Origin of the sequence: Streptomyces sp. WAC04114, assembly GCF_019733245.1 — a bacterium.
In the GTDB taxonomy this organism is placed as follows: Bacteria; Actinomycetota; Actinomycetes; order Streptomycetales; family Streptomycetaceae; genus Streptomyces; species Streptomyces massasporeus_A.
The window spans coordinates 114181-170429 of sequence record NZ_JAIGQA010000001.1 but is presented as its reverse complement, the minus strand read 5'-3'; the positions used below and the strand labels follow the sequence as shown (position 1 = coordinate 170429).

Below are 56249 nucleotides of genomic sequence, written 5' to 3'. Positions count from 1 at the left end.
TACGTCAACGGCGAGGAACTGTCCCCCGACCACGGCCACCCGGCCCGGATCATCGTGCCCGCGGCCCCCGGTGTGCTGAACACCAAGTGGGTGGCCCGGATGACGTTCGGAGACCTGTGATGCGAGGACGCCTCGTCGTCGGCAGCCCCCTGCAAATCCTGCTGCTGACCTGCTCGTTCGTCCTCGCGGTCTACGCGGGGGTACGCCTGCTCGCCGGCGACTGGCTCGGCGTGGCGCTGTGGGTCGTCGGCGCCGCGCTGCTGCACGATCTGGTGCTGCTGCCGCTGTACGCGGCGGCGGACCGAGCGGTCGTACGGGGGCTCGGCCGGGTCCGCCGCCGGGAGTGGACGATGTACGTGCGGGTGCCGGCGGCCCTCTCCGGGCTGCTGCTCCTCGTGTGGTTCCCGCTGATCACCGGCATGGTGGAGGAGCGCTACCGGTCCGGGACCGGCCTGCCGCCGGAGGTGTTTCTCACGCGCTGGCTGCTGATCACGGCGGTTCTCTTCGCAGGCTCGGCGCTGCTGCTGGTGCTGCGGCTGCGCAGCGCGGCGAAGCGCCGTCCGCCGGCCGTCCACTGACCGTCCCACTCCCAGTGGCCCCGCGCGTACCGGAGCAGCGCGCGGGTGCCGAGCCGGGCCCAGGGGAAGGGATCACCGGTGGTGGTGCGGGCGTCGGTGATGTGGACGCGCACCCGTTCGTCGACGTCCGCGTGGGCGGTCTCGGCGATCAGCAGACCGCCGGGGCGCAGGAGCCCGGCGACCCGCTCCAGCAGGGCGCTCGGGTCGCCCCCGATGCCGATGTTGCCGTCCATGAGCAGAACGGTGTCCCAGCGGCCCTCGCCGGGCAGGTGCTCGAACACCGACCGCCGCAGCGCCTGGCCGCCGAGCCGGACGGTGTGCTCCACCGCGGCCTCGCTGACGTCGATCCCGAGGGCGGCCCGCCCCCGGGCGGCCAGTTCCGCGACGAGCCTCCCGGGCCCGCAGCCCACGTCCAGCACAGCCCCCTCGCACCGGTCGAGTACGTCCCGGTCGACCGGGTCGGCCCGGGCGCACCAGCGCTCCACCTCCAGCGGCAGCAGCCAGCCGTCGGTGCGCCGCAGGAACAGGGGACCGCGGCCGGCGCGCAGAGCGGCGTCGTAGGGGTCGGCCGCCGCCCAGGGCAGGGCGGTGGCGGGCGGGGCGCTCATCGAGGACCGACCGGACGCGACACCGGCTCGGCGTCCGTTCCCGCGGCCGGCGAACAGCGGGCCAGCCGGGCCGCGAAGCGCCCTCGCGGGGCGAGCGCGGCGACCGCGTGGGCGTCGGGGGCGGTGTCCACGTCCCGCAGCGTCGGCAGGTCGCGCACCCGCAGCCCGGCGGCGACCAGCCGCTCCCGTTGCACGGCGCCCGTCACCGGCGTCGACATGGGCACACCCCGCAGCAGTGCGGGGTCCGGGCAGGCCAGGCCGAGGGCCCAGAAGCCGCCGTCCTCCGCCGGGCCGAACCACGCGTCGCAGCCGGTGAAGTCGACGGTGAGCAGGTCGGGGGTCACCTGCGGGGTGTCCATGCCGATGAGCAGGGCCGGACCGGCGCAGTGCGCGAAGGCGTGCGCCAGCCGCTCGTCCAGACCGCCCGCGCACTGCGCCACGACGTCGAAGCCGGGCGGCAGCCAGGGGCCGGGGGCGCCGTCGAGCACGAGGACGCGCCGGGCGGCGGGCGTGGCGGCCACGGCGTGGAGCGTGTCCGCGAGGGCCGCTTCCGCCAGTTCGGCCGCCTGACCGGGCGTGAAGGGAGGCGTGAGGCGGGTCTTCACCCGGCCCGGCCGCGGCTCCTTGGCGATGACGAGGAGCGTGGTCAACGGACGGTTCCTCCTTGGTGCGCGGTCGTTTCCCCTTCGCGCGCGGGCGTTTCCGCCAGCACACGGCTCATGTCCCGAACGGCCTGCCAGGTGCCGCGCCACGTGCCCGTCACCTTCGAGGCGCCGGTGCGCGGCAGATACGGCACGTCGTGCTCGGCGATCCGCCAGCCCGCGTCGGCCGCGCGGACGACCATCTGGAGCGGATAGCCACTGCGCCGGTCGCTGAGACCGAGGCCGAGCAGCGGCTCGCGGCGGGCGGCGCGCAGGGGACCGAGGTCGTGCAGACGCAGTCCGGTGCGGCGGCGCAGCATCCGCGCGAGCGCGAGATTCCCGGCCCGGGCATGCGGCGGCCACGCGCCCCGCCCCTGCGGACGCCGCCGCCCGAGCACCAGGTCGGCCGCGCCCTCGCGCACCTCGCGCACGAAGGGGACCAGCAGCCCCGGGTCGAGGGAGGCGTCGCAGTCGCAGAAGCACACCACCTCGGCGGTGGCCGCCGTCAGCCCGGCGTGGCAGGCGGCGCCGAAGCCCCGCCTCGGCTCGCGCACCACGGTCGCGCCCCACGCGCGGGCGACCCCGGCCGAACCATCCGTGGAACCGTTGTCGACGACGAGTGCGCGCCAGCCCGGCGGAATCCGCTCGAGCACCCAGGGAAGGGCCTCGGCCTCGTTCAGGCAGGGCAGCACCACGTCGACGTCAGAGGGTGTCGTCGTCACGGGTTCACCCTACGAACGCGAACCGGTCAAATCGGACTACCGCTCCTTACGAAACGCGGACGTCGGAGGCCGCAGCGGCGCCCGAGCCCCCGCCGGTGGCGACGTGGTGCCAGGCTGGGGGCATGCACCGACAGCCGTACGAGCCGCCCGGGACCGCGGACGGATCCCGCAGGATCCTGGTCGTCGACGACGATCCGACCGTCGCCGAGGTCGTCGCCGGGTATCTGGACCGCGCCGGTTACGCCGTGGACCGCGCCGACGACGGCCCGACCGCCCTCGCCCGCGCCGCCGCCCACCGGCCGGACCTGGTCGTGCTCGACCTGATGCTGCCCGGCATGGACGGCCTGGAGGTGTGCCGGCGGATCCGCGGCCGCGGCCCCGTGCCCGTCATCATGCTGACCGCCCGAGGCGACGAGGACGACCGCATCCTGGGCCTGGAGGTCGGCGCCGACGACTACGTCACCAAGCCCTTCAGCCCCCGCGAACTCGTCCTGCGCGTCGAGTCGGTGCTGCGCCGCAGCCGCCCCGCCGCCACGGGCAGCAGCTTGGGAGCAGCCGGTCTGACGATCGAACCGGCGGCCCGCAGAGCGACCAAGAACGGCAGCGAACTCGCCCTCACCCTCCGGGAGTTCGACCTGCTCTCCTTCTTCATGCGGCACCCGGGGCGGGCCTTCGGGCGCGAGGACCTGATGCGTGAGGTCTGGGGATGGGACTTCGGTGACCTGTCGACCGTCACGGTCCACGTCCGCCGCCTGCGCGGCAAGGTCGAGGACGACCCCGCCCGGCCCCGCCTCATCCAGACCGTCTGGGGCGTGGGCTACCGCTTCGAACCCGGTGCACTCGGTGAGCCCGGTGAAGGGGACGACTGACCGTGCGCGACAACCTCCTCATCGCCCTGTACGCCTTCGCCGGTGCCGCCGCGGCGGGACTGGCCGGAGCGGGTGCGCTGCGCCTGCTCCGCCGCCGCTCGCTGACCGTCTCGCTCGCGGTGGTGGCGGCGGTCGGCGTCGTCGCGATGCTCGCGGGCACGCTCATCGTCGCCTGGGCGATGTTCCTGTCGCCGCACGACCTGACCGTCGTCACGACCGTCGTCGCCATGGCGGCCGTCGTCTCCCTGGCCACGGCGCTGCTGCTGGGCCGCTGGGTCGTGGCCCGCAGCCGTGAACTCGCCGCGGCCGCGCGCTCCTTCGGCGACGGCGGGAACTTCGCCGCGCCCGGGGGCCCGGCCACGGCCGAACTCGCCGCGGTGAGCCGCGAGCTGGCCGCCACCAGCGCCAGGCTCGCCGAGTCCCGGGAACGGGAACGCGCCCTGGAGACCTCCCGTCGTGAACTCGTCGCCTGGATCTCCCACGACCTGCGGACCCCGCTGGCCGGTCTGCGCGCCATGTCGGAGGCTCTGGAGGACGGCGTCGCCGCCGACCCGGACCGCTATCTCCGGCAGATGCGGACCGAGGTCGAACGCCTCAACGACATGGTCGGCGACCTCTTCGAACTCTCCCGCATCCACGCCGGGGCCCTGGCCCTGACGCCCACCCGGATCTCCCTGTACGACCTCGTCGGCGACGCCCTCGCCGGAGTCGACCCGCTGGCCCGCGAGCACGGGGTACGGCTGGTGGGCGGCCGCATCGAGCCGGTGCCGGTGGAGGTGGACGGCAAGGAGATGAGCCGGGTGCTGGGCAACCTGCTGGTCAACGCGATCCGCCGGACCCCGGCCGACGGCACGGTCGCGATCGCCGCCGAGCGTTCTCCCGAGGGTGTCGTGCTGTCGGTGTCGGACGGCTGCGGTGGCATCCCCGAGGAGGATCTGCCCCGCGTCTTCGACACCGGCTGGCGCGGCACGCACGCCCGGACGCCCCCGGCGGGCGCGGGCCTGGGCCTCGCCATCGTCCGCGGCATCGTGGAGGCCCACCAGGGCCGAACCGGCGTCCGCAACATCCCCGGGGGCTGCCGCTTCGAGGTGGTACTACCGGCGGCGGCGTCGGTGAAGTCGAGCTGACCCCGAGCCGCATCGCTCGCCGGCATCCCGACGCCGGCGAGCGATGCGTTGCGGCATCGGGCGGGAGTCCTGCTTGCGTGCGGGTGCCGCGGCTTCGCGACGGAACGTCCGTCGCGTGCCGATGCCTGGGATCGCTGCTGCTTCGCGGCGGACCCGTTGGCGTGCGCTGACGCCGTCGGCGCTGCTGCTTCGTGGCGGACCTGTTGGTGTGCGCTGACGCCCGCAGGCGCTTCGGCCGCGCGGCGGAACATCCGCCGCGTGCCTGCGCCCGGGGCCCTGCCTGCGAGCGCTGTTGCGCGGCGGTCGACGCGGTCCGACCGGCTACGCGCCCCGCATCCCCGCCCGTGCGAACTCCGTCATGCCCTCCTCGAAGCCGGACTCCGGCTTCCACCCCAGGTCCGCCCGCAGTCGCGATGAGTCCGCGGTGATGTGCCGTACGTCTCCGAGCCGGTACTCGCCCGTGACGACCGGCTGGGGTCCGCCGTACGCGGCGGCCAGGGCCCGTGCCATCTCGCCGACGGTGTGAGGGTCTCCGCTGCCCGCGTTGTACGCGGTGAGCGCACCCGGCGCGGCCGGAGCCTCCAGCGCCACGGCGTTCGCCGCCGCGACGTCCCGGACGTGCACGAAGTCCCTGCGCTGCCGCCCGTCCTCGAACACCCGCGGGGCTTCGCCCCGGGCGAGCGCCGAGCGGAAGAAGGAGGCGACACCGGCGTAGGGGGTGTCCCGGGGCATGCCGGGTCCGTACACGTTGTGGTAGCGCAGCGACACCGCCGACCCGCCGGTGCAGCGGGCCCAGGAGGCGGCCAGATGCTCCTGGGCGAGCTTGGTCGTCGCGTACACGTTCCGCGGATCGGCCGGGGCGTCCTCACGGACCAGCCCGGGGGCGAGGTCCTCCCCGCACACCGGGCACGCGGGCTCGAACCGGCCCGCGTCGAGATCGGCCACCGCCCGCGGCCCGGGCCTCACCACCCCGTGCCGCGCACACGCGTACCGCCCCTCGCCGTAGACGACCATCGACCCGGCGAGCACGAGGGTCCGCACACCCGCCTCCGCCATGGCCGCGAGCAGCACGGCCGTCCCCAGGTCGTTGTGCGAGACGTAGTCCGCCGCGTCGGCGACCCCGTCGCCGAGTCCGACCTTCGCGGCCTGGTGGCACACCGCGTCCACACCGGCCAGTGCGCGGCGCACCGCCGTGGCGTCCCGCACGTCGGACGCGGAATCCTCCCGTACGTCGAACACGACCGCCTCGTGCCCCCGCTCCCGCAGGGTGGCGACCACATGGGACCCGATGAACCCGGCACCGCCGGTGACCAGTACGCGCATACGGGCACGCTAGGCGCCCACCACCGCCGTCTCACGGGAACGCGGCCGTACGTCATGACTCCGTAAGGCGGGCACGGGTGCGCCGAACCACAACAATCCGGGCCCGCCGCGAGACCCTGCACCCATGACAGCTCCCTCCGCACCCGATGCGGCCCCCCGCTACGACGACCTGAGCGCCCTCTACATCAACTGCACCCTCAAACCGTCCCCGCAGCGCAGCCACACCCAGGGCCTGATCGACAAGAGCCGGTCGATCATGGAGAGCGCCGGGGTGACCACGGACCTGATCCGCGCCGTCGACCACGACATCGCACCCGGCGTCTACCCGGACATGACAGAACACGGCTTCGCCACGGACGACTGGCCGGCGCTGTACGAGAAGGTCATGGCGGCCGACATCCTGGTCCTGGCCGGCCCCATCTGGCTGGGCGACAACAGCTCCGTCACCAAGCGGGTCATCGAGCGCCTCTACGCCTGCTCCTCGCTGCTCAACTCCCAGGGCCAGTACGCCTACTACGGCCGAGTCGGCGGCTGCCTCATCACCGGCAACGAGGACGGCATCAAGCACTGCGCGATGAACGTCCTCTACAGCCTCCAGCACCTCGGCTACACGATCCCGCCCCAGGCGGACGCCGGCTGGATCGGCGCGGCCGGCCCCGGGCCGTCGTACCTGGACCCGGACTCCGGCGGCCCGGAGAACGACTTCACCAACCGCAACACCAGCTTCATGACCTGGAACCTCATGCACATCGCGGCCCTGCTGAAGCGCGCCGGAGGGGTCCCCGCCTATGGCAACCAGCGCTCGCAGTGGGACGCCGGCTGCCGCCCCGGTGCGGACAACCCCGAGCACCGCTGACGGGCGGGGCGGCGCGGGGGTGCCAGTTCTTACGCGACGGTGACGCGAGACCGGAACCGGTGGTCGCCCCTTGTCCCAGCGGTCACGGTGTTCCCACCCGACACAGGAACGGAAGGGTCACCATGAACCAGGGACACAGGCGCAACCGGAAGCGGCGCAACGCGATCGTCCTGGTCGCCGGACTGGCCGCGGGCGGGGTCGGACTCGCGCTGGTCACCATGCAGGCCAACGCGACCGACACCCCCCGCGCCACCCCCCGCGCGGCCTCGCCCCTGTCCTGCCCCTCGGTGGCGGACCGCCTGCCGGACGTGCCCCGGCAGGCGCGTGCGGAGGTCGACCGCAATCTGCGACTGCTGGAGTCCCAGATCACCGAGGCGGGCGACCGGCTGGCCGCAACGCGCGGCCAGGGCGGTCCGGACTTCGTGCAGAACGCGATCCTCGGCCCCCTGAAGGACAAGCGGGCCGCCACCGTCGACCGCATCGCCATCGCGATCAGCCGCACGGGCGCACCCCGCCCGCAGGGTCTGAACGGCCTGGCCGCATGCACGCTGGCCGGCTCCGGACAGGGGCAGCGGGGTCAAGGACAGCAAGGTCAGCCAGGGCAGCAGGGCCAAGAGCAGCAGGGTGCGAGCCCGTCCCCGCCCGCCGGCAACGGTCCGGTGCCCGAGGACTTCGTGGACATCACCAAGGTCGCCCCCAATGTGCCCACCCGGCCCCGCGACAGCCGCACCGCCTCCAAGGGCGCCTTCAAGACCCGCTGCGGTGTCAACGCGGAAGGCCGGCACAACTCCGACAACGTGATCGTCGCACCGGGAGTGGGCAACGGGGCCCACCACACCCACGACTACGTCGGAGCCATAGGCGTCGACGCCTTCACGACCGACGACACCCTGGCCGCGGCGGAAACCACGTGCGACAAGGGCGACCGGTCGACCTACTACTGGCCGGTGCTGCGCGACCGCAGCGGAACCGAGGAGGCGGACGCGGACAAGCCCGGCGGCGGAGCCGAGGGCAACATCGGCAAGATCCTCACCCCCACGTCCGCGAGCCTCACCTTCGTCGGCAGCCCCCGCGGCAAGGTGGTGGCCATGCCGCGCTTCCTGCGCATCATCACCGGTGACGCCAAGGCCAACGCGAACGGCGGTGCCAACGCCAACGCGGCCTGGTCCTGCACCGGCTTCGAGAACCGAGTCCAGCTCAAGGACAAGTACCCGATCTGCCCGGCCGGCAGCGAGCTGGTCCGCACCGAGAGGTTCCAGAGCTGCTGGGACGGCAGGAACACCGACAGTGCCAACCACCGCAGCCATGTCGCCTTCACCGACGCCCGCGGCAACTGCCCGGCCGGCTTCAAGGCGATCCCGCAGCTCGTGCAGCGCCTCACCTACGGCGGCCTGGCCGGCAGCACCGCCTTCGCCGTGGACAGCTTCCCCGAGTCGCTGCACAAGCCCGTCACCGACCACGGCGACTTCATCAACGCCATGCCCGAGCGGCTGATGAAGAAGGCGGTCGCATGCATCAACTCCGGCCGCCGCTGCGGCTGAGCCGACCGGCGCCCGCTGTCACAGCCGCTTCTCGAACCAGTGGTGGGCGTACGGCTCGTCGTTGAAGGCGGGGACTTCGGTGTACCCGCTGTCGCGGTAGAGACGGGTGGCCGCCGTCAGCGCCCTGTTGGTGTCGAGCCGCACCCGGTCGCTGCCGTGCCGGGCGGCGCGGGTCTCGAGTTCGGCCAGCAGCCGTCGGGCCAGGCCGAGACCCCTGGAGCGCGGGGAGACCCACAGCCGCTTGATCTCGGCCGGGGCCCCGGCCGGCAGTTTGAGACCGGCGCAGCCCACCGGCTCGCCGTGCAGCCGGGCGACGAGGAACAGCCCGCGCGGCGCCCGCAGTTCGCCCGGGTCGGGCAGCAGGCTGTTCGCGGGGTCGAAGCCACCGTCGAAGAGTTCCCGCAGTTCGGCGGCGTAGGACCGCAGGCAGTGCGCGGAGTCCGGGTGATCGGGGTCGAGTTCTTCCAGGTGGACCATCGACGCGGTCAGCAGTCGCTCGACCTCCGCCATCGCGGAGGTCAGCCGCTCCCGTTGCCGGGCGTCGAGAGGGTCGAGGAGGGAGGCGGCGAGTGCGTCGCTGCGGTCGTCGAGCAGCGCACGCTCCTGCCGCCCGGCCTCGGTCAGCCGCACGGTGCGGACCCGCCGGTCGTCGGGGTGGGGTGCGACGGTGACGAGGCCGTCCCGCTCGAGCGCCCGCAGCAGCCGGCTCACATAGCCCGAGTCGAGACCGAGCCGCTCCCGGACGCCGCGGACGTCGTGCGTGCCGCCGTCACCGATCTGCCAGAGCAGCCGCGCCTGGCCGTAGGGGCGCGCACCGCCCAGATAGTGGTCGTGCAGCACCCCCACCCGCTCGGCAACCGTCCGGTTGAAGCGTCGTACCTGTTCCACCTGCCCCTTCGCCATTCTCTGACTCTAGTCAGGTAATGGCACGGGGGTAAAGGGCGCAGGTCTCAGGCCTCGGCGGGCGCGAACTCGGTCTCCTTCGCCGTGATGATCCGGGCGCCCATGTTGCGCTCCATCATCTCCAGCGCCGCGGACGCCAGGTGGGGATGGATGGAGGCGACGGCGTCCCTCGGTACCGTCACCTCCAGATGGCGGATGTGCGCGTCCAGGGCGGAGTAGAGGACGCACTGCTCGGTGACCTGGCCGGTCATCACCACGTGCCCGACGCCCAGGCTCCACAGCAGGTAGGACAGGGGCGTCTCGAAGAACACCGAGTGGCGGGCCTTCATGACGAAGAGCGACCGGTCGTCGGGCCGGATCGGCTCGATGAGGTGGGCGTGCCGGTGGGACAGGGCCGCGTCCAGCAGCTCCCCGTGGTGCGAGCGCCACAATCCGAAGTTGTCGTTCACATAGATCACCGGGACGTCCGCCTCCCGGGCCCGGCCCAGCAGCTCGGTCAGGACCGGCACGACCTGCTCCACGGACGGCACGAGGAGCTCGGCGTCCTCGTGCTCGTACGTGTTGATCATGTCGATCACGATGAGAGCCGACCGCCTCGGGTCTGCGCCTCGTTCCATGCCCTGCGCCCTTCCGTCCGGTGCTGTCGTTTCAGGGGGTGCGGGGGCGTTCTGGTCGCGGAGGAAGTCGCAGCATCGGATCTCCCGTGTGATGCGTGTGGTGCGGGTTCCGGGAACGTACAGCTGAGTACCCGGCGCCGCGGCGGGCCTAACAACCTGCGCGGATGTCGTCAGTCGGTGATGAAGACGACGCACGGACTCGCGCCCCGCGTCGGCCCGAACCCGTCAAGTCGCGGACAGAACCTGTCCGCAAGCCCCGCTACCGTGCATCGCATGACGAACACCAAGCGGAGCGTCACCGGCACGGCACCCCTGCTCGGCACGCGTGCCCTCAACCGCGCGACCCTCGACCGGCAGCTGCTCCTGCGCCCCGCCCCGCTCTCCGTCACGGCGGCCGTCGAGCACCTGCTCGGGCTCCAGGCGCAGAACGTCAAGCCGCCGTACTACGCCCTCGCCGCCCGGCTCGACGGGTTCACCCCCGAGGCGCTGTCGCAACCGATGGCGGACCGCGAGGTCGTTCGAATCGTCACGATGCGCTCCACCATCCACACCCACACCGCGGACGACTGCCTCACCCTGCGGCCGCTGGTGCAGCCCGCCCGGGACCGGGAGCTGGTCACCTTCCGCGCCGGACTCGCCGGCGTCGACCTGGACCGGCTCACCGGTCTCGCCCGCGACCTCGTCGAGGCCGAGCCCCGCACCATGAAGCAACTGCGCGAGGCCCTGCTCCGGGAGTGGCCGGACGCCGATCCGCAGGCCCTGGCCGTCGCGGCCCGCTGCCGCCTCCCGCTCGTGCAGGTGACGCCGCGCGGCCTGTGGGGGCAGAGCGGGCAGGTCAGTCTCACCACCGCCGAGCACTGGCTCGGCCGTCCCGCGCAGCCGGCCCCCACCCCCGACGCCGTCGTGCTGCGCTACCTCGCCGCCTTCGGCCCGGCCTCCGTGAAGGACATGCAGGCCTGGGCCGGCATGACCCGCCTGCGCGACGCCTTCGAGCGCCTCCGGCCGCGGCTCCTGACCTTCCGGGACGAAGCCGGCGTCGAACTCTTCGACCTCCCCGACGCTCCCCGCCCCGGCCCGGACACCCCGGCACCGCCGCGCTTCCTCCCCGAGTTCGACAACCTGCTGCTCTCGCACGCCGACCGCACCCGCGTCGTCCCGCCCGAGCACCGGGGCCGCTCCTGGAAGGGGAACATGGCCTACCGCACGCTCCTCGTCGACGGCTTCCTCGCGGGGCTGTGGCGACTGGAGGAGGACGCGCTCGTGATCGAACCCTTCGACCGCCTCACCCGGAGCCAGAGGGACGACGTCACCGCCGAGGGGGAACGGATGCTGCGCGTCATGCACCCGGAGTCGTCGTACGACATCCGGTTCGGAGCCGTACGGACCTAGAAGGCCACGGACCCGGTAGGCCGCTCCACGCATGGAGAGGGGGCGTTGCGGGCCGCTCGTGGAGGCCCGCAACGCCCCCTGGTCTTTCACCTGAGGGTTACTCAGGAGCTAGTGTCCGGTCACGAGTTGACCTGCGTCGTGACCAGGTTGGAGAAGGTGGTCAGCCGGGTGTAGACACCCGGGTAACCGGCCTGGGCGCAGCCTTCGCCCCAGGAAGTGATGCCTGCCAGGACGCCCCCGATGAGCAGGGGGCCGCCGCTGTCGCCCTGGCAGGTGTCCACGCCGCCGGAGGCCTTTCCGGCGCACACCATGTCGCTCTGCACGAAGTCGGAGCCGTAGGAGCTCGCGCAGCTGGAGTCGGACACGGTCGGTACGGTCGCGGTGCGCAGCTGGTTGGAGCTGCTGCCGCCCGAGGAGGTGGTGCCCCAGCCGAGGATGCGGGCCGTGGTGCCGGCCGCGTACACCGAGGTCTGGGAGGAGGAGACGTACGTCGCCGGGGTGTACGGCATCGACGTCGACAGCGTCAGCACGGCCACGTCGTCGCCGTTGGTGGCGTCGGTGTAGCTCGGGTGGATCCATATCTTGCTGACTCTGGCGACCGTGCCGTTGGTGCCGTTGAGGTAGGTGCGGCCACCGACGACGCGCACACTGCTGGTGCTCTCGCCGACCATGCAGTGCGCGGCGGTGACGACCTTCGTGGGCGAGACCAGCGTGCCGCCGCAGAACTGGTTCTGCGAGGCGTCGGTGATCTGCATGACGAACGGGTACGCGGACGTCGTGGTCGTGGTGCCGCCGACGATCGGCTGGGGCGCGGCGACGGCCGTGGGGGCGGCGAGCAGCGCGGTCGTGGCGGCGGCAGCGGTCGCCGCGGCGACGGCGGCGGCCTTCTTGGCAATGCTGAGCCCGAACATGGGTCTCCTTGGGGAGTTGCCGGTGGGGGTCGCGCGGGTGGTGGTGCACGGGGACCCTGACGCCGTTGTTCGGATCTCCGTGTGCCCGGCGAGCGGCACGCCCCAAAGCTAGAGCCCGGACGAGGGGGCGCCCAATGAGGGAACCCCCTAAGGGAGTTGGGCAGGGATAACCCTCGGTCCGGTGGAATAAACCCAGGTGGGTCAGGTCGTTCGGCGGCCCGCCGCCAGCCGGACGATGTCCACCCGGGAGCGGATGCCGAGCTTGCGGTAGACCCGGGTGAGGGTCGCCTCGACGGTCTTGACGCTGATGAACAGGCGCCCCGCGATCTCCCGGTTGGTCGCGCCCTCCATCACCAGCGAGGCGACCTGACGCTCCATCGCGGCGAGGCCCTCCAGCGCGTCGAGGGCGACGGCCGGCGCGGCGGCGGCCGGTTCCACCGCCGCGGGACCCGCCGTGGCGGCCGCGTCGACCTGCCGCAGCCAGGGCAGCGCGCGGCAGCGCCGGAACAGCCGGGCGGCCTCGTCGTACGACGCCGGTCCCGGCAGCGGTCTGGCACCGGCTCGCGGGGAGGCCGCGGCCTGGGCGCGCAGCCGGGCCAGCGCGAAGGCGGCCCGGGCCTCCTCCAGGCCGTACCCGAGCCGGCCGAGCCGGTCCTGCACGGACGTCAACCGGACGACGGCGGCCTCGTGTTCGCCGCGTGCCGCCCGCACCAGCGCCTCGGCCCGGTCGAGGACGGCCAGCACGCTCTGCCGGCCCAGCCGCAGCGCGTGCGCCCGGGTGGTGTCGATGACGTCCTGGGCCTCGCCCGGCTCGCCGATGCGGACCAGGGCCTCGGCGAGGTCGCCGTGCCAGCGGCCGCGCCCGGGGTCGTTGATGCCGAGCCCCTGCTCCAGCTCCCGCACCCGGCGCAGCGAACGGACGGTGGCGGCCGGGTCGCCGGCCACCAACTGGGCGTAGCCCAGCGCCGCGAGGGCCCGGGACAGGTACATCTGGTCACCGTCGACCTCGGCGTGGTCGGCCGCCTCCCGGGCCAGGGCCAGGGCCCGGTCGACGTCCCCGGCGGAGGCCTCCGCGAGGGAGGCGAGCATGGCCGAGGCGCCTTCGCCTATCCCGGAGTCCCGGGCCAGCCGCAGACTCTCGCGGGCCAGGTCCAGGGCCCGTCCGCAGTGCCCGGAGCGCAGTTCCGTGTCGGCGAGGAAGCGCAGGAAGTGCACCTCGCTCTCGACCATCCCGCGCCGGCGCACCTCGCGCAGCAGCGCGGTGATCGTCGCCCGCGCCTCGGGCAGCTGGTCGCTCATGATCAGCCAGCGGAATCGGGCCGACCCCGCGCCGTTGTGGTGGCAGGCCACATAGGGGTCCTGGGGTTCCTTCAGCGCCCGCTTGACGGTCACGGGGGCGTCCGGATGACCCATCAGGGTCTCGGTGGAGGCCTGGAAGGACAGCGCCATCAGCTCGGTGCGCCGGTCCCCGCCCCGGGCGGCCAGCTCCGCCGCGTGCGCGGCCTCCTGGCGGGCCTCGGCGAAGTCGCCCTCGACGACCAGGCCGCGCCAGGCCAGCTGGTAGTGGACCTGGGCGAGCAGACGCGGGTCGTCGCCCGCGTCGGCCAGGACCTGCGGGAAGACGGCGTCGACGTCGCCGAGGGCCTGGCCGGCCGCCTCGATGACCGCCATCCAGGCCCGCACCCGCTCGGTGGGCACGGTGGCACGCGTCAGGACGTCACGTGCGATGTCCCGGGCGAGATCGGCCTCGCCTGCGGTGATCGCGTCCTCCGCGGCCTGCAGACGGCGCTCGTCGGGGCCCGGGGTGCTGTCCGCCGGGGTGTGCCGGGCGGACAGCAGCCCGAGCGAGGCGGCCACGGAGGGCGCCCCGCGGTCCCGGGCCAGCGCACCGGCCTCGGCCAGCCGGGCCGCCACGTCGGGGTCGGTGCCGGTGGTCGCCAGGGCCAGGTGCCGGGCCCGCTCGATCGGGTCGGAGGCGGCCGTGGACAGCGCGGTGTGCACGGCCCGCCGCTCCTGTGCCGGGGCCTCCGCGTACAGGGCCGCCGAGATCAGCGGGTGCGCGAACCGCAGGGCCGGCGCCTCGGGGTCCGTGGCCAGCAGGCCCAGCGCCGCCGCCTGGGCCGTCTCGGCCTCGGCGTGCTCCCGCCCGGCCGCGTGCAGCAGCGCCAGCGTGGGACGGGCACCGGCGCTGGCGACGAGGAGGGTGCGGCGCGCCTCGTCGGACAGCATCTCCAGCCGGCTCAGCACCAGGGCGCGCAGCGAGGTGGGCACGGGCAGCGGCTCGCCCGGCCGGGGCCGGGCAGGGCTCTCGGCCAGGGCCCGGCCGAGCTCCAGTGCGAAGAGGGGGTTGCCGCCGCTGGTGCGGTGGATGTCGCGGATCGTGGAGCGGGACAGGGGCGTGTAGCCGCGGTGGTCGAGCAGCGCGGAGACCTGCGTACGGTTCAGCGGGCCCAGCCGGACGGCGAGCGTGTCGGGCGGGGACGCCGGCAGGTGGCGGTCGTACTCCTGGCCCTCGGTCCGCACCGCGCACAGCATCTGCACGGGTGTGTCGCCCAGTCGGCGGGCCGCGAAGCCGAGCAGCTCCGCACTGGCGGCGTCCAGCCACTGAAGATCGTCGGCGACCACGAGCACCGGGCCCTTCGCGGCGAGAACGCGCAGCGCCGACAGCACCGCCAGGCGCAGCGCGAGCCCGTCGCGCTGGAGTGTGGACTCGCCTCGGCCGGTGAGCGCCGACTCCAGGGCGGTGCGCTGGGCGGCCGGCAGCGCGCCGGACACATCGTCCAGGACCAGACCGAACAGGTCGGCCAGCGCCAGGAAGGGCAGGTGCGATTCGGACTCGGTCGCCGAGCAGCGCAACACCGTCCGGTCCGCGCCCCCGTAATCCGCGGCCAGCGCCCGCAGGACCGTCGACTTTCCAATTCCGGCGGGGCCGTGGAGCAGCACACTGCCCCCTCGGCCGAGCTGCTCACGTGCCGCCGTGAACAGGTCCTCCCGGCCGATGACCAGGTCGGGGCGGCTCCTGGGAGGCTCCTGGAAGTCCCGTGGCACGGTCACCGCTTCCCTCCCTGTGTCGTGTCCTGGCCAATATTAGGCAACAGCTCTTTGAATTTCGGAGGGACGGGGTGGTGAGGGAAATAACAACGAGTGTCGGCGGACGAAAATTTTTCGCCCTGGCGAATGCGGCGGAACACGAGGCCGGCACCCCGTCGGCAACCCCGGCGGACCGCACGAGCGAGCGCAGCGGAAAGCACCACAAAACTATGGCAACCACCCCGCCCGGCGCGCGGCGACCACGGCCTCGCCGCGGGTGCGGGCCCGCAGCTTCCGCATGGCCGACCGCAGGTACCCCTTGACCGTCTCCGGCGTCACCCCCAGGCGCTCCGCGGCGACCGCGTTCGTCGCCCCCGCCGCCACGCACGCCAGCACGTCCACCTCGCGCGGCGCGAGCCGGACCCGGGGCGACCCGGCGGACTCGGGCGTCAGCAGCGCACACGCGCCGAGCAGCTCCTCGCGCAGCTCCGGGTCCGCGATCCGCGGCGCCAGCGCCCGCAGGGCCGTGTGCGCCTCCCGCACCTGCTCCCACCCCGGGCCCGCCCCGTCACCGGCACCGGCCTCGGCGGCCAGGGTGCGGGCCTCCTCCCGGACCACCAGCGCCCGCTCCAGGTCCCGCGCCGCCTCCACGGCCACGTCCAGCATCCGCCCGCCCAGCGGCAGAGCCGTGCGCAGCGCCCCGTACAGCACCCCGCGCACCCGGTGGCGCACCACCACCGGCACGGCAAGCACCGAGCGCAGCCCCTCCGCGGCCACCGGGGCGTCGTACTCGTGGCTGATCTGCCGCGACGCCGAGTAGTCCGTCACCACGCACGGCCTGGACAGCGCCACCGTCTTGCCGCCCAGACCGGTGCCGGAGGTCACCGCCAGCGACCGCAGGGCGTGCGTCGCCGTGCCGCTCAGCTCGCTGATGCGCATCCGCTGCCCGGCCTCCATCAGGCCGCCGAACGCGACCGGAAGGCCGGTGCCCCGCCGCAGACGCAGCAGCGCGTCCCGTATCTCGACCGCGTCGGACGCGTCCGTCGTCACCTGATCGCCCCTTCACTACGGCTCCTGTGCGGGCGCACCCCCCGTTCGGGGGTAGTGAGACCTGCATCACGGATTACACGATGGCTCAGAGCCGCCCGGCAATGGTCCGGTACCCAGGAGGACAGATGACATCGGCGACGGAGCTGTTCCGCAGTGCGCGGGATTTCCTGCTGGAACACCGCGACGACTACCCGGCCGCCTACGCGGGCTTCCGCTGGCCGCGCCCCGAGTACTTCAACTGGGCGCTCGACTGGTTCGACGTGATCGCCCACGGCAACGCCCGCACCGCCCTGCACCTGGTCGAGGAGGACGGCCGTGAGACCCGGCTGTCCTTCGGGGAGATGTCGGTACGGTCGGCCCAGTTCGCCTCCTGGCTGCGCGACCGGGGCGTGCGCGCCGAGGACCGGATCCTCGTCATGCTCGGCAATCAGGCCGAACTGTGGATCACCGCCCTCGCCGCGATGAAACTGCGCGCGGTGGTCATCCCGGCCACCCCGCTGCTCGGCCCGGCCGACCTGCGCGACCGCGTCGAGCGGGGCCGGGTCCGGCACGTCATCGCGCGCCCGGAGGACACCGGCAAGTTCGGCGAGGTCCCCGGCGACTACACGCGCATCGCCGCGGGCGCCGCCGGCGCGGTGCCGGAGGGCTGGCTGCCGCTGGACGACGCCTACGAGGCCTCCGCCGACTTCACCCCCGACGGCCCGACCCGGGCCGACGACCCGCTGATGCTCTACTTCACCTCGGGCACCACCGCCCGGCCCAAGCTCGTCGAACACACCCACACCTCGTATCCGATCGGCCATCTGTCGACCATGTACTGGATCGGCCTGAAGCCCGGCGACGTGCATCTGAACATCTCCTCACCCGGCTGGGCCAAGCACGCCTGGTCCAATCTCTTCGCTCCATGGAACGCCGAGGCGACGGTCTTCCTGCACAACTACACGCGGTTCGACGCCGCTCGGCTCATGACGGAGATGGACCGGGCGGGCGTCACCACCTTCTGCGCCCCGCCGACCGTGTGGCGCATGCTCATCCAGGCCGACCTGACACAGCTGCGCACCCCGCCCCGCGAGGTCGTCGCGGCCGGTGAGCCGCTCAACCCCGAGGTCATCGAGCAGGTCCGCCGCGCCTGGAACATCACCATCCGCGACGGCTTCGGCCAGACCGAGACCGCCGTCCAGGTCGCCAACAGCCCCGGCCAGCCGCTCAAGACCGGTTCGATGGGCCGGCCGAGTCCCGGCTACCGCGTCGAACTCCTCGACCCCGTCTCCGGCGCGCCGGGCGCCACGGAGGGCGAGATCGCCCTCGACCTGTCGGAGCGCCCCGTCGGCCTGATGACCGGCTACCACGGTGACGCGGACCGCACGGCGGAGGCGATGGCCGGCGGCTACTACCGCACGGGCGACGTCGCCTCCCGGGACGACGAGGGCTACCTGACGTACATCGGGCGCAGCGACGACGTCTTCAAGGCCTCCGACTACAAGATCAGCCCGTTCGAGCTGGAGAGCGCGCTGCTGGAGCACGAGGCGGTCGCCGAGGCGGCGGTCGTGCCCGCCCCGGACGAACTGCGGCTCGCCGTCCCCAAGGCCTACGTCGTGCTGGCCGACGGCTGGGAGCCCGGCCCCGACACCGCCAAGGTCCTGTTCGAGCACTCCCGCGAGGCCCTGGCCCCCTACAAACGCATCCGCCGCCTGGAGTTCGGCGAGCTGCCCAAGACCGTCTCCGGCAAGATCCGCCGGATCGAGCTGCGTGAGGCCACGGCGGCCGGGTCGGGCGCCGAGTACCGCGAGGAGGACTTCCGGTGAACTCCTACAGCCACGGCACCGGCGCGACGGCGCTGCTCGGCGACACCATCGGCGCCAATCTGGACCGGGCCGTGGCGGCCTGGCCGGACCGCGAGGCGCTGGTCGACGTGCCGTCCGGACGGCGCTGGACGTACGCCGAGTTCGGTGCGGCGGTCGACGAACTCGCCTCCGCCCTGCACGCCTCCGGTGTCGCCAAGGGCGACCGGGTGGGCATCTGGGCGGTCAACTGCCCCGAGTGGGTGCTCGTCCAGTACGCCACCGCCCGCATCGGCGCGATCATGGTGAACATCAACCCGGCGTACCGCACCCACGAGGTGGAGTACGTCCTGAAGCAGGCGGGCGTGTCCCTGCTCTTCGCCTCCCTCAGCCACAAGACGAGCGACTACCGGGCAATGGTCGAGCAAGTCCGCGGAGCCGTCCCGGAGTTGCGGGAGGTGTCTTACTTCGGCGACCCGGGCTGGGAGGCGCTGCTCGGCCGGGCGACCCCCGACGCGGTGTACGCGGAGCTCAGCTGCGACGACCCGATCAACATCCAGTACACGTCGGGCACGACGGGCTTCCCCAAGGGCGCGACCCTCTCCCACCACAACATCCTCAACAACGGCTATTTCGTGGGTGAGTCGATCGCCTACACCGAGCAGGACAGAATCTGCATCCCGGTCCCCTTCTACCACTGCTTCGGCATGGTCATGGGGAATCTGGCCGCCACCTCGCACGGCGCCTGCATGGTCATCCCCGCCCCGTCCTTCGACCCGAAGGCGACCCTGGACGCGGTCCAGCAGGAGCGCTGCACCTCGCTCTACGGCGTCCCGACCATGTTCATCGCGGAGCTGAACCTCCCCGACTTCGCCTCCTACGACCTCTCCTCCCTGCGCACCGGCATCATGGCGGGCTCGCCCTGCCCGGTGGAGGTGATGAAGCGGGTGGTCGCCGAGATGCACATGGCGGAGGTCTCCATCTGCTACGGCATGACCGAGACGTCCCCGGTGTCGCTGCAGACCCGCAGGGACGACGACCTGGAGCACCGCACCGGCACGGTCGGCCGGGTCCTGCCGCACATCGAGGTCAAGATCGTCGACCCGGCGACAGGGGTCACCCAACAGCGCGGCAGGGCGGGTGAGTTGTGCACCCGCGGCTACAGCGTGATGCTCGGCTACTGGAATGAGCCGGAGAAGACCGCCGAGTCCGTCGACGCCGGCCGCTGGATGCACACGGGCGACCTCGCCGTGATGCGCGAGGACGGCTACGTCGAGATCGTCGGCCGCATCAAGGACATGATCATCCGCGGCGGGGAGAACATCTACCCCCGCGAGATCGAGGAGTTCCTCTACGGCCACCCCAAGATCCAGGACGTCCAGGTCGTCGGCGTCCCGCACGAGCGCTACGGCGAGGAGGTCCTGGCCTGCGTCATCGCCCGCGACCCGGCCGACCCGCCGACGCTGGAGGAGGTCCGGGCCTTCTGTGAGGGGCAGTTGGCGCACTACAAGGTCCCGAGCGGGCTGCGGATCCTCGACTCCTTCCCGATGACGGTGTCGGGGAAGGTGCGCAAGGTGGAGCTGCGGGAGAGGTTCGCGGACGGCTGAGGTGCGCGCTCGCACCGGTCACAGTGGCGCGCGCATGCACACCCGGGGCCAGCGGTCGAGGCCGTGCCCGGCCTCCGTCGCGCGGATCGCGCGGAGGCCGGGTGTCAGGTCCGCCTCGGGGAGGGGCCGGAAGCCGAGGCGGGCGTAGTAGGGGGCGTTCCACGGGACCTCCGTGAAGGTGGTCAGCGTCAGGGCCGTCAGGCCCTCCTCGCGGGCGCGGTCGGCGGCGTGGGCCAGGAGGGCGCGGCCCACGCCCCGGCGCGCGGCGCGCGGGTGGACCGAGACCTGTTCGATGTGCAGGGCGCCGTCCACGGGTTCAGCGAGGAGGTAGGCGACCGGCAGGTCCCCCTCGTCCACCGCCACCCAGCAGCGGCCCGCCCGGCGGTAGCGCTCCAGGATGTCGAGCGCGGGCGGATCGTCGTCCGCGATCTCCGGCATGCCGAACTCACGGAAGGGCGCTCCGGCGGCCCGTTCGATGTCCTGCAGGACCGGGAGTTCGGCTCGGGTGGCGAGGCGGATGCGCATGCGGTGAGTATGCGGCGCGGTGGGGCCCGGGGTCAGGGCGCCCGGTTCCCGAGGCCGTCGGCGGCCAGCGTCTCGGCCGGGGTGTTCACCGGCCTGGGCGTGCCGGTGAGGTCCAGCACGAACAGCGGGACGCCGAGGGCGTCGGCGCGGGTCCGGGCGTCGTCGGCGTACCCGGAGAGGGAGAAGTAGAGGCAGTCCGCGGATTCCGTCATGGCCGTCAGCCACAGGCACTCCACGTCCCGCAGGGTCGCCGGGCGCGCCGCTGGATCCACCTGGGCGACGACACCGCGGGCGGCGAGACCGATGCCGGAGGGCGGACGCTGGTCCGCCCTGCGCACGCCCCGGTAGCCGAGCCAGCGCAGATACAGGGCGGTGGCCGTGACCGCGTCGCGCGCGGTGCGGATCGTGACGGAGAGGAAGGGCGGCCGGGCAGGACGCGCCGCGGCGGCGAGTGCCGCGGCATCGCGCGGACGGTCGGGCTGGTCGGGCCGGTGGGCCGAGTCCTGCCGAGGGTCCCGGTCGATGGCGTCCTCCTGGCCGGCCGCGCCGCTTCGGCCGTTGCCCGGGCCCCGGGCGGCTGCCGTGCCGCGCGCCGTGCCGTCCTGGCCGGTCTTCGGTTCCCGGCCGGCTGCCGTGCCGTCCTGGTCGGTCTTCGGCTCCTGGCCGGGCGGGCCCTCGTGGCCGGTCGCGCCGCTTCGGCCGTTGCCCGGGCCCCGGGCGGCTGCCGTGCCGCGCGCCGTGCCGTCCTGGTCGGTCTTCGGTTCCCGGCCGGCTGCCGTGCTGTCCTGGTCGGTCTCCGGGCCCCGGGCGGCCGCCGTTCCGCTTTCGTCCCCCGCGGCGGCCCGGCCCGTCGCGCCCCGTTCCGCCACCACCGCCACCCGCAGCACCACCCCGCACGCGCACCCCACCTCCGGACGCGGCCACTCCCCGCGGCGCCCGCAGGAGCCGCACCGCACCGTCACCCAGTCGTCCTGCCAGTTCCGGTGCGACACGGGCGTCGCCGACCCGTCGCGGTCCAGGCGCGGGGCGACCGGCGCGCCGCACACGCAGGGGTACGCCGGTGCCGTGTAGCGGTGCTCGCGGCGGCAGGCCGGGCAGCGCACCGGAACGGTCTCTGCCATGTCCACTCCAGAACCGTGTCGTATCGGGACGGCGTGCCCATCGTGCTCCCTCCGGTCCCGGCCTGTCCGGCGCTTGCCGTCTCTTGACGCCCTTCGTCCACCCCACATACATTCATTCCAGATCGTAGAAAATAATTTCCGCAATACGGAAGAGCTCACCGCGGGGCGCGACGGGAGTGCGAATCCGACAGCCGAAGCAGGAGTACTCGATGGCTCGAATGACCGCTGCCCGCGCGGCAGTTGAGATCCTCAAGCGTGAGGGCGTCGCCGACGCGTTCGGTGTCCCCGGCGCGGCGATCAACCCGTTCTACGCGGCGCTCAAAGCCTCCGGCGGCATCGCCCACACCCTCGCCCGGCACGTCGAGGGCGCCTCGCACATGGCCGAGGGCTACACCCGCACCCATCCCGGCAACATCGGCGTCTGCATCGGCACCTCGGGCCCGGCCGGCACCGACATGATCACGGGGCTGTACTCCGCGATCGGTGACTCCATCCCGATCCTGTGCATCACGGGCCAGGCCCCGACCGCCGTGATCCACAAGGAGGACTTCCAGGCCGTCGACATCGCCTCCATCGCGGGGCCGGTCACGAAGATGGCCGTCACCGTGCTGGAGGCAGCGCAGGTCCCGGGCGTCTTCCAGCAGGCCTTCCACCTGATGCGCTCCGGCCGCCCCGGCCCGGTCCTCATCGACCTGCCGATCGACGTCCAGCTGACGGAGATCGAGTTCGACCCGGAGACCTACGAGCCGCTCCCGGTCTACAAGCCCGCCGCGACCCGGGCCCAGATCGAGAAGGCCATCGGGATGCTGAACGCCTCCGAGCGGCCGCTGATCGTCGCGGGCGGCGGCGTCATCAACGCCGACGCGGCCGAACTCCTCGTCGAGTTCGCCGAACTGACGGGCACTCCGGTCGTCCCGACCCTGATGGGCTGGGGCCTGCTGCCCGACGACCACGAGCTGAACGCCGGCATGGTGGGCCTGCAGACCTCGCACCGCTACGGCAACGCGACCTTCCTGGAGTCCGACTTCGTCCTCGGCATCGGCAACCGCTGGGCCAACCGCCACACCGGCAAGCTCGACGTCTACACGGCCGGGCGGACGTTCGTGCACGTCGACATCGAGCCCACCCAGATCGGCAAGATCTTCGCCCCGGACTACGGCATCGCCTCGGACGCCAAGGCCGCCCTGGAGCTGTTCGTCGAGGTGGCCCGCGAGCTGAAGGCGGCCGGCACGCTGCCCGACCGTTCCGAGTGGGCCGAGGCCGCGCAGGAGCGCAAGGCGACCCTCCAGCGCCGTACGCACTTCGACGACATCCCGATCAAGCCGCAGCGCGTCTACGAGGAGATGAACAAGGCCTTCGGCCCGGAGACCCGGTACGTCTCCACCATCGGCCTCTCGCAGATCGCCGGCGCCCAGATGCTGCACGTCTACCGGCCCCGGCACTGGATCAACTGCGGCCAGGCCGGCCCGCTCGGCTGGACCATCCCGGCCGCGCTCGGCGTCGCCAAGGCCGACCCGGAGGCGTCCGTCGTCGCGCTCTCCGGCGACTACGACTTCCAGTTCATGCTGGAGGAACTCGCCGTCGGCGCGCAGCACCGGATCCCCTACGTCCACGTCCTGGTGAACAACTCCTACCTGGGCCTGATCCGGCAGGCGCAGCGGGCGTTCGAGATCGACTTCCAGGTGAACCTGGAGTTCGAGAACCTCAACTCGCCGGAGCTCGGCGTGTACGGCGTCGACCACGTGAAGGTCGCCGAGGGCCTCGGCTGCAAGGCGATCCGCGTCACCGACCCCGCCGAGCTGGGCGACGCTTTCGAGCAGGCCAAGAAGCTGGCCGCGGAGCACCGGGTCCCGGTCGTGGTCGAGGCGATCCTGGAGCGCGTCACCAACATCTCCATGTCGACGACCAACGACATCGGCAACGTCGTGGAGTTCGAGGAGATCGCCACCGAGCCCGGCCACGCGCCGACCTCGATCAAGGCGCTGAAGGTCTGACATCCGCGCGGCACGAGGGGCGGCCCGTCCGGAAGGACGGTCCGCCCCTTCGGCCTCCCGCCGGGATTCCCGCTCCGGGGCTCAGTCCCCGCCGCTTCCGCCTCCGCCGCCACCGCCGCAGTAGTAGACGCCCCCACCGACGCCGCCCGTCCCGCGCGGCGCGTGCGTGGGGAGGTCCGGGCGGCCCACCTCGGCCCGGCGGACCAGACCCGCCCGCAGGGCGAACCGCGGCACCAGCAGCCGCAGGGCTGCCTCACCGTGCAGGGCGACCAGCAGCAGCCGTGCGTGGTCGGTCAGGCCCTGCCGACGCGCCGGCAGGGGATGCTCGTGCCGCAGCTCCCGGACGTGGCGGCGGGCGGCGCGGGTCGCGCCGAGCAGGGGATGGCGCAGCAGGCCCGCCTCCGCGAGCGGGATGCGCATGACGGCCACCGCGAGGCGGATGTCGGGGTCCTTCACCAACGCCTTGGGAGGCGCGGGCGCGCGCAGACAGCCGTGTACAGCGGCCGCCAGGGGAGAGGTCGGTTCCACGGCCTCCACCCCTTCCACGGCGTCCGCGACACGCGCCCGGATCGTCCCGGGCAGGTTCGCCCCCACCAGGCCCCGCAGATGCAGCTCCACCACGGCGACCGTGACGGCGGCCCGCGGGCCTTCCCCCAGCAGTGCGATCTCGTGCGGCTCCAGCCGGACCGCCGTACCGTCGCGCATGGCCTCACCCCCGTACCGGGGCCCGCCGCCCCCGTGCCGACGGGCCCCGTGTGACGAGAATGTGCCCGGCCCCGGGGGCGGTTGAAGCCCCCGGGGCCGGGTTCAGAGCTTGATTTGAGGGTTCCGTACGGGCTGTACGACCGGTGCCGTAGACGCGCTCACGCCTCGTGGTGCTCCGACAGCCCCGGCCAGTCGTCCGGCCCGCCGCCCTGCCACTCCACGAGGTCGCTCTCCGCGACGTCCGTGACGTACAGGTCGGCCAGGCGCAGGATCTCGGCGACGTCGTCGGTGTGGGTGGCGACGCCCAGCGGCTCCTCGCCCAGGGTGACCCGGCGGGAGCCGTCCAGGGCGGGGGCGTGGACCACGACATGCGGTTGCTCGGTGGGAGGTGCCATGCCTTCAGGCTGCTGCGAACGGGACCGATCCGCACCCTGAAAGCGGCTGGCCGTCCGGCGGCGCGAGGCTGGGCGCGACAGGACGTTCGCGCCGCCGGACGGGGTCTGGGGGGGGTGGGTGGTGCTGGGACCGCGGCGGGTGCGACGGGCTCCGGGGCCGGCTTCCCTCAGGTCGAGAAGCCGGTCCGGGCCCTTCACCACCGCACTGGCTCGCAGCCGCCGCGGTCCGCGCCCTGACCGTGTCCGTGCCCGGGGGACCACCCCTCATCCGGGTCGCCCCGGGCGGTCGGACACGGTCAGGGAGTTCAGTCCTCGCGCAGGGCGCGGACCGCCTCCTCCACGCGCCGCCCGTACGCGGGGTCGGCGGCGTGGAAGTGCGCGAGGTTCTTCTCGATCACGTCGTCGCGGGAGACCTGGGACGGGCCCCCAGCGATGTTCGCGACCAGGCGGGACTTCTCCTCGGCGGACATCAGCCGGAACAGCTCGCCGGCCTGGAAGAAGTCGTCGTCCTTGGTGTGCGGGGGCGCCTCGTGGGTGCCCGTGTGGCCGTTCACCGCCAGCGGCGCCGCGAGCGGGCGGCCGGTCTCGACCGGGCCGTCGTAGGAGTTCGGCTCGTAGTTCTTGGCGTACCGGCCCTGGGAGTTGGACGCCATGAGGCCGTCGCGGCCGTAGTTCTGCGCGGTCGTGGCCTTCGGCGGGTTGACGGGCAGCAGGGTGTGGTTGACGCCCAGGCGGTAGCGGTGGGCGTCCGCGTAGGCGAACAGGCGCCCCTGGAGCATCTTGTCCGGGGAGGGGCCGATGCCGGGCACGAAGTTGTTCGGGGAGAACGCGGCCGAAGTGGTACTTGACGAAGAAGGCCTCGCCCCGGCTGTTCGTCCACTGGTAGGTGTGCGAGCCGTAGCCGTTCATGTGCCGGTACGAGGCCGGGATGCCGCGGTCGCCCATCAGCCAGGTCACCTGGTGGGTGGCCTCGGGGGAGTGCGCCCAGAAGTCCCACACGTTGTCCGGCTCCTGACGGCCCGTTGGGGGCACCTCCCACGCCTTTCGGGCAGTGGGGGAGGGTCGCGCTTCTGCGAGTGGATGAAGTCCGGGAACTTGATCGGGTCCTTGATGAAGAACACTGGGGTGTTGTTCCCGACGAGGTCGTAATTGCCCTCCTCGGTGGAGAAGCGCAGGAACACCTCGGTGCGCTTGCCGACCGCGGAGAGGAAGTCGGCGTGGGTGAAGTCCGTGACGTCGTACGTCACTTCGAAGTGGCCGTACGCACCCGAGCCGCGGGCGTGCACTACACGCTCCGGGATGCGCTCGCGGTTGAAGCGCGCCGGCTTCTCCAGCAGATGCTGGTCCTGGAGCAGGAGCGGGCCGCCGACGCCGGCGGCGGCGGAGTTCTGGTTGTCGGCGACGGGGGCACCGGACGCGGTGGTGAGCACGCGCTGCGACATCGTGACCTTCCGTACGAGAGGGCAGCGGAAATGTGTTTCCGCTTTGTGGAGCCTAGGGTCGGGGCGAGCGGAGCGTCAACAGTTTGTTGAAGTGGTGGGCATGGCTGGTTCCGGGCGGCGGCGCCCCTTTGGGCGCGACAGGACAGGTGTCAGGGGCGGCGCCGCCCGGGGATCGGGGACCCCCGGGGTCACGAGGGTCGGGGGAGGGTCAGACCTGGGCGCCGGAGAGCCGCTCCACGGCCCGCAGCAGCGCCGAGTGGTCGAGGCCGCCGTCGCCCTGCGCGCGCAGGGACGCGACCAACTGGGCGACCACGGCGCCGACGGGCAGGGCCGCGCCGACATTGCGGGCGGCGTCGGTGACGATGCCCATGTCCTTGTGGTGCAGGTCGATCCGGAAGCCCGGCTTGAAGTCCCGGCCGAGGAAGTTGTCCTTCTTGCGGGTCAGCACGGTCGACCCGGCGAGCCCGCCGCCCAGCACATCCAGGGCCGCCTTCAGGTCCACGCCGGACTTCTCCAGGAACACCACGGCCTCGGCGCACGCCTGGATGTTCACGGCGACGATCAGCTGGTTGGCGGCCTTCACGGTCTGGCCGGAGCCGTGCGGACCGCACAGCACGATGGTCTTGCCGAGGGCCTCCAGGACCGGCTTCGCGGTGTCGAAGTCGGCCTGCTCGCCGCCGACCATGATGGACAGCACGGCCTCGATGGCGCCGGCCTCGCCGCCGGACACCGGGGCGTCCAGGACGCGGATGCCCTTGCCCTTGGCCGCCTTCGCCAGGTCGACCGAGGTCTGCGGGGTGATCGAGGACATGTCGATCAGCAGCGCGCCGGACCGCGCGTTCTCCAGGATGCCGTCCGGGCCGTAGGCGATGGCCTCGACCTGCGGGGAGGCCGGGACCATCGTGATGACGACGTCGGCGTCCTTCACGGCCTCGGCGATCGAGCCGGCCGCGGTGCCGCCGGCGGCGGCCAGCCGGTCCAGCTTGTCCTGCTCCAGCGTGTAGCCGGTGACCTGGTAGCCCGCCTTGATCAGGTTCTCGGACATGGGGGAGCCCATGATGCCGAGGCCAATCCAGGCGACCTTGGGAAGTGTGCTCATGATGGGGGTGCCTTTCGGGTTCGGGGTCAGCGGGCCAGCCAGTCGAAGGCCTCGGCGCTCGGGCGGTCGCCCGGCTTGTACTCGAGGCCGACCCAGCCGTCGTAGCCCGCCTTCTTCAGCTGGTCGAGGAGGTCTTCGAGGGGCAGCGAGCCGGTCCCCGGCGCGCCGCGTCCCGGGTTGTCGGCGATCTGCACGTGCCCGGTCTTCGCGGCGAACCGCTCGATCACCGCGGGGAGGTCCTCGCCGTTCATGGACAGGTGGTAGAGGTCCATGAGGAAGCGGGCGTTGCCCAGCCCCGTCGCCTCGTTGACCCGGTCGACGGCGGTCACGGCAGCCGGGGCCGACACCAGCGGGTACAGCGGGGACTCGGGCCGGTTCAGCGCCTCGATCAGCAGGACCGCGCCGATCCGGTCGGCGGCCCGGGCCGCGAGGACCAGGTTCTCCAGGGCGAGCGCGTCCTGCTCGGCCGGATCCACGCCCTCGACGCGGTTGCCGTACAGCGCGTTGAGCGCCGTGCAGCCCAGGGAGGCGGCGAAGTCGGCGGCCACGTCGATGTTGGCGCGGAACCGCTCCGACTCCTCACCGGGGATCGACAGGGCGCCGCGGTCCGGGCCCGGGAGCTGTCCGGCGTAGAAGTTCAGACCGGTGAGCCGGACACCGGCCTCCTCGATCGCGCGCCTCAGGGCGTCGAGCTCGGACTGCTCGGGGACCGGCGAGTCGACCCAGGGCCACCACAGCTCGACCGCGGTGAAGCCCGCCGCGGCGGCGGCCGCGGGGCGCTCCGGGAGGGGGAGCTCCGTGAAGAGGATCGACAGGTTGACGTTGAAGCGCTGGTCTGCGAATCCCATCGGGCTCGGCGCTCCCTTCCTGTAGTTTCCGTAATGCGGAAGTTGCTTTCTGCTTACTGGAAGATTGCCTGTGACCGGGAAGGACTGTCAAGAGCGACCACAAAAAAGAGCGCCCCCGCGCGGGGGGCGCGGGGGCGCAGGGGCGGTGGAGGTTCAGAGCGCGTCGACGCCGCTCACCCTCCAGCCCCCGGAGGTCCGGGTGAGCGTCATCCGCACTCGGTTCAGGTCGACGCGGGCCCCCGTGACCTGGGTGCTTTTGGTCACCTGGTTGACGAAGAGCAGCACGACCGCCCGGTCCGGGGAGGCCGACACGACGGACGCCGCCGGGGCGCCACCGCCCGCCGGCTCCACGACCGCCGCCTTCACCACCCCGTGGTACTTACGGGCGGTCGGCCCGACCACCGTCTTCGTGGTCCTGCCGTACTCGTCGCGGAAGTCACCGGTCAGATGTGCGCGCGCCCGGGCGAAGTCGCGGTCCAGGCGCCGGTAGTCGTACGACAGCACGACCGGAGCCGCCTTCCGCGCCGCGGCGAGCGCCTCCTGCCGGGCCTGGTCCGCGCGATGCCCCTCCCGGTACTGGCGGCCGAGCACGGCGATCGCGACCAGACCCGCCACGAGCAGGACGGCCGACGCGGCGGTGAGCAGCCTCCCGCGCGGGAACCGCCGTACACGCGTGCTCTCCCGCGGCTCCTCCTCGGCGGCCTCGGGCGACGGCTCCGGCGGGTCGTCCCAGGCGCCCCCCGGCGCGTCGACGACCATCGTGCGCCCGGAGCCGGGCTCCTCCTCCCGAAGCGGCGGTACCTCGTCCGCCGGGGACGAGACGGCGCTCCCGCCGGACTCGGGACGATGCGGGCGCCGGGCGCGCTTGGCCGCCGCGCGGGCCGCCGCGGTCATGGTGCGGCCGGCGGGGGAACCGGCGCCGCGGACGCGGGAGGTCGGATTCGCCACGGTCTTTCTCCTCACAGGCGGTACGGGGGTGGTACGGGAGGTCAGCCGACGAACTCGACGTCGGAGGTCAGCCAGCGGCCGTCCCGGTGCACGAGGTCGAGCTGCAGCCGGTAGGTGCGCGCCTCCCCGTCCGGCACGGCGGTGTTGGTCACCTTGCTGTCGGCGACGACCAGCACCCGGGCCGAACGCGCGTCGGACCGCACGATGCCCGCTTCGAGGACCTGACCCTCGGACACCGACTTGTTCCCGGCGACGAGCTCGGTCAACTGCGCGGTCTGCGCGGCGAACTGCTTCCTGAAGTCGCCGGTCGCGCCCTTCAGCACGTTCCGGCTGTCCCGGTCGTAGTGCCGGTAGTCGAGCGAGGTGAAGTTCAGCGCCGACTGCCGGGCCGCCGCCAGGATCTCCTGGCGGTGCTGCTCCGCCGCGCGCTGGTCGTGCGTCTGGAGGGCGAGCCAGACCCCGAGCGCCGTGGTCAGGGCCGTCGCGGCGACGAGCCCCGCCGACCGGGCCCTGCGGCGCCCGGCGGACTCCTCGGTGCGGCAGCCGCTGTCCGCCCGTCCGGCGGCCAGGCGTCGCAGCGGTCGAAGGGCCCGGGTGAGGGAGCCGCCTATCAGCGGGAGGAGGCCCCCGCTCATGCCATCGGTCCGACGAGCAGCCATTGCCACGAGTCCTTTCCGAACACGGTCTGTTCGCCGCCCGTCGAGCCGATCTCGACGGGCGTTCCGTCCGGGCCGGTTGCCACACCGGTCTCCGGGTCGTACGGGGCGACGTACGCGGCCGGGTCGGCGCCGCCGGAACGGCCGGACGCGCCGGGGGCGTTCTGCGCCCCGCGCACCGAGGTGCCGCCGCCGCGCGGCGCCGTGCAGCGCGCGTCGGTGTTCGCCGGGCGCGTGCCGGTGTCCGCGGGGTCGCGCCGCCGCGTGCCGTACCCCTGGGTGCACGGCGGCGGGTCGTCGGCGTTGAGGACGAGGCCGAAGTGGGTGGTGCCGTCCCCCGGGACGACGGTGTGGCTGCCCGCGACCACCACCGGGAAGGTGACCAGGGCCTGCTCCACGCCGGGCAGCCGGGCCACGGTGACCTGGCCGCCGCTGATGAGGTTGGCCAGCAGGACCGGCAGATGCGGGCGGGTGGACCGCAGCAGCGAGTTGACCTCCTGTCCGGCGGGCACCGCGTTGCCGATCAGCCGGCGCAGGTCGCCGTCGCTCGACTTCAACTCCGCGGTGAGCGCCGCCAGATCGCGGGAGAACGACTTGATGGACGAGCCCTGGTCGGCCTGCGTCTTGAGTACCTTCCGCGAGTCCTCGATCAGCGAGACCGTCTCCGGGAGCGAGTCGGAGGCCGACTCCACGAGCGCGTTGCCCGAGTCCACCAGCCGGCCCAGGCGGGGCCCCGTGCCGGAGAAGGCCTCACCCAGTTCGTCGACGGTGACGCGCAGGTCCTCCTTGCCGACCGAGGTGACGAGCCGGTCGAGGCTGAGGACCATGTCCGTGACGGGCAGCGGCACCCGGGTGTCCTCGCGCGGGATCGCGCTGCCGTCCAGCAGGTACGGGCCGCCCGAGCGGCGCGGCTGCAGGTCGACGTACTGCTCGCCCACCGCCGAGCGGTTCGCCACCACCGCCAGCGTGTCCGCCGGGATGCGCGGCGTGCCGTCCTCGATCTCCAGGGCCACCGAGACACCTTCGGAGCCGGACAGCCGCAGAGCGCCGACCCGGCCCACCGGCACCCCGCGGTAGGTGACCTCCGCGCCACTGAAGATGCCGCCGGAGTCGGAGAAGTCGGCCCGCACGGTGTAGCCGCGGTCGAGGAGACCGTCCACCAGGCCCGTGTACTCGGCGCCGACGTACGACACCCCCACGGCGGTGACGGTCGCGAAGGCGAGCAGCTGGGCCTTGACCGTACGTGTGATCACGGCTGTATCCCCTTCAGCATGAGCTCCGCGAGCGCGAGGTCGATCCCCGGCGGGAGGCGGCGCGCGTCGGGCAGAGGCCCGTGGGCCGCGGTGCACACCGGCGGGCACAGCGGGTCGGTGTCCCGGGGCGCTGGGGGTTCGACGGGCGTGTCCGGCACGTCCGGTGCCTCCGGCAGGGCCGTCGGTGAGGGCAGGCCGGGCACCTCGGGAACGTCGGGCACATCCGGGAGGCCCGGAAGGTCCGGGGCCTCGGGTCCGCCCGAGTCGCCGTCCTTGCCGCCGGGCTTGGCGGCGAGGTTGCCGTAGATGCCCGCCAGGTCCAGGTCGGCGGTCACATGGAGGTTGACGTAGTCACCCTCGACGGCGTCCACCGCGTTGCGCGGAAACGGGTAAGTGGTGAGCAGTTCCAGGGAGTTGGGCAGGTCGTCGCCCGCCTTGTTGAGCTGCTCCAGGATCGGCCGCAGCTGCCTGAGGTTGGCGACCGTGTCGTCCCGCGAGGCGTTGACGACCCTGGTTCCCGTCTTGCCCAGCTTCGACAGGGCGGTGAGCATCTTCGTCAGGTCGCGCCGCTGGTCGGCGAGGACCTTCAGCGCGGGCGGCATCGTGTCGAGGGCCGTGGCGATCGTCTTCTTCTCCTTCCCGAGCCGCTTGGCCAGCCGGTCGATGCCCTTGAGCGCGCGGACGATGTCCTCGCGCCGGCCGTCCAAGCCGCCGATGAACGTGTTCAGTTCCTTGAGCAGGGACTTCACCCGGTTCTCGCGGCCCTGGAGGGCCTTGTTCAGCTCCACCGTGATCGTCTTGAGCTGGGCGACCCCGCCACCGTTCAGCAGCGCGGACAGGGCGGACAGCACCTCCTCGACCTCCGGGTTGCGGCCGCTGCGGGACAGCGGGATCAGGTCGCCGTCGCGCAGCCGTCCGGCGGGTGCGGTGCCGGCCGGGGAGGACAGTGCCACGTACTTCTCGCCGAGCATGCTGGTCTGCCGCAGTTCGGCGACCGCGTTGCCCGGCAGCTTCACCGAGTCGGCGACCCGCAGTCGTACGCGCGCGTGCCACCCGTCGAGTTCCACCTTCTCTACGGCGCCCACGGTGACGTTGTCGACCTTGACCGCCGACTGCGGCACCAGGTCGAGCACGTCCCGGAACTCGACCGTGACGTGGTAGGCACGGCCGTCCGCGGCGGCGCCCCCGGGGAGCGGGACGTCGTACCAGCCGTTGAACTCACAGCCGGACAGCAGCAGCGTCCCGACCGTCGCCCACACGACCGCCCCGGCTCTCGTGCGCCCGGCTCCTGTGCGCCCGCCGCTCATGCGTCCGCCTCCAGGAGTCCGCCGAGCGTCCGGTCGACCGAGCCCGTGCTCGGTACCACCGGCGCCTTCGGCACCGCGGGCAGGGAGTCGAAGAGCTTGTCCAGCTCCTTGCAGTCCGGGTTCTTGCCGCCCTCGTCGCCGGTCGTCCTCAGCAGGGAGCACAGCAGGTCGGCCGGGTCCTGCGACTGCTGGGCGTTGTTGCGGGTGTCGAGGGTGCCGGCGGACGGGTTGTAGGCGTTCTGCAGGTTGCCCAGTCCGGTGGGGGCCACCTCCAGCAGCTCCTTCAGCGCGGCCCGTTGGGTGACCAGCACCTTGGTGACCTTGCTGAGGCCCTTGACGTCCGAGGCCAGGGTCTTCTTGTTCTTCTTCACGAAGTCGGCCACGTCACCGAGCGCCGCCGCCAGGTACTTCAGCGCCGCCGCCAGGTCCTTGCGCTCCCCGGCCAGCTGACCGGCCACCGTGGCGAGGCTGCCGTTGAACGACCGCACGCTCTTGTCGTCGGCCGCCAGCGCGGCGGTGAAGACCTGGAGGTTGCGCACGGTGCCGAACAGGTCGCCGCGGCCGTCGGACAGGGTGGTCACCGCCTTGGAGAGGTCATCCACCGTCCGGTTCAGGTTCTTGCCCTGCCCTTCGAGGTTGTCCGCGCTCACGCCCAGCAGCCGCGCCAGGGAGCCGTCCTGGTTCGCGCCCTTCGGGCCGAGCGCCTCGGACGTGGTGTGCAGGCTGTCGAAGACCCGGTCCAGTTCGACCGGTACGGCCGTCCGCGACTCGGGGATGACGTCGCCGTCCCGCAGCACCGGCCCCTTGCGGTACACCGGCAGCAGCTGCACGTAACGGTCGCTGACCACCGAGGAGTTGATGATCGCGGCCTGCGCTCCGGCGGGGACCTCGCGGCCCTCGTCGTACTCCAGCTCGACCCGCACCCGGCCGCCCTCCGGCGTGATCGTCCTGACCTCGCCGATCCGGACGCCGAGCACACGGACGTCCGAGCCGGGATAGATGCCCACGGTGCGCGGGAAGTACGCCGTGACGCGAACGGACCCGGAGCGGGGCCACAGGGCGACGGTGAGCGCGCCGGCGACCGCGAGCGCGGTGAGCAGTGCGAGAGCCTTCAGGCGCTTGTTCACGGCGTGTCTCCCGTCCGCGGGGCCACCGGAGCGGCCACCAGGTTCTGGACGTAGGCGTCGAACCAGCGGCCGTTGCCCAGGGTGTTGGTGAAGACCCGCACGTACGGGGCGAGCAGTGCGACGCTGCGGTCGAGGCTCGCCTGGTTGCGTTCGAGCATCCTGACGAAGGTGTTCAGTCCCTTGAGCGCGGGCCCGATCTCCTCGCGGTTGTCCTCGACCAGGCCGGAGAGCTGGATGCCGAGCGCGGCGGAGCTCTTGAGCAGCTTGTGGATCGCCGTGCGCCGCTTGCTGATCTCCTTGAACAGCTTGTCGCCGTCCTCGACCAGCGCGGTGAAGTCCCCGGTGCGGTCGGCCAGCACGCCGGTGACACCGTTCGCGTGGTCGAGGAGCCCGCGCAGCGCCTTGTCGCGCGAGGCCACCGTCCGGGAGATCCTCGACAGCCCCTTGATGGAGGCGCGTACCTCCTCGGGCGAGTCCTGGAAGGTGGTGGAGATGGTGTCCAGCGCCTTCGCGAGCCGTTGCGTGTCGACCTCCTCGGTCGTGGTGGTCAGATCGCTGAACGCCTGTACGACGTCGTACGCAGAGACCGTCCGCCGCAGCGGGATCTCGCTGCCCGGCTTCAGCCGGCCGGGCCCCTTCGGGTGCAGGGCGAGGTACTTCGCGCCGAGGATCGTCTTCACCCGGATCGAGGCGCCCGTCTCGGAGCCGACCTCCGGATCGCCCTTGACCTTGAAGGTCACCTCGACGTGGTCGCCGGCCAGATCGACCTCCTCGACCTTGCCGACCTTCACCCCGGCGATCCGCACCTCGTCGCCCGGCTTCAGCCCGCCGGCCTCCGAGAAGGCCGCGCTGTACGTCTCGCCGCCGCCGATCAGCGGCAGGCTGTCGGCGTTGAACGCGGCGGCCGTCAGCAGGGCCAGAGCGGTCAGGCCGACGGCGCCGATCACCACCGGGTTGTGGTCGCGGAACGGCTTCGGGCGCGGTCGGCGCAGCCGGACGCGCGGCAGCTTCGGCGGCAGGATCCGCACCTTCACCAACGGCTCGGGGCGACAGGCCCCGCGTTTCGGCGGCTTGGGGCTCCTGCGCGGCTTCGGCAGCCCCGGCAGCTTCGGCGGCAGGATCCGCACCTTCACCAACGGCTCGGGGCGACGGCGGCGCCGCCGTATGACGCGCGGGCTCATCCGCCGCACCTCGCCCGCGCCACGTGCATCTCGGGAGTGAGCACCTGCTTCGTCTTCGGCAGCACGATCCGGCCGTCGAAGTCGCAGAGGTAGAAGTTGAACCACGAGCCGTAGGACGCCGTCCCGGTCAGCTCGTTCAGCTTGTTCGGCAGCCGCTTCAGCACGCCCTCCACGGTCTTCTCGTTCCTGTTCAGCGTTCCGGTGAGATCGGTCAGCCCGGCGATGTCGTCCTTCAGGGCCGGGCGGGCGTCCTCCAGCAGCCCCGAGGTGGCCTCGGTGAGGTTGCCGATGCTCACCAGCGACGACCCGATGGGCCTCCGGTCGGCGGACAGCCCGGAGATCACCCGCCGTAGCTGCTTCAGCAGCCCGGAGAAGCGGGCACCGCGCTTGTCGAGCGTCTTCAGCACGGTGTTGAGGTTGTCGATCACGGAGCCGATCAGCTTGTCGCGGCCCGCGAGCGTCGTGGTGAGCGACGCGGTGTGCGCGAGCAGGCTGTTGACCGTGCCGCCCTCGCCCTGGAGGGTCTTGATGATCTCGGTGGCGAGCTGGTTGACGTCCTGCGGGCTGAGCGCGGCGAACAGCGGCTTGAAGCCGTTCAGCAACGCGTTCAGGTCCAGCGCCGGCTGCGTCCGCGACAGCGGGATCGTGCCGCCGGGCCGCAGCCGGGTGTCGGTGCCCACGCCCTCGGTCAGCGCGACGTACCGCTGCCCGACCAGGTTCCGGTAGCGGACCACCGCGTGCGTGCTGGTGAGCAGCGGGCGCTGCGCCGCCACGGTGAAGCTGACCTCCGCGAGCGTCCGGTCCTTGATCCGGATGCCCTCGACCTCGCCGACCCGCACCCCGGCCACCCGGATGTCGTCACCCTCCTCCAGGCCCGTCACATCGCTGAACACCGCGCGGTAGGTGTGCTTCTCGGCGAGGGTGACATTGACGATGGTCGCGGCGAGCAGGGCCGTCGCCGTGATCGTGACCAGCGCGAACAGGCTGAACTTGATCAGCGGCGCGGCCGTCCGGCGTGCTCGGGTCGCCCTCATGCGATGCTCACCGCCGTTCCGCGGGCCAGCGGTCCGAACAGCAGGGTCGTGACGGGCGGCACGTCGTCGGCGGGCACGCCCAGGACAGGGGCCACGAGCGAGCCGACGGCCCGCTGCTCGGCCTCGGTGGCGGACACGTGAGCACCTCCGGGCAGGGCGTCGTCCGAACCGCCGGACGACGTACCGTCGTTGAGCTTGGGTTTCGGGCCGGGCACCGGCGGACCGGGCAGACCCCGGCAGTCCGGTCCCGACCGCTCGCCGTAGCGCGGCTCCTCGCCGGGCTCGTACGCGCGCTGGGCCCGCACCACTTCGAGGGTGATCCGCATCCTGCCGCCCCGGAACGCCTCCTCGGAGGCCTCCTCCTGCCGCACCAGGCCGTCCAGCAGGCACGGGTACTCGGGCGAGTAGCGGGCGAAGAGCGCAAGTGTGGGGCGGGAGACCCGGCCCAGCGTGATCAGCCGGTCGCCGTTTTCGTCCAGGAAGTCCTCCGTGGTGCCCGCCACGGACGCGGTCGTGCGCAGGGCGGCGGCCAGCCGGCCCTCCTTCTCGACGAGGGTGCGGCTGGTGGTGACCGTGTTGCGCAGGATCCTCATCAGGTCGGGCGCGGCGTCCCCGTACACCTCGGCGACGTCGGCGAAGCGCGCGATGTCCTCTTTCAGGGACGGCAGGTGCGGGTTGAGGCGGCGCAGATAGTCCTCGACGCGGGTCAGGTTGTCGCCGATCCGGTCGCCGCGGCCCTCCAGCGCGGTGGCGAACGCCGAGAGCGTCGAGTTGAGTTCACCCGGCTCGACGGTCCGCAGCAGGGGCAGCAGATCGTTCATCAGCTGTTGCACCTCCATGCCCACCCTGGTGCGGTCCTGGGTGATGACGTCCCCGGCGCGCAGGGGCCGGGTGGCGGGGGAGTCGCGCGGTGCCACGAGGTCGACGTACTTCTCGCCGAACAGCGTCTTGGGCAGCAGCCGCGCGTGCACGTCCGAGGGGATGGACGCGACGTGCTCCGGCTTGAGCGCGAGGTCGAGCGTGGCCTTCTCGCCGTCCGCGCGCACCGAACGGACCTCGCCGACCAGCAGCCCGCGCAGCTTGACGTCGGCCCGCGGATCGAGCTGGTTGCCCAGGCTGCCGGCCTCCAGGGTGATGCGCACCACCGGGGTGAACGCCTGCTGGTAGACGGCCACGGCCAGGGACAGCAGCAGGGCCAGCACGGTGAGGAAGGCGATGCCGTACAACCGCAGTCTGAGTACTCTCATCCGGTTCATGTGACTCACCCCGCGATCCGTACGGTCGTGCTGGCGCCCCAGATGGCGAGGCTCAGGAAGAAGTCCAGGACGTTGATGGCGACGATCGAGGTGCGCACCGCGCGGCCCACCGCGACGCCGACGCCGGCCGGTCCGCCGCTCGCGTAGTAGCCGTAGTAGCAGTGCACCAGGATGATCAGGACGGCGAAGACGATCACCTTCCCGAAGGACCAGAGCACGTCGACCGGCGGCAGGTACTGCTGGAAGTAGTGGTCGTAGGTGCCGGCCGACTGCCCGTAGTAGCCGGTGGTGATGGTGCGGGCGGCCAGATACGAGGACAGCAGCCCGACCACGTACAGCGGGATCACGGCGACGAACCCGGCGATCATCCGCGTGGTCACGAGGAACGGCAGCGACGGGACGCCCATGACTTCCAGCGCGTCGGTCTCCTCGCTGATCCGCATCGCGCCGAGCTGGGCGGTGAAGCCGGCGCCCACCGTCGCGGACAGGGCGAGCCCGGCCACCAGCGGGGCGATCTCCCGGGTGTTGAAGTACGCCGACAGGAACGCCACGAAGTTGGAGGTGCCGAGCTGGTTGAGGGCCGCGTAGCCCTGCAGGCCGACCTCGGTGCCGGTGAAGAACGACAGGAAGGCGATCACGCCGACCGTGCCGCCGACGACGGCCAGCGCACCACGGCCGAAGGTCACCTCGGCGAGCAGGCGCAGGACCTCCTTCTTGTAGCGGCGCAGGGTACGGCCCGTCCAGGCCAGACAGCGGCCGTAGAAGGAGAGTTGGGTGCCCAGCTCTTCGAGGGAGCGCAGGGGGCGGTCGAGGAGTCTCATCGGCTAACCCCTCTGCGGGACGACCTGGAAGTACACCGCGGTCATCACGAAGTTCGTCACGAACAGCAACATGAAGGTGATCACCACCGACTGGTTCACCGCGTCTCCCACGCCTTTCGGCCCGCCCTTGGCGGTCAGCCCCTTGTACGAGGCGACGATCGCGGCGATCGCCCCGAACACCAGCGCCTTCAGCTCGGCCGCCCACAGGTCGGAGAGCTGGGCGAGGGTGGTGAAGGACGCCAGGTACGCGCCGGGCGTGCCGTTCTGGAGGACCACGTTGAAGAAATAGCCGCCCGCGACGCCGACCACCGACACCAGGCCGTTGAGCAGCAGGGCGACCACCATCGACGCCAGCACCCGCGGGACGACGAGGCGGTGGATCGGGTCGATGCCCAGCACCTGCATCGCGTCGATCTCCTCGCGGATCTTGCGCGCCCCCAGGTCCGCGCAGATGGCGGTGCCGCCGGCGCCCGCGATCAGCAGCGCGGTGACGATCGGGGAGGCCTCCCGCAGGACCGCGAGCACCGAGGCGGCACCGGCGAAGGACTGGGCGCCGAGCTGCCGGGTCAGGCTGCCGATCTGCAGCGCGATGACCGCGCCGAAGGGGATGGACACGAGCGCGGTGGGAAGGATCGTGACGCTCGCGATGAACCACGCCTGCTGGATGAACTCCCGCACCTGAAAAGGGCGACGGGGCATCGTGCGCAGGACGTCCAGCGCCATCGCGAACAGGCTGCCGGAGTGCCGCAGGGCCCCGGTGGGCGACAGGCTCATGCGTCCGCCACCTCCTTGCGGCGGTGCAGCTCGGCCTCGCGCCGGGCGATCGCCTCCCAGCGGGGCGGGCGGGCGATGCCCGGCCCCGGCAGCAGGCGGGGAGCCGGTTCCCGGCCGCCGGGAGTCCCGGCGCCGGCGCCGAGCTGTGCGAGCTCCTGCTCGACCTGGGCGGCGTCCTTCTCCTCGGCCATCCCGATCGGCCCCTGCATCCGGCCGTTCAGGAACTGCCGTACGACCGGCTCGTCGCTGGCCAGCAGCTGCTCCCGGGGGCCGAACATGACCAGCTCGCGCCGGAACAGCAGCCCGATGTTGTCGGGCACCTGGCGGGCCGAGGCGATGTCGTGCGTGACGATCAGGAACGTCGCGTCGATCTGCGCGTTGAGGTCGACGATCAGCTGGTTCAGATAGGCCACACGCACCGGGTCGAGCCCCGAGTCCGGTTCGTCGAAGAGGATGACCTCCGGATCGAGCACCAGGGCGCGGGCCAGCCCGGCCCGTTTGCGCATGCCGCCGGAGATCTCGCCGGGCAGCTTCTCCTCGGCGCCGATCAGGCCGACCATGTCCATCTTCTCGAGCACGATCCGCCTGATGTCGCTCTCGGACTTGCGGGTGTGCTCGCGCAGCGGGAAGGCGATGTTGTCGTAGAGGTTCATCGAGCCGAACAGCGCGCCGTCCTGGAACAGCACCCCGAACAGCTTCCGCACCTCGTACAGGTCGTGCTCGCGGAGTGTGGTGATGTCCCGGCCCTGGATCGTGATCGAGCCGCGCTCCGGCTTCAGCAGGCCGACGAGCGTCTTGAGGAACACCGATTTGCCCGTGCCCGAGGGGCCGAGCATGACCGAGACCTCCCCGGCGGGCAGCGTCAGCGAGACGTCCTGCCAGATGACCTGGTGGCCGAAGGACTTGGTCAGCCCTTCCACGCAGATCTCGACACCCATCCGGTTCACCCTTCAGCCGTGGAGCAGCTCCGACACCTGCTCTACGGGGAGGGGTGGGGCGTCCGTCGCGACCGGGGCGGATTTTTTCGAACGGGTTTCGCGGACCGGGTGGAGGGCCGCCGCACGGGCGGCCCGACCTGCGGTTCTAAGGGAGCGAGGGCGCCGTGGGGACGGCGTTCGGTACGGCGGACGTGTACAGAACCGAGGGGGTCTGCGAAGCCGATCCGACCGACGGGACGGCGGACTCGACCGCTACGTCCGGCACATCCGGAACCTCGGGCACGTCCGAAAGGCCCGGCGTTTCGGTCACGCCGGAGAGCTCGGGCAGCTCCGGCACCTTCGGAACGTCCGGGACCCGCGGGACCTCGGGGGCCGGCAGCGACGGAAGCGGGGGCACCGAAGCCTCCGGCAGGGACGGCACGGACAGCGGCAGCAGCGGACCGTCGGCGGGAGCCTTTGCCGCCCGCCCACCGGGCACCGCCGGCGCGGACGACGACCCGGGCGATCCGGGAGTGCCCACCCGGCCGTCGCCGTCGGGCCCGAGCGCCTCCGGGGGCACCGACACGGAGGGCTTCGACGCGGGGCCGCCCCCGCCCCCGTCGAGCGCGTACGGCAGGACGAACCCCGCGACCGCCAGGGTCGCGGCCGTGGAGGCGACGGCCACCGCGTGTGCCTTGCCGCCCCCGCGCGGCCGCCCGCGCCCGATCAGGTACACCACGACCCCCAGCGTCCCGGCCAGCGAGGCGCGCAGCGTGCGCCGGGCCCGGGCCAGCAACGACTCGACGGTCCGGTAGCTCAGCCCCATCCGTACGGCGACCTGGCCGACGTCCAGGTCCTCGGACTTCAGCCGGAGCGCCTCCGCCTGGCGGGCGGGCAGGTCCCCGCTGCGCACCGCCAGCCACCTGGCCTCGGCCCGGTCGCACACGACCTCCTCGACGGGCGCCGGACCCGGCGCGACGAGCGTGGGGCTGGTGCGCACCTCGGCCTCACGGTTGACCTGGCGGTACCGGTCGACGCACAGCCTCATGGTCACGGTGGTCAGCCAGGCGCCGAGGCGCTCGTCGTCGAGGTCCGGGCGCTCCGCGGCGCGCAGCATCGCCTCGTGCACGGCGTCCTCGGCGTCCTCCGGGCTCATCGACCGCCGCCGGGCCACCTTGAGCAGCTGCTCGCGGTGGCCCCACATGCGCTGCCAGCGGTCGTGGGCCTCCTGGGTCCGAGCAGCCATGGCCGCCTCCGCCTCAGCAGACATGTCCGTCGCCATGAGGGCCCCTCCACGCTCACCCGCCGGTTCCTGTGCCGTCCGGCGGCTGGCGACATTACCCCCCGGTAGCCGCGGTTGTGGAGGGGGCGGCTCCCATTGTGTCCTCACCGTTGCTGGCCAGCGGACCGTCGCCGGGCAGCACCCCGTCCTCGGGCAGCCGCACCTCCGGGTCGGGCACGGGGAGCAGCGGCTGCTCCGACTCCCCGGCTCCGCCTGCCGGACGGGACGGCGCGGCCGTCCGGCACCACCCGGTGTCCTTCCAGGAAGTGCGCGTACCAGGCCCTGACCGTGAGCAGATACGCCCGCGAGTGGTTGTAGCCGAGGATCGCCCGGTCCAGGTCGGCCGGGTCGGACAGGTTCCGGCCGCCCGCACACAGGTAGCGGCCCGCGGCGAGCGCGGCGTCGAAGACGTTGTTCGGGTCGGCCCGGCCGTCGCCGTTGCCGTCGGCACCCCAGCGGGCCCAGGTGGACGGGATGAACTGCATCGGGCCCACCGCGCGGTCGTAGGCCGTGTCCCCGTCGTACGCCCCGTGGTCGGTGTCGCGGATGACGGCGAAGGGGCCGCCGTTCAGCCGGGGGCCGAGGATCGGTGTGACGGTCGTGCCGTCCGCCGTCACCCGGCCGCCGCGCGCCTGCCCGGACTCCACCTGACCGATCGCGGCCGGCAGCTGCCACCGCAGTCCGCAGCCGGGCGTGGTGCGGGCCAGCTCCCGCTCGGCGTGCCGGTACGCGGCGAACACGGTCGCCGGGAGGGCACCGCCGCCCGTCACCGGCCCGGTGCCCTCCTTCCGCTGCGCCGTCCGCAGCGGCGGCAGCTCGGTCCGGTAGGGGGTGTCGCCGGACACGCTCGGCCCGTGCTCGGCGGGTGTCGACTGGCGCGCGGGCTCCGCCGCCCGGGCCGGGAGCGCCCCCGGCGCCTGGGACGCGGTCAGCGCGGCCATGGCCGCCGCCGCGATCGCCGTACCTCCGGCACCCCTGAGAACAGCTCCTTTGAATGTGCGCACCTCGCGTTCCCCTCCCTGTGTGGATCCGTCCTCTGCTCTACGCGGCGGGGCGGCACATCCGTCGCACGGAACGGGGCCCGCCGAGCAGGCGAGGTCCGCAACCGTGTCCGTTAAGGTCTCCCCAAGCGGCCGGGGCGTTCCGGTCCCGATCGCGGACCTGGTGGCAGGCACGGGTCGGAGCAGATGCATGGGGGCACAGTGCGACTGAAAGTGGAGTTCACGACGGAGCCCTTCGACCTCGACGAGGCGCCCGCGCACGCCCTGGTGGCCCGGGAGGTCATCGAGGCCGCCGAGCTGGACGCCGTGGACGTGGGTCCGTTCGGCAACACCGCGCAGGGCGGCGCCGACGCGGTGCTCACCGCCGTGGACTCCCTGCTCCGCAAGGCCCTGGAGGCCGGCGCCACCCGGGTCTCGCTCCAGGTCAACGTGGTCGAGGAGGGCGAGGCGTGAGCGGCGCGGGGGACGAGCCGTTCATCGCGGCCGTCAAGCCCCTGGTCGACGCCATGGGCGGCGAGATGATCCCGCCCGACGAGGCCGGTCCCGACGACGTGGTCCTGGCCTGGGAGGGCAGGGACGCCGTGGCCGTACGGCTGCCCCAGCTCGCCGACTCCCTCGATCACATCCTGGCCGCCATGGAGCGCCGCAAGGGCATGCCGCTGGCCGATCTGGACCGCAGGGCCAAGCAGGAGGTCGTACGGATACTCGAGGCGCGTGGCGCCTTCTCCGTACGGCACGGGGTGGAGACCGTGGCGAGCGCCCTCGGCGTCAGCCGCTTCACCGTCTACAACTACCTCAACCGCGAGAAGGGGGCCTGACCGCCGCGGTCCGGTTTCGCGCCACCGAATTTTCAACAAACTGTTGACGGGCAGTCGCGGGAGGGCGTTAGCTATCGGCACGCCCGTTCAGCACGAAGGCCGAATCCGGCCACGGAGGCTCCCGTGACTTCCACTTCCACGCCGCCGGGCCTGGCCCGGTTCAACACCCTCGAGGAGCACGCGGCCCACACCGCGCTCCACGAGGCGTGCGCCTCCACGGCGTGGGCGAAACGCCTGCTGGCCACCCGCCCCTACGCCACCGCAGAGGACCTGTACGCCGCGAGCGACGCCGCCATGGCGGAGCTGACGGCAGCGGACCTCGACGAGGCGATGTCCGGCCACCCGCCCATCGGCCGCCCCAAGCCCGGTGACCCCACCTCGGCCCGGGAGCAGCGCGGCATGGCCGGCGCCTCCGACGCACTCAGGGCGGAGATGCTGGAGCTGAACCTCGCCTACCAGGAGAAGTTCGGCCATGTCTTCCTGATCTGCGCCACCGGCCGGACCGGCGAGCAGATGCGCGACGCGGTCAGGGAACGGATCGGCAACACACCGGAGCGGGAGCGGGAGATCGTCCGCACCGAACTGGGGAAGATCAACCGTATCCGGCTCGCCCGCCTCGTCGAAGACGACTGAAGAGGACGCCCGACCATGAGCACCAGCACCACCGCATCCGTGTCCACGCACATCCTGGACACCAGCGTCGGCCGCCCCGCCGAGGGCGTCGCCGTCCAGCTCTCCGCCCGCTCCGGGCGCACGGCGGACTGGCAGGCACTCGGCGGCTCCGCCACCGACGCGGACGGCCGGTGCAAGGACCTCCCGGCGCTGCCGGAGGGCACCACCCACGTACGGCTCGACTTCGCCGTCGAGCCGTACTTCGACAAATCTGCGAACCAGCAAGCCGATGCGCAGCAGGACGCCCCCGAGAATCGGGACAGCGGTGCGTTCTTTCCAGAGGTAGCGATCACCTTCGCCGTAGAGCCCGGTGAGCACTACCACGTACCGCTGCTGCTCAACCCGTTCGGCTACTCCGTATACCGAGGGAGCTAGCTACATGCCCACGATCCTGGGACAGAACCAGTACGGCAAGGCCGAGAACCGAGTCGTAAAGATCACGCGGGACGGCGCCACCCACCACATCAAGGACCTCAACGTCTCGGTCGCGCTCTCCGGCGACATGGACGAGGTCCACTACTCCGGCTCGAACGCCCACGTCCTGCCGACCGACACCACCAAGAACACGGTGTACGCGTTCGCCAAGGAGCACGGCATCGAGTCCGCCGAACAGTTCGGCATCCACCTCGCCCGGCACTTCGTGACCTCGCAGGAGCCGATCAGGACGGCCCGGATCCGCATCGAGGAGTACGCCTGGGAGCGGATCGAGGCTTCCGAGGCCAACTCGCAGTTCATCGGCGCCGACGAGGTCAAGCACTCCTTCGTCCGCAAGGGCCAGGAGACGCGGCTCACCCAGATCACCTACGACGGTGAGCGCTGGGAGGTCGTCTCCGGCCTGAAGGACCTCGTCGTGATGAACTCGACCAACTCCGAGTTCTGGGGCTACGTCAAGGACAGGTACACGACCCTGAAGGAGGCCTACGACCGCATCCTGGCCACCGAGGTCTCCGGCCGCTGGCGGTTCAACTGGACCGACGACGAGCAGCGCATGCCCCACTGGGAGAAGTCCTACGAGCAGGTGAAGAAGCACATGCTCCAGGCCTTCGCCGAGACCTACTCGCTCTCGCTCCAGCAGACCCTGTACCAGATGGGTTCGCGGATCATCAACAACCGCAGCGAGATCGACGAAGTCCGCTTCTCCCTCCCGAACAAGCACCACTTCCTGGTGGACCTGGAGCCGTTCGGGCTGAAGAACGACAACGAGGTGTACTTCGCCGCCGACCGCCCCTACGGCCTGATCGAGGCGACGGTCCTCAGGGACGGCTGCGAGGCGAAGATCCCCGTGGACCTCACCAACCTCTGAGGGTCCCTCTTTCGGCACCCGTGGCCGGGGAACCCTTCTCCCGGCCACGGCACTCAAAACTTCCGGGGTCCTGCCGTGCCCTCTCCACCACAGCGCAAAGGACGAACCATGGCAGCAGACCGGCGCATCGTCATCGAGAACTGTGCGATCGCGACCGTCGACGGACACGACACCGAGTACGCCTCCGGGCACGTCGTCCTCGCCGGCAACCGCATCGAGTCGCTCGGCGCGGGCAGAGCCCCCGAGGGCCTGGAGAACGTGGCACGCCGCATCGACGCCTCCGGCCACCTCGTGACCCCCGGCCTGATCAACACCCACCACCACTTCTACCAGTGGATCACCCGGGGCCTGGCCACGGACCACAATCTCTTCGACTGGCTCGTCGCGCTGTACCCCACCTGGGCGCGCATCGACGAACCGATGGTCCGCGCGGCGGCCCAGGGCTCGCTCGCGATGATGGCCCGCGGCGGCGTCACCACCGCCATGGACCACCACTACGTCTTCCCGCAGGGCTCCGGCGACCTCTCCGGCGCGATCATCGGCGCCGCCCGCGACATGGGCGTCCGCTTCACCCTCGCCCGCGGCTCCATGGACCGCAGCGAGAAGGACGGCGGCCTGCCCCCGGACTTCGCCGTCGAGACCCTGGACGGGGCCCTGGCCGCGACGGAGGAGACCGTCCGGCAGCACCACGACTCCTCCTTCGACGCCATGACCCAGGTCGCCGTCGCGCCCTGCTCACCCTTCTCCGTATCCACCGAACTGCTCCGCGACGGCGCCCAGTTGGCCCGCCGCCTCGGCGTCCGGCTGCACACCCACGGGTCGGAGACCGTGGAGGAGGAGAAGTTCTGCCACGAACTGTTCGGCATGGGCCCGACCGACTACTTCGAGTCCACCGGATGGCTCGGCGAGGACGTGTGGATGGCGCACTGCGTCCACATGAACGACTCCGACATCGCCGCCTTCGCCCGGTCGCGCACCGGCGTCGCGCACTGCCCCTCCTCCAACGCCCGCCTCGCCGCCGGCATCGCCCGCGTCCCCGACATGCTCGCGGCCGGCGTCCCCGTCGGCCTCGGCGTCGACGGCACCGCCTCCAACGAGTCCGGCGAACTCCACACCGAGCTGCGCAACGCGCTCCTCATCAACCGCCTCGGCGCCCACCGGGAAGCCGCCCTGAACGCCCGCCAGGCCCTGCGCCTCGGCACGTACGGCGGCGCCCAGGTCCTCGGCCGGGCCGCCGAGACCGGCTCCCTGGAGCCCGGCAAGCTCGCCGACCTCGTGCTGTGGAAGCTGGACACCCTCGCCCACGCCTCCATCGCCGACCCGGTGACCGCCCTGGTCTTCGGCGCGGCGGCCCCGGTCACCGCCTCCTTCGTGAACGGCCGGCAGATCGTCGAGGACGGACGGCTGCTCACGGCCGACGAGGACGCCATCGCCCGCGCCACGCGGGACGAGGCCCGGCGCCTGGCGAAGATCGCCGCCGAGGCCTGAACACCCGGATGACTCCGGCCGGGAGGGACGGCTCCCGGCCGGTGGCCGTGGACCCGAGCGGGGTCCGCGGCGGCTGTCTCCGGGGGCGTGCGCCCACGCGTGCGCCCCCGGAGACGGTCACCACCGTCCGCCGGTCCCGCACGACCACCCGCACCACCTCCTTGACACCCACGGGCGCCGCTCGGCGCAGCCGTGTAACCGACCGGAGGGACGCCGCCGTGGCCGACCACCCCGTTGACGAAAAACTCCCCGCGCTCAAGATGGCGACGACCGGCCTTCAGCATGTGGCCGCCATGTACGCGGGCGTCGTCGCCCCGCCCCTGATCGTCGGCGCGGCCATCGGCCTCGACGCCACCGACCTGACCTTCCTCACCGGCGCCTGCCTGTTCACCGCGGGCCTCGCCACCTTCCTGCAGACCCTCGGCATCTGGAAGATCGGCGCCCGGCTGCCGTTCGTCAACGGCGTCACCTTCGCCGGTGTCGCCCCGATGACCGCGATCGTCGCCTCCACCGAGGACAAGTCCGACGCCCTGCCCATCATCTTCGGCGCGGTCATCGTCGCCGGACTCCTGGGCTTCCTGGCCGCCCCCGTCTTCTGCAAGGCGATCCGCTTCTTCCCGCCCGTGGTCACCGGCACGGTCATCACCCTGATCGGCATATCACTGCTCCCGGTCGCCTTCGGATGGGCGCAGGGACCGAACCCGGCGGCGCACGACTACGGTTCGGCGACCAACCTGGGACTGGCCGCGATCACCCTGCTGATCGTGCTGCTGCTGCGCCGCTTCACCACGGGCTTCGTCAAGCAGATCGCCGTGCTGCTCGGCCTGGTGATCGGCACGCTCATCGCGATCCCGTTCGGCGTCACGGACTTCGGGCCCGTCGCGGACGCGGCCGTCGTCGGCTTCCCCACGCCGTTCCACTTCGGCGCCCCGCAGTTCCAGCTCGCCGCGATCATCTCGATGTGCGTGGTGATGGTGGTGTCGATGACCGAATCGACCGCCGACATGCTGGCATTGGGTGAGATCGTCGAGCGCCCGGCCGACGAGAGGACCATCGCGGCCGGCCTGCGCGCCGACACCCTCGGCTCCGCGGTCAGCCCCCTCTTCAACGGCTTCATGTGCAGCGCCTTCGCGCAGAACATCGGCCTGGTCGCCATGACGAAGATCCGCAGCCGGTACGTCGTCGCCGCGGGCGGTGGCTTCCTGGTGCTGATGGGCCTGTGCCCGATGGCCGCCTCGCTGATCGCCGTCGTACCGCGCCCGGTGCTCGGCGGGGCGGGCGTGGTCCTGTTCGGCTCGGTCGCCGCCAGCGGCATCCAGACCCTCGTGCGGGCCGCCCTGGACAAGGACAACAACGTGCTGATCGTGGCCGTCTCCCTGGCCGTCGGCATCATCCCCATCACGGCGCCGGAGTTCTACCACGCCTTCCCGGAGACGGCCCGGATCGTCCTGGACTCGGGCATCTCCACGGGCTGCGTGGCCGCGGTACTGCTCAACCTGGTCTTCAACCACCTGGGCCGCGGCGGCCGCGACGCCCACGACGTGACCCACCCGATGGAGGCGGGCGAGGAACTCACGAGCGCGCCGAAGGCCCCGGCCGCGCCCTGACCCCGCCGGACTCCGCTTAGGCTTCTGCCCCGGTCAACTCCTTGTTGACCGGGGGACCAGGGGACGAGGGGGAGACGGGCCGATGAACCACGCGACCGAGGTGTTCCAGCCACTGCAGGGGGACGACCCTCCCATGGTGGCCGGATACCGGCTCGCCGCCCGGCTCGGCGCGGGCGGCATGGGCCGGGTCTACCTGTCGCACACGCGGGGCGGCCGGCCGGTGGCGATCAAGGTGGTGCGGCCGGAACTGGCCGACGACCCGGCCTTCCGGCGCCGGTTCCGCCGGGAGGTGGACGCGGCCCGGCGGGTCAGGGGCGCCTACACCGCCGAGCTGATCGACGCCGACGCGGACGGCACGCCGCCCTGGTCGGCCACGCTGTACGTGCCCGGCCCCTCCCTGACCGACGCCGTGGCCCGGCGCGGACCGCTGCCGGTCCCCTTGGTGCTGCGGCTGATGGCCGGGGTGGCCGAGGCGCTCCAGGCCATTCACGCCGCCGGCATCGTGCACCGGGACCTCAAACCGTCCAACGTGCTGCTGGCCGCCGACGGGCCGCGCGTGATCGACTTCGGTATCTCGCTGGCCGCCGACTGCACGTCGCACACCGCCACCGGTGCCACCGTCGGCACACCCCACTTCATGGCTCCCGAGCAGGCGGCCGCGGGCGAGGTCACGGCGGCGACCGACGTCTTCGCGCTGGGTCAGACGGCTGCGTTCGCGGCCCTGGGCCGGCCGCTGTACGGGGACGGCTCCGCGATCGGCGTGCTGTACCGGATCGTGCACGACGATCCCGACCTGTCGCTGCTGCCCGAGCAGCTCCGTCCCCTGTTCGCCCGCTGCCTGGCCACCGTCCCTCAGGAGCGGGCCACCCCGGCCGAGATCGTCGACTGGTGCGGGCAGCGGCTGGGCACGGACGCCGACGCGGGCGCAGGTCCGGGCGTCTGGCGGGACGTCATGGGACCGGAGGTCGCGGTCCCGTCCCCGGCCCCCACCCCCACCCGGGTGCTGGCTCAGCCGCTGGTCGTGACCCAGCCGCAGCCGCAGCCGACCGTGCCGGGGGAGCGGCGGCAGCGAAGACGGCGTGCCGCACTGATCACGGCCGCGGCTGTGACGGCGGGAGTGGTGGCGGTGGGCGGCCTGTTGTGGACGGTCCAGGACGCGGGGGACAGGTTCCGCGACTGGGTGGCGGGCGCGCCGTCGACGCCGGGCCCGAAGGAATCCGGGCGGTCGTCGGGGTCGGCTTCGTCGACGCGGGAGTCCGAGGGCCGTGCCGGGGCGTCGGGAAGCGGCGGCCGGACACCGGAGGCGTCCCTGCCCACCCCGACGAAGTCCGCGGCACCGCGGGTCGAGTCCCAGGCGCTCCTGATGCTGACCCCGGAGAGTTCGCTGAGCTTCCGGAAACCGTTCATGCGCGACGACCGCAAGGGGGACATCCGCTTCGACTGCAAGAACGCCGGCTGCGCCGTGGAGAGCGACACGAGTGTCTTCCTCCAGCTCTTCGGCAAGGCGGGGGCGACCCTCGACGAGTGCCGGCTGATGCTCGGCGGCGCCGACCGCCACCGCTGGACCCTGGCTTCGGCAGCAGCCGGCAGCGAGATCTGCGTCAAGCACCAGAACGGCGACATCGCCCTGCTCGTGCTTCAGACGAAGTCGACCGCGCTGCCCGACATCGCCTTCCTGCAACTGGACATGACGATCTGGCGGGACGCCGCCTAGAGCCCGAACATGCCCGGGTCCGTCGCCAGCTTCTTGAAGACCTCGGCGGGATCGGCGACCAGCTTGCGCTTCTCCAGGTCCAGGATCCCGCCGACCGCCGTGATCTCGGCGGCGACCGTGCCGTCGGCCTTCAGGACGTTCTGCTCGATCCGGAACGTCTTGCCGCCGTCCCATGCGAAGGCGCAGGTCACCTCGACCTCGTCGCCCGCGAGCAGCTCGCGTTTGTAGCGGATGGTCGTCTCCAGGGCGACCGGACCCACGCCGCTGCCGATGAGCGCGGACTGGCTGATCCCGGCGGCGTGGAGCAGCGACCAGCGGGCGTGCTCCGCGTAGTTCAGGTACACCGCCTGGTTGAGGTGCCCCTGGACGTCGGTCTCGTACCCACGGACGGTGACAGGGACGGAAAACGGCTTGCTCACGGTTTTCCCTTCTCGCGCCGGATCTCTCACACCGGACTCACGTGCACTGCGCAACGATCCACCGATCTTGGCATGCTCATCACGCCCGGCGCGGCGAAGCCAGCAGATACCGGGCCCCGCCGCGCGGTTCGCGGTGCTCGCTCACCTGCCAGCCTGCCTCTTCCAGGGTGGCCGCGCAGGCCCGCAGCGCCTCGCCGTCCGGCTCGTGGACGGCGACGGCCTCCGGCTGCGGGGTCTCCCGCACGCGATAGCCCGGGCCCTCCCGCCCCGCCGGACCGTGCCCGGCCGCTTCCAGCGCCAGCGCGGCGGCCCGCACCAGATGCGCACGCTCCCAGCCGCACGGCCGGTCCACGGCCCCGCCCGGGTTGGTCATCCGGCGCAGCTCCAGCAGCCCCTGCCAGGCGCTGTGCACCTCTCGGCGCCGGGCGGGCCCGGCATCCGCGGCGGCCTCCTCGCCGCCGACCCGGGCGGCGAACACGCCGGTCGCGGCGGGCGCCTCAGCGGGCCCGTCCGGCTCGGGCGCCCGCGTGATGCCCTGCCGCACCCGGTGCCCCTCCGGCGTCAGGAAGTGAGCGTGCGGCGGCCGGGGATGCCGGAAGGCGAGCCCCCGTTTCACCAGTGCCGTGAGCTGCGACTCCGTGCCCCGAAGCCGCCCGGTGACGGGGTCGGCGGCGTCGATGACACGCCGCTGCGCGGCGGTCGGCGGTCGGGTCACGGCGTGCTCCTCTCCGGCCGGCGACGGGCCCCGGGGGCGCCACGCCCCACCTGGGGGCTCTAGGCCCCACCTGCTCGAAGGCTACGACCCGCCACTGACACCGCGCGCCGGGGCTCGGGCCGCCAGGTGGCCACCAACGCGGCAGCCAGCAGCAGCTCGGCCAGGTCGCCGCCGTAGTACATGATCTCGGCGCCGCCCCGCACCTGGTCGATCGGCGCGTGGATGTCGACCCAGAAACCGCCGTACATCAGCTGGGAGATCACGGCGTGCGCCGCGATCGCGACGCCGAGGTAGACCAGCCGGGCCCTGACCCCGGGCCGGGCGGGGGCTGGGTCGGGGCCGGCGATGGCGTGGGCGAACAGGCATCCGGAGAGCAGGAAGTGCGCGTGCAGCAGCCAGTGCGCCGCCGGGTCGGCCGTGATCGCGTTGTACAGGGGGGTGAAGTACAGCACCGCGAGGCTGCCCGTGGAGAGCGCCAGCGCGACCGCCGGGTGGGCGATCACGCGGGCGGGCGGACTGTGCAGCACCGCGGTCAGACGCCGGCCCCCGGACGCGGGCAGGGTGCGCAGCAGGAGCGTGACGGGGGCGGCCAGGACCAGTGCGAGCGGCGCGTACATGCCGATGAGGAGGTGCTGGACCATGTGCCCGCGGAAGTCCTCGTGGGCGAAGGGGGCCACGGGCGGCAGCAGCGCGACGCCGAGCAGGAGGACCCCGCCCAGGAACCAACCGGTCCGCCACCGGCTCCAGCCGAGGACCGGATTGCGCCGGCGCGCCCGGTGGACGAGCAGCAGGTAGACGCCGGAGGCGACGAGCAGCAGCAGCGCCGGCGGCAGCCAGTCCGGGGTGCCGCCGCCCGCGGCGTGCCCGTGCCCGTGCAGAGGGTGGCCCATCAGCCGCGCAGGCCCTCGTGCCGGCCGGCGGCCGCACCGGGGTCGATGGACCGGCCGCTTCGCTGGAGCAGGTGGCCTCCGGTGACCAGCAGGGCGCCCAGGGCGAGGAAGCCGATGTCCCACCACACCTGGCCCTCTCCGGCGTAGACGTGGTGGATGCCGAGGACGTGATGGTCCAGGACGCCCTCCACGAGGTTGAACAGGCCCCAGCCGACGAGCATCCAGCCCCACAGCACCCGGGAGGTCCACACCCGCCGCCGGTCGTGGGTGACCCGCGCGTACAACACGGAAAGCCCGAGCAGGACCGCCAGCCAGCACACGGTGTGGAAGACGCCGTCCCACAGGGTGTTCATCTCCAGGCCGGAGACAGTGTGGGGGTTGTAGTACTTCACCCCGATGCGGTCCTGGTTGGTGCTGGAGAGCATGTGGTGCCACTGGAGCAACTGATGCAGCAGGATGCCGTCGGCGAACCCGCCCATCCCGACTCCGAGCACGATGCCCGGCAATCGGAGGTCCGCCGGTCGTGGGGTGCCGACCCGGGCTTCACCTTGCGTGGTGGCCATCACTCGTCTCCGCTCGTGCCTGGGGGAAGGGCCGAGGACGACGTTCCCTGCTGTGCGGCGCTCACGCCCTGCGCTCGGCCCCCATCCGGCTCAAAGACCCTTTCCGGCCGTCCCCGCGGCGTCCGGGAAACGCTCGGCGCCTACTGCCGGTATCCGCCGAGGAACCGCCCGATCCGGCCGATCGCCGCCTCCAGGTCCTCCGCGTGGGGCAGCGTCAGGATGCGGAAGTGGTCCGGGGTCGGCCAGTTGAAGCCGGTGCCCTGGACGACCTGGATCTTCTCCCGCAGCAGCAGGTCCAGGACGAACTTCTCGTCGTCGTGGATCTTGTGGACCTTGGGGTCGATGCGCGGGAAGGCGTAGAGCGAACCCTTCGGCTTCACGCAGGTCACACCGGGGATCTCGTTCAGCTTCTGCCAGGCCACGGTGCGCTGCTCGTGCAGCCGGCCGCCCGGCGCGGTCAGCTCGCGGATGGACTGCCGGCCGCCGAGCGCGGCCTGGATGGCGTACTGGGCGGGCGCGTTGGCGCACAGCCGCATGGAGGCCAGCATGGTGAGGCCCTCCAGGTAGTCCTTGGCGTGCTGGCGCGGCCCCGTGACCACCAGCCAGCCGGAGCGGAAGCCCGCCACGCGGTAGGTCTTGGACAGACCGCAGAAGGTGAGGACCACCAGATCGGGGGCGAGGGCCGCGGCCGAGTGGTGGACGGCGTCGTCGTAGAGGATCTGGTCGTAGATCTCGTCGGCGAAGACCATGAGACCGTGCCGCCGGGCGAGGTCGAGGATGCCCTCGACGATCTCCTTGGGGTAGACCGCGCCGGTGGGGTTGTTCGGGTTGATGATCACGACCGCCTTCGTGCGGTCGGTGATCTTCGACGCCATGTCGTCGAGGTCGGGGTACCAGTCGGCCTGTTCGTCGCAGAGGTAGTGGACCGCCTTGCCGCCCGCGAGGGTCGTCACCGCCGTCCACAGGGGGAAGTCCGGCGCGGGAATGAGGATCTCGTCGCCGTCCTCGATCAGCGCCTGCACGGCCATCGACACCAGCTCCGAGACGCCGTTGCCGAGGAAGACGTCGTCGACGCCGACCTCCAGGCCGAGCGTCTGGTACCGCTGGGCCACGGCCCGGCGGGCGGAGAGGATGCCCCGCGAATCGGTGTAGCCGTGCGCCTGCGGCAGCATCCGGATCATGTCCTGGAGGATCTCCTCCGGCGCCTCGAACCCGAAGAGCGCGGGATTGCCGGTGTTCAGGCGCAGCACGCTGTGGCCCGCCTCCTCCAGCGCGTTGGCGTGCTCGATCACCGGGCCGCGGATCTCGTAGCAGACCTCGCTGAGTTTGCTCGACTGCCGGAACTCCATGCGCCGCTCTCCTCTGCCGATCGTGTTGCTTGGTTTTACCAAGTGCGCGCTTGGAAAGTCCAACAACTTGTCTAGACTGCGTCGCATGCCACCTCGCCGAAGCTACGACCAGTACTGCTCCGCCGCCCGTGCGCTCGACGTCGTCGGTGACCGCTGGACCCTGCTGATCGTCCGGGAGCTCCTCGCCGGTCCCCGGCGCTACACCGACCTGCACGCGGACCTGCCCGGCGTCAGCACCGACGTGCTCGCCTCGCGGCTGAAGGACATGGAGCGCGACGGCCTCGCGACCCGGCGCCGGCTGCCACCCCCCGGCGCGGCGTACGTGTACGAAGTCACGCCTCGTGGAAGGGAGTTGCTGCCTGTGCTCCAGGCGCTGGGGGCGTGGGGGCAGGCCGAACTCGGGGAACGCCGGCCGACGGACGCGGTCCGGGCCCACTGGTTCGCGCTGCCGCTGCTGCGCCTGCTGGACGGGGAGGGACTCGTCGAAGTCCGCCTGGAGGAAGGCCTGTTCCATCTGTACGCCGGCGCCGAGGACGGGCCCGTGTACGGCGACGGGCCCGCCCCGGGGGAGCCGGATGCCCGGCTGGTCCTGGACACCGCCACCTGCACGGCCCTCGGCCGGGGGGAGCTGAGTCTGGCACGAGCGGTGGGGGAGGGCCGGGTCGAGGTGAGCGGCGAGGGCACGCTGGCCAAGGCGCTGCGCGAGGAATGAGAGAAGGCCCGCACGAGGCGGGCCTTCTGAGGGTCGATCAGGCGGCAACCGATCCGGGGCCGGTCGGCTGACGGCCGGTCAGGCTGCGGGCGGCACCCGGGACGGCCGTCCCGTCCCGCGCGTCAGCGCGTACCCGCCGACTCCCGCCAGGGCGGCCAGGATCCCGCCGATCGCGGTCCACACCCACCGGTCCGACCACCAGCCGGACGCCCAGCCGTCCTCGGGTTCGAGACCGGCCAGCACCGCGGCGTCCTCGTGCTCCTCCTCGGACTTCGTGGCGACGCCCGGCACCAGCGGCTCGGCCAGCGTGCCGTCCACCGCGGCGGATCCGCCGATGTCCTTGGAGTCCACCCGTACCTCGCTGCCGACCGGGAGGCCGAGGTCGGCGGTGGCGACGCCGGTGGCGGTCAGCCGGACGTAGTAGGTGCCCGGCAGCGGGTCGTTGGCCCACGGCTCCGACCAGGCGCGGACCGTGCGGAGCACGCAGGTCAGTTCGACGGAGGACGTGCCCGCCGCGGCGGTGCGTGTCTGCGCCCCGTACCGGCACGCCTGGCGGCGGCGCAGACCGTCGTAGACGTCGATCTGCCAGGTCTGCCGGGCGTGGGTCTCCGGCAGCTTCACGGTCGCCTCGACCGTGGGCCGCTGCCCGGTGTCGGCGGGGAACGACCAGTACAGGTAGTCACCCGTGGAGCCGCTCGCCGTGGCCCGCTGCCCCTGCTCGATCTCCGTGGCCGTGCGGAACGACGTGCCGGCCTGTGTGGGGGCCGAGGTGTCGTCCGGCGACGGACTCGGTGAGGCGTCGGCCGCCGCCGGGGCGGCCGCCAGGCCGAGGGTCAGCAACGCCGCGCTCAACGCTCGTGCCACTCGCATCAGTTGGTCCTCCAGACCGCGACCCGCCAGCGCGACAGCCAGCCCCAGACGAGACCGGCGAGGAAGCCGGTGAGGATCAGCACGCCGAGCAGCCACCAGCCGCGGCCGAGGCCGAAGGATGCCACGTCGCCCGCCTCGCTCGGGGCGTCCACGACGTCCACCGTCAGCTCCAGCGGCAGACCAGGTGTGGCCTTCACGCCGGCGGCCGCGGAGAAGGAGTGCGAGACGGCGAGGCAGACCGCCTCCGCGGGAGCGTCCTCGTCGTCGCTCTCTGCCTTCGGGTAGCGCAGCCCCGTCGAGATCACGTCGGTGCGGCCGTTGCCCGCCGCCTCGCCGCGCACGATCTCGCGGCCCTTGGACGTCACGGCCCGCACCAGCACGCCGTAGCCGGGGTTCACGGCCCGGTCCGCCGCGACGCTCACCGAGGCGCGCAGCTCCTGCCCCGGCCGCACGTCCACCCGGTAGAAGCGCTGCTGCCCGAACTCCTCGCGGTCGGTGTACAGGCCCGACTTCAGCGTCGGAGCCCCGGCGCACCGGTCGGCACCCTCCGCAGGCACCGGCGTCACCACCGGATCGGCCGCCCGGTCCACCAACTGGTTCACCCGGTCGGTGAGTTCGTCCTGGTGCTCGACCGAGGTGTAGGTGCCGCCGGTGGCCTCGGCGATGCAGCTCAGCTGCCGGCTCAGCTTGGCGGTCGGGACCAGGCCGAGGGTGTCGATGGTCAGGCCGATGCCCTTGGCCGCGATCTCACGGGCCACCTCGCACGGGTCGAGCGGGGCGCAGGTGTCCTCGCCGTCGCTGATCAGCACGATGCGCTTGGAGCCGTCACCGCCGTCCAGGTCGCCGGCCGCCTTCAGCAGGGCCGGGCCGATCGGCGTCCAGCCCGTCGGGGTGAGGGTGGCGACGGCCGTTTTGGCCTCGGTGCGGTCGAGCGGGCCGACCGGGTAGAGCTGGGCGGTGTCCTTGCAGCCCGTCTTCCGGTCGTCCCCCGGGTAGTCGGCGCCGAGGGTGCGAATGCCGAGTTCGACCTCCTCCGGCGTCGCGTCGAGCACCTCGTTGAACGCCTGCTTGGCGGCGGCCATGCGCGACTGGCCGTCGATGTCCCGCGCCCGCATCGAGCCGCTCACATCGAGGACGAGATCGACCTTGGGGGCGTCCTGGCCCGTGGGTTCACCGGCGGCCGCCCCGGCCGGGAAGGCGAGCCCGGCCGTCAGCGCGGCGAGCAGGGCACAGACCCCTGTCGCCAGCCGTGTTCTTATGATCATCGCCGGATCCTAGTGATCCCCCCGCTCCGGCTCCAAAACGCCGGTTCACCGCAGTGGGTTGGGCAGTTCGGCCCACTGGTCCCCGGGCGTCCGCGGCGAGAGCCGCATCAGCGTCAGCGCCTTCGTGGGCAGGGGGTCGGCGCGCAGCGCCGCGAGGTCGGGGGTGCGCGGCAGGTCCCGTACGGCCGTCTCCAGTGCCGCGGCCAGAGCCGGGCCCGAGCCGGCCGTGCCGGCCAGCGCGCCCGCCACGAGCGAGCCGAACAGCTTGCGGCGCAGCGCGCGTTCGTCGTCGGTGACCATGCGGGCGGGCAGCTCGGGCACCGTGATGCCGTGCCGGGCGAGGCGGGCCGGGCTGATGCGGATGTCGGCCAGGTCGCGGTAGACCAGCCGCAGCGGCTCGCCCGTCGCCGAGAGGACCACCAGCAGGTTCTGGCCGTGCGCCTCCAGCGCCACGCCCAGCTCCAGCAGCCGCAGCCCGACGGTGAGGGCGAGCCGGGTGAAACCCGCCATCCAGGCGGGGGAGTCGGGCAGGGCGGTGGTGGCGAGCGCCGCCACCGGCAGGACCCGTTCGCCGCCGCCCGCGTATGTCTCGGGCGATTCCCGCAGGACGGCCGCGAAGTCGGGC

General features: G+C 72.5%; 53 protein-coding genes and 2 pseudogenes (2 of these 55 only partly in view). 18 read left to right on the top strand and 37 right to left on the bottom strand.

From position 1 onward, the window contains the following. A protein-coding gene (locus tag K4G64_RS00775; protein WP_221754057.1) for a molybdopterin-dependent oxidoreductase crosses the window boundary here: on the top strand, positions 1-120 show its 3' portion. The gene continues 1122 nt to the left of window position 1, outside the view; 120 of the gene's 1242 nt are visible here — the last part of the coding sequence; its start codon lies off the left edge, out of view; the stop codon is at positions 118-120. A gap of 313 nt (positions 121-433) precedes the next feature. Here the strand turns inward: K4G64_RS00775 and K4G64_RS00770 are convergent, their stop codons facing one another. From K4G64_RS00770 to K4G64_RS00760, 3 genes are read right to left on the bottom strand one after another with little or no spacing between them, the layout of a single operon-like run. Then, entirely contained in the window at positions 434-1186 is a 753-nt protein-coding gene (locus K4G64_RS00770; RefSeq protein WP_221754056.1) for a bifunctional 2-polyprenyl-6-hydroxyphenol methylase/3-demethylubiquinol 3-O-methyltransferase UbiG, read from the bottom strand. Continuing rightward, positions 1183-1836, bottom strand: a complete 654-nt coding sequence (locus K4G64_RS00765; protein ID WP_221754055.1) for a DUF2064 domain-containing protein — start codon at positions 1834-1836, stop codon at positions 1183-1185. Before K4G64_RS00765 ends, K4G64_RS00770 begins: the two co-directional genes overlap by 4 nt. Next, entirely contained in the window at positions 1833-2549 is a 717-nt protein-coding gene (locus tag K4G64_RS00760; RefSeq protein WP_308122170.1) for a glycosyltransferase family 2 protein, read from the bottom strand. The genes K4G64_RS00765 and K4G64_RS00760 overlap by 4 nt, the downstream gene beginning before the upstream one ends. A gap of 122 nt (positions 2550-2671) precedes the next feature. Here K4G64_RS00760 and K4G64_RS00755 point away from each other — a divergent pair, with 122 nt between their 5' ends. Both K4G64_RS00755 and K4G64_RS00750 read left to right on the top strand, forming a co-directional pair. Continuing rightward, positions 2672-3418: a response regulator transcription factor gene (locus tag K4G64_RS00755; RefSeq protein WP_221754054.1), complete on the top strand. Its 747-nt coding sequence runs from the start codon at positions 2672-2674 to the stop codon at positions 3416-3418. Positions 3419-3420: 2 nt separating this feature from the next. Further along, a complete protein-coding gene (locus tag K4G64_RS00750; protein WP_221754053.1) occupies positions 3421-4545 on the top strand; it encodes a sensor histidine kinase KdpD in 1125 nt (374 codons plus the stop codon). A 321-nt stretch (positions 4546-4866) separates the two neighbouring features. Here the strand turns inward: K4G64_RS00750 and K4G64_RS00745 are convergent, their stop codons facing one another. Continuing rightward, positions 4867-5868: an NAD(P)-dependent oxidoreductase gene (locus K4G64_RS00745; RefSeq protein WP_221754052.1), complete on the bottom strand. Its 1002-nt coding sequence runs from the start codon at positions 5866-5868 to the stop codon at positions 4867-4869. A gap of 124 nt (positions 5869-5992) precedes the next feature. Here K4G64_RS00745 and K4G64_RS00740 point away from each other — a divergent pair, with 124 nt between their 5' ends. Continuing rightward, positions 5993-6724: a flavodoxin family protein gene (locus tag K4G64_RS00740; RefSeq protein ID WP_221754051.1), complete on the top strand. Its 732-nt coding sequence runs from the start codon at positions 5993-5995 to the stop codon at positions 6722-6724. 122 nt (positions 6725-6846) lie between these two features. Then, entirely contained in the window at positions 6847-8265 is a 1419-nt protein-coding gene (locus tag K4G64_RS00735) for a DUF1996 domain-containing protein (RefSeq protein WP_221754050.1), read from the top strand. Positions 8266-8283: 18 nt separating this feature from the next. Here the strand turns inward: K4G64_RS00735 and K4G64_RS00730 are convergent, their stop codons facing one another. Beyond that, a complete protein-coding gene (locus K4G64_RS00730) occupies positions 8284-9168 on the bottom strand; it encodes a helix-turn-helix domain-containing GNAT family N-acetyltransferase (RefSeq protein ID WP_221754049.1) in 885 nt (294 codons plus the stop codon). Between the two features lie 47 nt (positions 9169-9215). Further along, the gene (locus K4G64_RS00725; protein WP_221754048.1) at positions 9216-9785 is read right to left on the bottom strand and encodes a cysteine hydrolase family protein; all 570 of its coding nucleotides are present in this window, start codon (positions 9783-9785) and stop codon (positions 9216-9218) included. 273 nt (positions 9786-10058) lie between these two features. Here K4G64_RS00725 and K4G64_RS00720 point away from each other — a divergent pair, with 273 nt between their 5' ends. Then, the gene (locus K4G64_RS00720; RefSeq protein WP_221754047.1) at positions 10059-11174 is read left to right on the top strand and encodes a winged helix DNA-binding domain-containing protein; all 1116 of its coding nucleotides are present in this window, start codon (positions 10059-10061) and stop codon (positions 11172-11174) included. A gap of 119 nt (positions 11175-11293) precedes the next feature. On the opposite strand, the gene K4G64_RS00715 is transcribed toward K4G64_RS00720, so the two are convergent. The 3 genes from K4G64_RS00715 to K4G64_RS00705 all read right to left on the bottom strand — a co-directional run bounded on the left by K4G64_RS00715 (position 11294) and on the right by K4G64_RS00705 (position 16165). After that, positions 11294-12085: a trypsin-like serine protease gene (locus K4G64_RS00715; protein WP_221754046.1), complete on the bottom strand. Its 792-nt coding sequence runs from the start codon at positions 12083-12085 to the stop codon at positions 11294-11296. A gap of 201 nt (positions 12086-12286) precedes the next feature. Then, positions 12287-15139, bottom strand: a complete 2853-nt coding sequence (locus tag K4G64_RS00710) for a LuxR family transcriptional regulator (RefSeq protein WP_221754045.1) — start codon at positions 15137-15139, stop codon at positions 12287-12289. A 204-nt stretch (positions 15140-15343) separates the two neighbouring features. Further along, the gene (locus tag K4G64_RS00705) at positions 15344-16165 is read right to left on the bottom strand and encodes a helix-turn-helix transcriptional regulator (protein ID WP_221754044.1); all 822 of its coding nucleotides are present in this window, start codon (positions 16163-16165) and stop codon (positions 15344-15346) included. 125 nt (positions 16166-16290) lie between these two features. Here K4G64_RS00705 and K4G64_RS00700 point away from each other — a divergent pair, with 125 nt between their 5' ends. Further along, a complete protein-coding gene (locus tag K4G64_RS00700) occupies positions 16291-17970 on the top strand; it encodes an AMP-binding protein (RefSeq protein ID WP_221754043.1) in 1680 nt (559 codons plus the stop codon). Then, positions 17967-19553: an AMP-binding protein gene (locus K4G64_RS00695; RefSeq protein WP_221754042.1), complete on the top strand. Its 1587-nt coding sequence runs from the start codon at positions 17967-17969 to the stop codon at positions 19551-19553. The genes K4G64_RS00700 and K4G64_RS00695 overlap by 4 nt, the downstream gene beginning before the upstream one ends. Before the next feature lie 18 nt (positions 19554-19571). On the opposite strand, the gene K4G64_RS00690 is transcribed toward K4G64_RS00695, so the two are convergent. Both K4G64_RS00690 and K4G64_RS41275 read right to left on the bottom strand, forming a co-directional pair. Continuing rightward, complete coding sequence (locus tag K4G64_RS00690; RefSeq protein WP_221754041.1) at positions 19572-20078, bottom strand: GNAT family N-acetyltransferase; 507 nt, start codon at positions 20076-20078, stop codon at positions 19572-19574. A gap of 32 nt (positions 20079-20110) precedes the next feature. Continuing rightward, a pseudogene (locus K4G64_RS41275) lies at positions 20111-20509 on the bottom strand (hypothetical protein); the annotation flags it as partial. Between the two features lie 899 nt (positions 20510-21408). Here K4G64_RS41275 and gcl point away from each other — a divergent pair. Next, positions 21409-23193, top strand: a complete 1785-nt coding sequence (gene gcl / locus K4G64_RS00680) for a glyoxylate carboligase (protein ID WP_221754039.1) — start codon at positions 21409-21411, stop codon at positions 23191-23193. An 81-nt stretch (positions 23194-23274) separates the two neighbouring features. On the opposite strand, the gene K4G64_RS00675 is transcribed toward gcl, so the two are convergent. The 18 genes and pseudogenes from K4G64_RS00675 to K4G64_RS00590 form a co-directional block, all read right to left on the bottom strand. Next, positions 23275-23898 carry a TIGR04222 domain-containing membrane protein gene (locus K4G64_RS00675; protein WP_221754038.1) on the bottom strand — a complete coding sequence of 208 codons (624 nt, stop codon included), beginning with the start codon at positions 23896-23898 and terminating at the stop codon, positions 23275-23277. Between the two features lie 158 nt (positions 23899-24056). Beyond that, positions 24057-24293 carry a hypothetical protein gene (locus K4G64_RS00670; protein WP_167526512.1) on the bottom strand — a complete coding sequence of 79 codons (237 nt, stop codon included), beginning with the start codon at positions 24291-24293 and terminating at the stop codon, positions 24057-24059. A gap of 305 nt (positions 24294-24598) precedes the next feature. Continuing rightward, a pseudogene (locus tag K4G64_RS00665) lies at positions 24599-25735 on the bottom strand (catalase). A gap of 208 nt (positions 25736-25943) precedes the next feature. Then, a complete protein-coding gene (locus K4G64_RS00660; RefSeq protein ID WP_221754037.1) occupies positions 25944-26834 on the bottom strand; it encodes a 2-hydroxy-3-oxopropionate reductase in 891 nt (296 codons plus the stop codon). 26 nt (positions 26835-26860) lie between these two features. Next, on the bottom strand, positions 26861-27682 hold the full coding sequence (locus K4G64_RS00655) for a TIM barrel protein (protein ID WP_221754036.1): 822 nt from the start codon (positions 27680-27682) through the stop codon (positions 26861-26863). Between the two features lie 153 nt (positions 27683-27835). Then, positions 27836-28630: a hypothetical protein gene (locus K4G64_RS00650; RefSeq protein ID WP_221754035.1), complete on the bottom strand. Its 795-nt coding sequence runs from the start codon at positions 28628-28630 to the stop codon at positions 27836-27838. 41 nt (positions 28631-28671) lie between these two features. Then, positions 28672-29265 carry a hypothetical protein gene (locus K4G64_RS00645; protein WP_374206337.1) on the bottom strand — a complete coding sequence of 198 codons (594 nt, stop codon included), beginning with the start codon at positions 29263-29265 and terminating at the stop codon, positions 28672-28674. Further along, the gene (locus tag K4G64_RS00640; RefSeq protein ID WP_221754034.1) at positions 29262-30539 is read right to left on the bottom strand and encodes an MCE family protein; all 1278 of its coding nucleotides are present in this window, start codon (positions 30537-30539) and stop codon (positions 29262-29264) included. Before K4G64_RS00640 ends, K4G64_RS00645 begins: the two co-directional genes overlap by 4 nt. After that, the gene (locus K4G64_RS00635) at positions 30536-31846 is read right to left on the bottom strand and encodes an MCE family protein (protein WP_221754033.1); all 1311 of its coding nucleotides are present in this window, start codon (positions 31844-31846) and stop codon (positions 30536-30538) included. The genes K4G64_RS00640 and K4G64_RS00635 overlap by 4 nt, the downstream gene beginning before the upstream one ends. Beyond that, on the bottom strand, positions 31843-32973 hold the full coding sequence (locus tag K4G64_RS00630) for an MCE family protein (protein WP_308122168.1): 1131 nt from the start codon (positions 32971-32973) through the stop codon (positions 31843-31845). The genes K4G64_RS00635 and K4G64_RS00630 overlap by 4 nt, the downstream gene beginning before the upstream one ends. Continuing rightward, complete coding sequence (locus K4G64_RS00625) at positions 32970-34154, bottom strand: MCE family protein (RefSeq protein WP_260459783.1); 1185 nt, start codon at positions 34152-34154, stop codon at positions 32970-32972. The genes K4G64_RS00630 and K4G64_RS00625 overlap by 4 nt, the downstream gene beginning before the upstream one ends. Continuing rightward, positions 34151-35188 (bottom strand): MCE family protein, encoded by a 1038-nt coding sequence (locus K4G64_RS00620; RefSeq protein WP_221754032.1) that lies wholly within the window; start codon positions 35186-35188, stop codon positions 34151-34153. The genes K4G64_RS00625 and K4G64_RS00620 overlap by 4 nt, the downstream gene beginning before the upstream one ends. Then, entirely contained in the window at positions 35185-36435 is a 1251-nt protein-coding gene (locus tag K4G64_RS00615; RefSeq protein ID WP_221754031.1) for an MCE family protein, read from the bottom strand. Before K4G64_RS00615 ends, K4G64_RS00620 begins: the two co-directional genes overlap by 4 nt. Positions 36436-36449: 14 nt before the next feature. After that, on the bottom strand, positions 36450-37265 hold the full coding sequence (locus K4G64_RS00610; RefSeq protein WP_221754030.1) for an ABC transporter permease: 816 nt from the start codon (positions 37263-37265) through the stop codon (positions 36450-36452). A gap of 3 nt (positions 37266-37268) precedes the next feature. Next, a complete protein-coding gene (locus K4G64_RS00605; RefSeq protein WP_031134180.1) occupies positions 37269-38039 on the bottom strand; it encodes an ABC transporter permease in 771 nt (256 codons plus the stop codon). After that, a complete protein-coding gene (locus tag K4G64_RS00600; RefSeq protein ID WP_221754029.1) occupies positions 38036-38977 on the bottom strand; it encodes an ABC transporter ATP-binding protein in 942 nt (313 codons plus the stop codon). Before K4G64_RS00600 ends, K4G64_RS00605 begins: the two co-directional genes overlap by 4 nt. 145 nt (positions 38978-39122) lie before the next feature. After that, on the bottom strand, positions 39123-40202 hold the full coding sequence (locus K4G64_RS00595; RefSeq protein WP_260459782.1) for a sigma-70 family RNA polymerase sigma factor: 1080 nt from the start codon (positions 40200-40202) through the stop codon (positions 39123-39125). 140 nt (positions 40203-40342) lie between these two features. Further along, entirely contained in the window at positions 40343-41242 is a 900-nt protein-coding gene (locus K4G64_RS00590) for a lytic transglycosylase domain-containing protein (protein WP_308122166.1), read from the bottom strand. A 198-nt stretch (positions 41243-41440) separates the two neighbouring features. On the opposite strand from K4G64_RS00590, the gene K4G64_RS00585 reads away from it, so the two are divergent. The 8 genes from K4G64_RS00585 to K4G64_RS00550 all read left to right on the top strand — a co-directional run bounded on the left by K4G64_RS00585 (position 41441) and on the right by K4G64_RS00550 (position 48841). Next, positions 41441-41692: a thiamine-binding protein gene (locus K4G64_RS00585; protein ID WP_221754027.1), complete on the top strand. Its 252-nt coding sequence runs from the start codon at positions 41441-41443 to the stop codon at positions 41690-41692. After that, positions 41689-42057: a helix-turn-helix domain-containing protein gene (locus K4G64_RS00580; protein WP_189593286.1), complete on the top strand. Its 369-nt coding sequence runs from the start codon at positions 41689-41691 to the stop codon at positions 42055-42057. The genes K4G64_RS00585 and K4G64_RS00580 overlap by 4 nt, the downstream gene beginning before the upstream one ends. A gap of 123 nt (positions 42058-42180) precedes the next feature. Continuing rightward, on the top strand, positions 42181-42690 hold the full coding sequence (gene uraD, locus K4G64_RS00575) for a 2-oxo-4-hydroxy-4-carboxy-5-ureidoimidazoline decarboxylase (protein WP_221754026.1): 510 nt from the start codon (positions 42181-42183) through the stop codon (positions 42688-42690). Between the two features lie 15 nt (positions 42691-42705). Then, the gene (gene uraH / locus K4G64_RS00570) at positions 42706-43104 is read left to right on the top strand and encodes a hydroxyisourate hydrolase (RefSeq protein WP_221754025.1); all 399 of its coding nucleotides are present in this window, start codon (positions 42706-42708) and stop codon (positions 43102-43104) included. 4 nt (positions 43105-43108) lie between these two features. Continuing rightward, positions 43109-44032, top strand: a complete 924-nt coding sequence (gene pucL, locus K4G64_RS00565) for a factor-independent urate hydroxylase (RefSeq protein ID WP_221754024.1) — start codon at positions 43109-43111, stop codon at positions 44030-44032. 108 nt (positions 44033-44140) lie between these two features. Further along, positions 44141-45520 carry an 8-oxoguanine deaminase gene (locus tag K4G64_RS00560; protein WP_221754023.1) on the top strand — a complete coding sequence of 460 codons (1380 nt, stop codon included), beginning with the start codon at positions 44141-44143 and terminating at the stop codon, positions 45518-45520. 218 nt (positions 45521-45738) lie between these two features. Next, positions 45739-47127, top strand: coding sequence for a nucleobase:cation symporter-2 family protein (locus tag K4G64_RS00555; protein WP_221754022.1), 1389 nt, complete (start codon positions 45739-45741; stop codon positions 47125-47127). An 82-nt stretch (positions 47128-47209) separates the two neighbouring features. Then, positions 47210-48841 (top strand): serine/threonine-protein kinase, encoded by a 1632-nt coding sequence (locus K4G64_RS00550; protein WP_221754021.1) that lies wholly within the window; start codon positions 47210-47212, stop codon positions 48839-48841. Here K4G64_RS00550 and K4G64_RS00545 read toward each other — a convergent pair. The 5 genes from K4G64_RS00545 to K4G64_RS00525 all read right to left on the bottom strand — a co-directional run bounded on the left by K4G64_RS00545 (position 48838) and on the right by K4G64_RS00525 (position 52777). Further along, positions 48838-49260 carry a thioesterase family protein gene (locus K4G64_RS00545; RefSeq protein WP_221754020.1) on the bottom strand — a complete coding sequence of 141 codons (423 nt, stop codon included), beginning with the start codon at positions 49258-49260 and terminating at the stop codon, positions 48838-48840. The genes K4G64_RS00550 and K4G64_RS00545 overlap by 4 nt on opposite strands. 79 nt (positions 49261-49339) lie before the next feature. Then, on the bottom strand, positions 49340-49975 hold the full coding sequence (locus K4G64_RS00540; protein WP_221754019.1) for a hypothetical protein: 636 nt from the start codon (positions 49973-49975) through the stop codon (positions 49340-49342). Positions 49976-50034: 59 nt separating this feature from the next. Beyond that, the gene (locus K4G64_RS00535; RefSeq protein WP_221754018.1) at positions 50035-50865 is read right to left on the bottom strand and encodes a cytochrome c oxidase assembly protein; all 831 of its coding nucleotides are present in this window, start codon (positions 50863-50865) and stop codon (positions 50035-50037) included. Next, positions 50865-51428, bottom strand: coding sequence for a DUF2243 domain-containing protein (locus K4G64_RS00530; RefSeq protein WP_221754017.1), 564 nt, complete (start codon positions 51426-51428; stop codon positions 50865-50867). The genes K4G64_RS00535 and K4G64_RS00530 overlap by 1 nt, the downstream gene beginning before the upstream one ends. A 140-nt stretch (positions 51429-51568) precedes the next feature. Further along, the gene (locus K4G64_RS00525; RefSeq protein WP_221754016.1) at positions 51569-52777 is read right to left on the bottom strand and encodes a pyridoxal phosphate-dependent aminotransferase; all 1209 of its coding nucleotides are present in this window, start codon (positions 52775-52777) and stop codon (positions 51569-51571) included. An 85-nt stretch (positions 52778-52862) separates the two neighbouring features. Between K4G64_RS00525 and K4G64_RS00520 the strand changes: the two genes are divergently transcribed. Next, entirely contained in the window at positions 52863-53489 is a 627-nt protein-coding gene (locus K4G64_RS00520) for a helix-turn-helix domain-containing protein (RefSeq protein ID WP_221754015.1), read from the top strand. A gap of 78 nt (positions 53490-53567) precedes the next feature. On the opposite strand, the gene K4G64_RS00515 is transcribed toward K4G64_RS00520, so the two are convergent. The 3 genes in view from K4G64_RS00515 to K4G64_RS00505 are tightly spaced (at most 45 nt apart) and all read right to left on the bottom strand, a layout consistent with a single transcriptional unit that may run on beyond the window. Continuing rightward, positions 53568-54359, bottom strand: coding sequence for a hypothetical protein (locus K4G64_RS00515; RefSeq protein ID WP_221754014.1), 792 nt, complete (start codon positions 54357-54359; stop codon positions 53568-53570). Next, on the bottom strand, positions 54359-55624 hold the full coding sequence (locus tag K4G64_RS00510; protein ID WP_221754013.1) for a VWA domain-containing protein: 1266 nt from the start codon (positions 55622-55624) through the stop codon (positions 54359-54361). The genes K4G64_RS00515 and K4G64_RS00510 overlap by 1 nt, the downstream gene beginning before the upstream one ends. 45 nt (positions 55625-55669) lie before the next feature. Then, positions 55670-56249, bottom strand: partial view of an IucA/IucC family protein gene (locus K4G64_RS00505; RefSeq protein ID WP_221754012.1) — the 3' portion only. The gene runs 914 nt beyond the window's last position; only the last 580 of its 1494 coding nucleotides appear in the window; its start codon lies off the right edge, out of view; its stop codon occupies positions 55670-55672.

Coding starts and splice junctions, on each gene's coding strand:
- K4G64_RS00770 (WP_221754056.1), bottom strand. CDS start 1,186: ATGAGCGCCCCGCCCGCCACCGCCCTGCCCTGGGCGGCGGCCGACCCC.
- K4G64_RS00755 (WP_221754054.1), top strand. CDS start 2,672: ATGCACCGACAGCCGTACGAGCCGCCCGGGACCGCGGACGGATCCCGC.
- K4G64_RS00745 (WP_221754052.1), bottom strand. CDS start 5,868: ATGCGCGTACTGGTCACCGGCGGTGCCGGGTTCATCGGGTCCCATGTG.
- K4G64_RS00740 (WP_221754051.1), top strand. CDS start 5,993: ATGACAGCTCCCTCCGCACCCGATGCGGCCCCCCGCTACGACGACCTG.
- K4G64_RS00735 (WP_221754050.1), top strand. CDS start 6,847: ATGAACCAGGGACACAGGCGCAACCGGAAGCGGCGCAACGCGATCGTC.
- K4G64_RS00730 (WP_221754049.1), bottom strand. CDS start 9,168: ATGGCGAAGGGGCAGGTGGAACAGGTACGACGCTTCAACCGGACGGTT.
- K4G64_RS00725 (WP_221754048.1), bottom strand. CDS start 9,785: ATGGAACGAGGCGCAGACCCGAGGCGGTCGGCTCTCATCGTGATCGAC.
- K4G64_RS00720 (WP_221754047.1), top strand. CDS start 10,059: ATGACGAACACCAAGCGGAGCGTCACCGGCACGGCACCCCTGCTCGGC.
- K4G64_RS00715 (WP_221754046.1), bottom strand. CDS start 12,085: ATGTTCGGGCTCAGCATTGCCAAGAAGGCCGCCGCCGTCGCCGCGGCG.
- K4G64_RS00700 (WP_221754043.1), top strand. CDS start 16,291: ATGACATCGGCGACGGAGCTGTTCCGCAGTGCGCGGGATTTCCTGCTG.
- K4G64_RS00690 (WP_221754041.1), bottom strand. CDS start 20,078: ATGCGCATCCGCCTCGCCACCCGAGCCGAACTCCCGGTCCTGCAGGAC.
- gcl (WP_221754039.1), top strand. CDS start 21,409: ATGGCTCGAATGACCGCTGCCCGCGCGGCAGTTGAGATCCTCAAGCGT.
- K4G64_RS00675 (WP_221754038.1), bottom strand. CDS start 23,898: ATGCGCGACGGTACGGCGGTCCGGCTGGAGCCGCACGAGATCGCACTG.
- K4G64_RS00670 (WP_167526512.1), bottom strand. CDS start 24,293: ATGGCACCTCCCACCGAGCAACCGCATGTCGTGGTCCACGCCCCCGCC.
- K4G64_RS00660 (WP_221754037.1), bottom strand. CDS start 26,834: ATGAGCACACTTCCCAAGGTCGCCTGGATTGGCCTCGGCATCATGGGC.
- K4G64_RS00655 (WP_221754036.1), bottom strand. CDS start 27,682: ATGGGATTCGCAGACCAGCGCTTCAACGTCAACCTGTCGATCCTCTTC.
- K4G64_RS00645 (WP_374206337.1), bottom strand. CDS start 29,265: ATGAGCGGGGGCCTCCTCCCGCTGATAGGCGGCTCCCTCACCCGGGCC.
- K4G64_RS00635 (WP_221754033.1), bottom strand. CDS start 31,846: ATGAGCGGCGGGCGCACAGGAGCCGGGCGCACGAGAGCCGGGGCGGTC.
- K4G64_RS00625 (WP_260459783.1), bottom strand. CDS start 34,154: ATGAGCCCGCGCGTCATACGGCGGCGCCGCCGTCGCCCCGAGCCGTTG.
- K4G64_RS00620 (WP_221754032.1), bottom strand. CDS start 35,188: ATGAGGGCGACCCGAGCACGCCGGACGGCCGCGCCGCTGATCAAGTTC.
- K4G64_RS00615 (WP_221754031.1), bottom strand. CDS start 36,435: ATGAGAGTACTCAGACTGCGGTTGTACGGCATCGCCTTCCTCACCGTG.
- K4G64_RS00610 (WP_221754030.1), bottom strand. CDS start 37,265: ATGAGACTCCTCGACCGCCCCCTGCGCTCCCTCGAAGAGCTGGGCACC.
- K4G64_RS00605 (WP_031134180.1), bottom strand. CDS start 38,039: ATGAGCCTGTCGCCCACCGGGGCCCTGCGGCACTCCGGCAGCCTGTTC.
- K4G64_RS00600 (WP_221754029.1), bottom strand. CDS start 38,977: ATGGGTGTCGAGATCTGCGTGGAAGGGCTGACCAAGTCCTTCGGCCAC.
- K4G64_RS00595 (WP_260459782.1), bottom strand. CDS start 40,202: ATGGCTGCTCGGACCCAGGAGGCCCACGACCGCTGGCAGCGCATGTGG.
- uraH (WP_221754025.1), top strand. CDS start 42,706: ATGAGCACCAGCACCACCGCATCCGTGTCCACGCACATCCTGGACACC.
- pucL (WP_221754024.1), top strand. CDS start 43,109: ATGCCCACGATCCTGGGACAGAACCAGTACGGCAAGGCCGAGAACCGA.
- K4G64_RS00560 (WP_221754023.1), top strand. CDS start 44,141: ATGGCAGCAGACCGGCGCATCGTCATCGAGAACTGTGCGATCGCGACC.
- K4G64_RS00550 (WP_221754021.1), top strand. CDS start 47,210: ATGAACCACGCGACCGAGGTGTTCCAGCCACTGCAGGGGGACGACCCT.
- K4G64_RS00535 (WP_221754018.1), bottom strand. CDS start 50,865: ATGGGCCACCCTCTGCACGGGCACGGGCACGCCGCGGGCGGCGGCACC.
- K4G64_RS00530 (WP_221754017.1), bottom strand. CDS start 51,428: ATGGCCACCACGCAAGGTGAAGCCCGGGTCGGCACCCCACGACCGGCG.
- K4G64_RS00525 (WP_221754016.1), bottom strand. CDS start 52,777: ATGGAGTTCCGGCAGTCGAGCAAACTCAGCGAGGTCTGCTACGAGATC.
- K4G64_RS00520 (WP_221754015.1), top strand. CDS start 52,863: ATGCCACCTCGCCGAAGCTACGACCAGTACTGCTCCGCCGCCCGTGCG.
- K4G64_RS00515 (WP_221754014.1), bottom strand. CDS start 54,359: ATGCGAGTGGCACGAGCGTTGAGCGCGGCGTTGCTGACCCTCGGCCTG.
- K4G64_RS00510 (WP_221754013.1), bottom strand. CDS start 55,624: ATGATCATAAGAACACGGCTGGCGACAGGGGTCTGTGCCCTGCTCGCC.